A 55911-nucleotide genomic window follows, 5' to 3' on the forward strand; every position below is an offset into this window, starting at 1 on the left:
GTTCCCGAAGCAACCGTGTGGGCCGACCAAACCTGGGCGATCCGTTTCACGGAGAGCAGGCTCCGGCTGGCGGACCCCTACGGAATCCTCGTGACGTTCAACGGAAGGCGGCCTGTCGACGTTGAGGGCCTCGACGACGAGCGATGAACCGCCCGACGCGCCATCGGGCGTGTGTTCGCGGTGAACTCCCACCTGCGCCGCCTGCGGGCACCGCGCGAAGGAGCACCGCCTCACCCGGGCCGGGTTCGCCTGTATGGTGTGTGGCCACACCGCGCACGCCGACGTGAACGCGGCGGTCAACATCTTGAGGGCAGGGCTTGTCCTTCGCCGGTCCGCGCAAGCGGTGTAGCGAGAAGCCGCTCCCTCCAGGGAACGGAGGAGCCACGTCGAGCAGCTACCTGTCCTGGGCCGCCGCGGTCGAGTTGTTCGAGCGGCGCGGCCTTGCCCGGGAGACCTACCGTGACCTCTACGAGGAGGAGTACATCCTGCATCCCGGCGCCGCCCTGGTCACCGGGGAGCTCTCCCTCGACGACCACGACGGCTCCCCGTGGTGCGCCGACACCCCCGACCAGGCGACGGGCTACGTGATCGACGGCGACCTGACCGTCGAGGGCAACATCGTCAACGTCGACGACGGGGCCGCCGCGCTGGTCGTCCTGGGAAACCTGCGCGCCGCCAACGTCCTGCTGGAGGGGGACGTCAAGCTCGTCGTGCTGGGCGACGTCGAGGTCGAGACCTTCGTGGGCAACTGGACCGACAAGCTCGTGAAGGTCCACGGCGACCTGCGCACGGCGGTGACGATCCTCTGGAACGAGTTCTGTCCCGACCTGGTCGCCGGCACCCTGCGGGGCAGGGTGCTCGCCCCCCGTTACCTGGATCTCACGGACCTGGGAGCAGGCGGCCTCGAAGACCCCGGCCCCGACGTCCCGCTCTCGGCTCTCATGGTCCCTGAGGTCCTGGTGGACGGTGAGCCGGGGCCGGACGACTTCGCCGAGATCGGCGTGCGCTCCGAGGCGCTGCGTGAGCGCCTGGGCGCGGGCCTTCCCCTGATCCGGGGAGGGCGCGCCGTACCGGCCGCGTCCTCCTGAGCGGGGTCAGCCCGCCTGGTCGGTGACCGTCTGGGACATGACGGCGCTGGAGCTCATGAGGGTTCCCGCCCTGCCCCGGTCGGTGTCGCCGAGCGCGGTCAGCGCCGCGCGGGCGGCGACGATCCGCTCGGCCTCCTCGGCGTTGTCGACGACCTCCTCTGCGAGGTCGGGGACCGTGTCGCGGACCGGTATCCGGGACATCGCGGCGCGGTGCCTGCGGGCGGCGCGGGCGGTGTTGCGCATGACGTTGGTGGCGATGCCGAACAGCCACGGCCCGACGCCGTCGCCGTCGGGCCTCAGCCGCCCGCGGAGCCGCCAGGCCTCCAGGAAGGTCAGCGACACCACATCCTCCGCCGCCGTCCGGTCCCCCGTGGTCCGGGCGGCGTAGCGGTAGATCGTCTGCGCGTGTTCGCCGAACAGCTCGCTGAAAGCCGCCGGGTCACCGGCTCTGAGCCGGCTACGCATTGTTCGTTCCACACCCGTACCTGTCCGCCGCCCCCGCCGGGTTCCTGTGATCCGCGTCACCTCTTGCGAGACCGTCCCGGTGGGAGACGCTCTCCCGGGGGCCGAAGGGTTCAAGATTGTTCCCTTACCGTCACGTCACCGGCCGTCCGCCACGGCCAACCTGCGGTGAGACGTACAGCGGTCGCTTTCCGGGGATTCGTCCCGCGGCACATCGGATCACAGAACGTCTTGAGGCGTGAGTAAGATTGGCTCTCAGGTCGAGAGGCGCTGCAACGGGCTCACGCCCGCCACGCTCGGCCCGCACCATTCGAACAAGGGCGCCTCCCAGCTGAAGGGAGGCCTCGAAGTGGAGAAGACAGCGCCGGTCGAGACGCGTGCGGAGCGTACGCAGCGGCTGAGGGACATCCTCGACCAGCGGATCGCGGTGCTCGACGGCGCGTGGGGCACGATGCTCCAGGGCGCGAAGCTCACCCCGCAGGATTACCGGGGTGACCGGTTCAACGACCACGAGATGGACGTCACCGGCGATCCCGACCTGCTGAACATCACCCGGCCCGACCTCATTCTCGACGTGCACCGGCAGTACCTCTCGGCCGGGGCCGACATCACCACGACCAACACCTTCACCGCCACGAGCATCGCCCAGGCCGACTACGGCCTGCAGGAGCACGTGCGGGAGATGAACCTGCAGGGCGCGCGGCTGGCGCGTCAGGCCGCCGACGAGGCGGGCGGGAAGTTCGTCGCCGGATCGGTCGGGCCGCTGAACGTCACGCTGTCGCTGTCGCCCCGGGTGGACGACCCCTCCTACAGGGCCGTCACGTTCGACCAGGTCAAGGCTTCCTACGCCGAGCAGATCGCGGCGCTGGCCGACGGCGGCGTCGACCTGCTCCTCGTTGAGACGATCTTCGACACGCTCAACGCCAAGGCGGCGATCACCGCCGCCCAGGAGGTCGCGCCCGACCTGCCGCTGTGGATCTCGGTGACGATCGTCGACCTGTCGGGGCGCACCCTGTCCGGCCAGACGGTCGAGGCGTTCTGGAACTCGGTCAAGCACGCCAAGCCGCTGGTCGTCGGGGTGAACTGCTCGCTGGGCGCCGTGGAGATGCGCCCGCACGTGGAGGAACTGGCCAAGCTCTCCGGCACCTACACCGCCTCGCACCCCAACGCCGGCCTGCCCAACGCGTTCGGCGGCTACGACCAGACGCCGGAGGAGACCGCGCATCTGCTCGGCGAGTTCGCGTCCGAGGGACTGGTCAACCTGGTGGGCGGCTGCTGCGGCACCTCCCCCGCGCACATCAAGCAGATCGCGGGCATCGTCGCCGGGCGGGCGCCGCGCCAGGTCGCCACTCCGCCCAGGCGCAGCCGCTTCTCCGGCCTGGAGACCTTCGAGATCGGCCCGGACACCGGTTTCGTCATGATCGGTGAGCGCACCAACGTCACCGGCTCCGCGCGGTTCCGCCGTCTCATCGAGGCCGGGAACTTCCACGCCGCCGCCGACGTGGCGCTGGAGCAGGTCCGGGGCGGGGCCAACCTGCTGGACGTCAACATGGACGCCGACCTGCTCGAAAGCGAGCAGGTCATGACCTCCTTCCTCAACCTCATCGCGACCGAGCCGGAGATCGCCAAGATCCCCGTGATGATCGACAGTTCGCGGTGGAGCGTGCTGGAGGCCGGGCTCAAGTGCGTCCAGGGCAACGGGGTGGTCAACTCCATCAGCCTCAAGGAGGGCGAGGAGCCCTTCCTCGAACAGGCTCGCAAGGTCAAGAGCTTCGGCGCGGGCGTCGTCGTCATGGCCTTCGACGAGCAGGGGCAGGCCGAGACGGCCGACCGCAAGGTCGAGATCTGCGGGCGAGCCTACGACCTGCTGACGCAGCAGGTCGGTTTCGCCCCCGAGGACATCATCTTCGACCCGAACGTGCTGGCCGTCGCCACCGGCATGAGCGAGCACAACGGCTACGCCAAGGAGTTCATCGAGGCGCTGCCGCGCATCAAGGAGCGCTGCCCCGGCGCGCTCACCTCCGGCGGCATCTCCAACCTGTCGTTCTCCTTCCGCGGCAACGACGTGGTGCGTGAGGCGATGCACTCGGCGTTCCTGCTGCACGCCGTGCGGGCCGGGCTGGACATGGGCATCGTCAACGCCGGGCAGCTCGCCGTCTACGCCGACATCCCCGCCGACCTGCTCGAACACGTCGAGGACGTCCTGTTCGACCGCCGGGAGGACGCCACCGACCGGCTCATCGAGTTCGCGCGGACGGTCTCCGGCAGCGGCACCGAGCGCAAGGTCGACCTGTCGTGGCGGGAGCAGCCCGTCGCCGAGCGCCTCGCGCACGCGCTGGTGCACGGCATCACCGACTTCGTCGAGGAGGACACCGAGGAGGCCCGTAAGATCGCCGCGAGCCCCCTTGAGGTCATCGAGGGCCCGCTCATGGACGGCATGAAGATCGTCGGTGACCTGTTCGGCTCGGGCAAGATGTTCCTGCCGCAGGTCGTCAAGAGCGCCCGGGTGATGAAGCGCTCGGTGGCCTACCTCGAACCGTTCATGGAGGCCGAGAAGGAGCGCGCCCGGCTGGCCGGGAAGGTGGAGACCCGCAAGGGTCAGGGCAAGGTCGTGCTGGCCACGGTCAAGGGCGACGTCCACGACATCGGCAAGAACATCGTCGGGGTGGTCCTGGGCTGCAACAACTACGAGGTCGTGGACCTGGGCGTCATGGTGCCCGCCGCGAAGATCCTCGACACGGCCGTCGCGGAGGGCGCCGACGCCGTGGGCCTGTCCGGGCTGATCACCCCCTCGCTGGACGAGATGGTCTCGGTCGCCGCCGAGATGGAGCGGCGTGGCCTGAAGCTGCCGCTGCTCATCGGGGGCGCGACCACCTCGAGGCAGCACACGGCCGTACGGATCGCCCCCGCCTACACCAACACGGTCGTGCACGTCCTGGACGCCTCCCGGGTCGTCGGGGTGGTCTCCGACCTGCTGGACGCCGAGCGGGCGGAGGCGCTCGACGCCGCCAACCGTGAGGAGCAGCAGGCGCTGCGGGAGGCGCACGAGAACCGCAGGCGCCAGCCGATGCTGACCCTGGAGGAGGCCCGCGCGAACGCCGAACGCCCGGTGTTCGACGGGCTGCCCGTCCCCGAGTTCACCGGGCTGAAGGTCGTCAGGCCGAGCCTGACCGAGCTGCGCGAGATGATCGACTGGCGCTTCTTCTTCCTGGCGTGGGAGCTCAAGGGCACCTTCCCGGCGATCCTTGAGCAGCCCGCCGCCCGTGACCTGTACGACGACGGGCAGCGGCTGCTCGACCAGATCATCGCCGACGGCTCGCTGCGGCCGGAGGGCGTCTACGGCTTCTGGCCGGCGCACTCCGAGGGCGACGACCTGGTGCTGGAGAGCGGCGTCAGGATTCCGATGCTGCGTCAGCAGACGCTCAAGCCCGAGGGGCGGCCCAACCGCAGCCTCGCCGACTACGTGGCGCCCTCCGGGGACCACATCGGCGGGTTCGCGGTGGCCGTGCACGGCGCGGAGGAGCTGGCGGCCCGTTACGAGGAGAACCACGACGACTACCAGGCGATCATGGTCAAGGCGCTCGCCGACCGTCTGGCCGAGGCGTTCGCCGAGCAGATCCACCTGCAGGCGCGTCGTTCCTGGTTCGAGCCGGACTCCCAGCCCGTCCTCGAGGACCTGCACGCCGAACGGTACCGGGGCATCCGGCCCGCGCTGGGATACCCGGCCTGCCCCGACCACACCCGTAAGCGGACGCTGTTCGACCTGCTCGGCGCGGAGTCGCACGGCATGGTCCTGACCGAGTCGTACGCCACGACTCCGGCGGCGAGCGTCAGCGGTCTGCTCTTCGCACACCCCGACGCCCGCTACTTCACCGTCGGACGGCTCGGCCGCGACCAGGTCGAGGACTACGCGCGCCGTACGGGGATGAGCCAGGAGGAGACCGAGCGCTGGCTGCGCCCGAACCTCGCCTACGAGCCCGAGTCCTGATCCATCCGCTTCACGGTCCGTGCCCCGATCCCTCGGGGCACGGATCAGCGGACGCGCCTGGCCGCTCTGCCGCCCAGGTGCAGGAAGGCGATCCCACCCGCGTCGTCCCGCAGGAAACGGCCGATGACCTGCTTGGGGTCGGCGGCGATCGTCAGGTCGTCGGAGCCCTCGACCAGCGCGAGCGGCATGTCGGGTATGCCCTCGACCCCCGCGGCCACCAGCTCGGGCCGCAGCACGAACCGCACCGTCAGTTTCTCGTCCACCTCGAGGGCCCACTGCCCGGCGTCGTAGCTGCCCGCGTACTCCGGCCCGGGCTCACCCAGCGGCAGCCGTACGGCCTGCGACGGCACGCCGAGCAGGTGCTCCAGGCACCAGTCGGTCACCAGCGAGCCCAGAGCCTTGCCCGGCGCCGAGTTGGTGAGCGTGGTGACGGCGAAGCCGTGCTCGGGGGCCAGCACGAACGACGACAGCTGCAGGTTGCCGATGTTGCCGCCGTGGGTGACCAGCCGCAGGCCCGCCCGCTCCTCGAGCAGCCACGGCAGGCCGATGCCGCTCCACGGCGCGCCGAGGTGGACGTGTTCCCGCTGCATCAGCTCCCTGGTCGTGGCTCCGACCGGCCCCTGGCCGTCCACGGTGCCCGTGCCCAGGTGGAAGGCGGCGTAGCGGAGCTGGTCGCGCACCGAGGAGACCAGTCCCCCCTCGGGCATGCCCTCGCGGAACAGCCCCCAGGTGTGCGCGACGTGCAGGCCGTCCGGCCGGACGACGTGGCCGACGGCGTGCGGCCGGGTCGCGACCTCCCAGGGGAAGAAGGAACTGGAGTCCATTCCCAGGGGCGTGAGCACGATCTCGCCGATCGCCGTCTCGTACGGCTTGCCGCACACGACCTCGATGATCCTGCCGAGCAGCCTGAACCCGGCGTTGCTGTAGGAGGCGAGCCGCCCCGGTGAGAAGAGCTGGGGCAGCCGGTCGTAGGTGGTGATCGAGGCCGCCAGGGCGTCGGCGCCCCAGCTGTCGCCGTCGTCGATGTCGCCGAGGAAACCGCCGGTGTGGGTGAGCAGGTGCCTGACGGTCAGCTCCTCGGCGGCCTGTTCGTCGGCGAGCCGCAGGTCGGGCAGGTAACGCCGTACCCGTCCGTCCAGGTCGAGCAGGCCGCGCTCGACGAGGTGCATGATCGCCGTCGCGGTGACCGTCTTGGTGGTCGAGCCGATCTGGAACAGCGTGTCGCCCGTCACGGGGGCCGGGGCGTCGACGCTGGCGACGCCGGTGGTGAGGACGTGCTCGGTGCCGTCGACGATCACGCCGACGGCTGCGCCGGGGACCTGGAGGGCTTTCGCCTGACTGTCGAGCAGGTTCCGCAGGTGGGTGAGGTCAGCCATTCACCCATCCTGCTGACGACGGGAGCAAGGAGGCTTCGTCGGCCTCCACCATTTCCGGCGCCTGGTTCGTCCGGCAGCCAGAGCGAGAGGCATGATCTTCCAGGGCCGCACGCCGGAGGCGCTCGGCCGGTTCCCCGAGCCTTGGGAGGCGAGGAGACAGGTGAATCGATCGAAGGCCAGAGCCATAGCCGTGGAAAAGCTCGAACACTGGGCCGGTGAACCCGCACCCGACGTCAGGGAGAGGCTTCTCGGCAGGAGCGTCCGCGAAAGGTATGTGGACGAACAGGGGAAGACCTGGATGGTCGTCGCAAGGGCCTTCTGGCAGGACGAGGCGGAAGGGGAGATGCGTGTCGTCGTCCACGTGGACGACGGCGGTCTCCTCTCGTCACTGTTCCCGGAGTCTCGGGGTGACGTCATCAGGGTTTGAGGCCGTGTGCCGGGGTCCGCCGGTGACGCCCGCATGGAGGGGCACCCGCGGACCGCGCGGACGACGGAGACTAGTGCCAGACCTGGGCGTGGCGGATCTTCACCGGAAGGACGGGCTTACCGTCGACCGGCGGGGTGGGGCCGTCCGGCGTCGGCTGGATGCCGCCCGCGGCGACGCGGTCGAGGGCGGCCAGGCCCGCCGCGTCGACCGTGCCGAAGACCGTGTAGTTGGGCGGCAGGCCGGAGTCGCCGTAGACCAGGAAGAACTGGCTGCCGTTGGTGTCCGGCCCGGCGTTGGCCATGGCCAGCACTCCGCGGGCGTAGGTCTTGCGCGTGCCGGTGGTGTCACCGGGCCACGGCGGCAGGTCGGTGGGCAGCTCGTCCTTGTACTTGTAGCCGGGGCCGCCCTCACCGGTGAAGCCGGGGTCGCCGCACTGCAGCACCTTGAGGCGGTCGTAGGCGGTCAGCCGGTGGCAGCCGGTGAAGTCGTAGAAGCCGTGCCTGGCCAGGTGCACGAAGCTCTGCACCGTGCAGGGCGCCTTGGCGGCGTTGAGGGTCAGGCCGATCCGGCCGTGGTTGGTGCTGAGGGTCGTGGTGACCGTCCTGGTGGGGGTGCGGCGCGGGTCCGGCGGCAGCGGCACACGCCGTACGGCGGGGTCGTCCGGCGTCGGGGTGTAGTGGCACGGCCCGTTCGTCGGCCTCGGCGGCCTGCCCCCGGCCTGGTTCGCGGCCGAGTCGGTGGCCGAGGGCGCGGCCGGGTCGGTGGCCGCGGAGGCGGGCAGGGAGCTGAGCGCGACCAGGGAGCCGGCCGTCGCGGCGGCCAGTGCGGCGCGGGCCGCGAATCGTAACAACGCGCTGTCGGACATGGTGCCCTCCTGGGGGGTGATCAACAGAACCCCTGAGGTCTAATCGATCTGACCGGCGCCGTCAAGGGTGCCGCCTCTTGTCGGCCGGGTGGTCACCAGGTCTCGTCCTCACGCAGGAACCGCCACAGCCGGTCGGTCGAGTTCTGGTCGCGGGCGAGGTGGAGGGTGTCCCAGCTGCCGGGCCCCTGGTAGGAGTCCAGGGTCAGCGCGAGTGTGGTGTTGAGTCGGGGGCGGTAGGCGGCCCAGCCGGTGCGCTGGTCGGAGTCACCTTGCTCGGGGCGGCGTGACCAGTCCTGCAGGGGCGAGCCGTTGCACGTTCGGACGACCACCTTGTCGGCCTCCTTCGGAAGGCCCGTCACCGGTTGCAGGCACTTGTTGGCGGCCTCGTTCTTTAACACGTAGTAGCCGTCGTCCTTGACGGTGTAGGTCCATTTGACCGTCCGGTATCTCCACCGGGGGTGGCGCAGGGCGATCGCCTCGGCGCCGTCGGCGAGGCTGTCGCCGAGGACGGCGAGACGGCCGCCGTCCATCCGGTTGATGAGCTCCCGGTTGGTCTGCGGGGGGTCGGCGTGTGCGGCGGGCGCGCAGATCAGCACGGCCGCGATGAGCATGGCCGCCACGCACACGATCTGGCTGGTGCTGGGCATGGGAATCACCTCCGTGGTGTCACATAAAGTAGCCACTCGGATACTTTTCGTGCGCTCTCCTGGGAGGGGCTTCTTCGTCCCGCCGGGTCACACAGTCCTCACGGGTGACACCGTTTGACCTGTCATGGTCCAGCCGCCCTCTGGGGTGCGGGATGTCGGTGTCCCGAGCAGGCATAACGCGCTCGTTTGGGGCTGGTGACGCGTTTCTTGCCGGCACCCCTCAATGCTGCGTCTTCTTGCGATGGAGACGAATGCTGGCGGGGGTGCCGAGGTAGCCGCAGCTCGCTTCGGGGCAGGCCTCCCAGTAGCCGCTCTCCACAGCCGCCTCGCGGACACCGTTCTCGGGGCCGAAGCCGTGGTGGGCGATGAGTCGGGCGACGGAGTTGTCGTACCGGGCCGCCAAGAGGGCGGCTTCTGCGACCTTGTCGTGCCCCTGGGAGAAGAAGGAGCCGAGGCCGACCTCGGTTCCGCATCCACACCAGCACGTACCTGTCGGGATCAGGCGAGGTTCACTCTTAGGCATGCCTTCAAGGTAGTTCTTTTAGAAGGACAATCAAGAAGCGGCTTCTAGAAAGGTTTCCAAGAAATTCGCGATCATGAGACCATGGGTTGCGATAACATGCCTTATCGCAACCCAAAAATCATGATCGATCCGACCCCGCGGAGAACCCGGTGCCCGACCCCTCCGACCCCTCCGACCCCCTCCCCGCCCTCGAACCGGACCACGGTCCCGATGTCGGTCCGGAACCCCTTGCCGGAACCGTGCTGCCCGCCCGGCACCGGGAGACGTCCTTCGCGGCCGCCGTCCCGGCGGGCCCTTCCGAGACCGACGTCGAGCGGGCGCTGTCCCCGGCGGCGCGGGCCCGGGTCGCCGACGGGTTCGCGGCCACCACCGGCCGCGCCTACGCCCGCGACTGGAGCGCGTTCACCACCTGGTGCGCGACGCACGGGCGCACCCCGCTGCCGGCCACCGCCGAGACGCTGGCGGAGTACGTCACCCACCTGGCCGCCACCCCCACCCGTAAAGGGACGCTGCCCGCGCCGTCGACCGTGGAACGGGCCCTGGCGTGCGTCCAGTCCCGGCACAAGCTCGCCGGACTGGCCGCCGACGCCCGCCCGGCCCGGCTGGCCCTGCGCGCCTACCGCCGTCAGCGCGCCGACGCCGGGCAGCGCACCCGCAAGGCGCCCCCGGCCGAACTCGACATCCTGCGCCGGATGCTGGACGCCACCGCATCCGACACCCTGGCCGGGCTGCGCGACCGCGCCGCCCTGGTGCTCGGGTTCGCGCTGATGGGCCGCCGCTCGGAGCTGACCGCGCTGAACATCGCCGACATCACCCTCACCGGCGACGGGCTGGAGGTGTTCATCGGCCGGTCCAAGACCGACCAGGACGCCATCGGCGAGACCGTGCCGCTGCCCTACGGCTCCCACACCGAGACCTGCCCGGTCCGGGTGGTGCAGGCCTGGATCACCGCCCTGGCCGAGCGCGGCGTGCTCGCCGGGCCGCTGCTGCGCGGCGTCGACCGGCACGGCCACCTCACCGGCACCGTCGGCGCGGCGGGCAAGGCCGTGAAACGAATGAGCGGGCACGGCCTGAACCTGCTGGTGCGCCGCGCCGCCGTCCGGGCCGGGCTGCCCAACGCCGAGACGTTCAGCGCGCACTCCCTGCGCGCCGGCGGCGCCACCGCCGCGGCCAAGGCCGGGGCGCCGGTCTCGGCGATCGCCCGGCACGGCCGCTGGTCGGAGAAATCCCCGGTGGTGCACGGCTACATCCGCACCGCCGACAAATGGCGCGACAACCCCATGCGCGGTGTCGGCCTGTGACTCCGGAACCGGCGCGGTGGCCTCGGCGCACCAGCCGGATCTCATTCGCTGAGACCCGGTGCCAGCCGCCGCCGTGGTGCCGGCAACAGGTGCGTGCCCGGCGCTCGGGTTGGTGTCACCAGACGCAAAGTAGAGTGTCCGAGCTGGTCAGAGGGCGTCGCGCTCAGCGTGTGGCAGCGGGCTCCGGGAGCCGTCGCGACATGTTCATCTCCTCGACGGTGGCGACCAGCGGGGCCAGCTCGGGGTTCTTGGCGGCCTCGTCCAGCGCTTCCCGGAGGGCGGCCTCGTTGGTCGGCCTGGCCGCTTCCAGGAGCTCCAGGCCGGGCCCGGTCACATCGGTGTAGATGCCGCGGCGGTCGGTCGCGCAGAGGTAGCGCGAGAGCAGGCCGCGGTCCTCCAGCCGGGTGACGAGGCGGGTGGTGGCGCTCTGGCTAAGCACGACCGCGTCGGCGACCTGCTTCATCTGCAGGTGCCCGCCCTCGCCGTCGTGCTGGCGGCTGAGCACGTCGAGCAGCGAGTACTCGCGCACGCTCAGGTCGTGCTTGGCCTGAAGGGCACGCTCGATGTGCGCCTCGATCCGGCCGGCCAGGAGGTAGAGGGCGGCCCAGCCGTTGGCGAGGGCGGTCAGCGCGGGGTCCGTGGCGGTCATGGGTGCGGCTCTCCTTCCATGGTGCATGCTCTCCAAGATAAACCCTTGCACGCAATATCAGCTAACGCGTGTATCCCGCTCATGCAAATATTACCCTACATCACGCCCAGGCGCGCGTTCCGTCGCCCACCGTCGTTGACGAGCGAATGCCCGCATTTGCACTTAGCCCGCGTATGCAATTATTGTCGAAGCGTGTAAGGCGCAACAGCAATCGTATGGAGGACGGCACACCATGCCTCTCGCGCTCCTAGCCCTGGCCATCGGGGCCTTCGGGATCGGTACAACCGAGTTCGTGGTCATGGGCCTGCTGCCCGAGATCGCCGACGACTACGGGGTGTCCATCCCCTCCGCCGGACTCCTGGTCACCGGTTACGCGATCGGCGTCGTCATCGGCGCCCCGCTGATGACGGCGCTCGGCACCCGGATCAGCCGCAAGACGATGCTCATGATCCTCATGGGCCTGTTCGTGGCGGGGAACCTGCTCTCCGCCGTGGCACCGACCATGGGCGTGATGCTCGCCGGCCGCATCGTGGCCTCCCTCGCCCACGGCGCGTTCTTCGGCATCGGCTCGGTGGTCGCCGCCGACCTCGTGGCCCCGGGTAAGAAGGCCGGCGCCATCGCCACGATGTTCACCGGCCTCACCATCGCCAATATCGCCGGCGTTCCGCTGGGCACCTTCATCGGCCAGGCCGTCGGCTGGCGCGTTACCTTCGCCGTCGTCGCCGCGCTCGGCGTGGTCGGACTGCTCGGCATCGCCAAGCTCGTCCCCGCTCTGCCCCGCCCCGAGGGCGCCCACCTGCGCCGCGAGCTCACGGCGTTCCGCAACCCCCAGGTCCTGCTCGCCATGGCGATGACCGTCCTCGGCTTCGGCGGTGTCTTCGCGGCGATCACCTACATCGCCCCGATGATGACCCACGTCGCCGGGTACTCCGACGGCGCGGTGACCTGGCTGCTGGTCCTGTTCGGCGTCGGGATGTTCCTCGGCAACCTGCTCGGCGGCAGATTCGCCGACCGCAAGCTGATGCCGATGCTCTACGCCTCCCTCGGCGGGCTCGCCGTCGTCCTGGCCCTGTTCACCCTCACCGCACACAACAAGATCCTCGCCGCGGTCTCCATCCTGCTCGTCGGGGGGCTCGGCTTCGCCACCGTCCCACCGCTGCAGAAGCGCGTGCTCGACCAGGCGCACGGCGCGCCCACCCTGGCCTCCGCCGTCAACATCGGCGCCTTCAACCTCGGCAACGCCCTCGCCGCGTGGCTCGGCGGCCAGGTCATCGCCGCCGGCCTCGGCTACACCGCCCCAAACTGGGTCGGCGCGCTGCTCGCCGGGTCCGCCCTCCTGCTGGCCGTATGGTCCGCCGTCCTGGAGCACCGCGCCCCCGTACGGGAGGACGCCGTCACCGCCGCTCCCGTTCCCGCCCACCACTGACCGTCCTCCTCTCCGTTCCTTCCTGCCCAGGACTCCCGAAGCTGCGACGAGCCGCAAAGTAGGCGGATCAGTCCAGAGTCCTGGGCCGACATGAGGTCAGGCTGCCCAGCCGCGCAGCACGGCGGGGATCGCCGAGCGGAAGGTGGCCTCGGTCGCGCCGGTGTCGAGGGCACCGGCCAGTTCGAGCGTCACCAGCCCGTGCAGGGTCACCCACAGGGAGAGCGCGATCGCGGTCGCGTCACCCGAGAGTGCGCAGGCCGATCGAGCGCGGTCTATCGCCTCGATGAGCGGCCTGACGGGATCCGCGGCTCCCACTTCGCCGGACGGGTCGAAGCTCTGCACGCCGCCGAACAGCACGGTGTAGAGGTGGCGGTGCTCGCGCCCCCATCGCCGGTACGCAACCGCCAGCGCATAGAGGTCGGCGAGGGGGTCATCGGAGGCCGGCACCGCCGACAGTTCCCGGGACAGCCCGGCGACCGCCCTGTTGCGCACTTCGGCGATCAGCCCGTCCTTGCCGTCGAACAGCGAGTAGACCGCGGCGGTCGCGGTTCCGGCGGCGGCGGCCAGGGCTCGGATGGTGATCGACTCCCGTGGGCGGGTGGCGAACATCTCGGTCGCGGACTCGATGAGGCGGTCCTTCACGGTGTCGTCGTTGATTCTCGGCCTTCCCACGACGACCAGCCTAGCCGAGCTGGTAGCGTTTCCAAACGCCGTTTTGAAACAGCGTTTGGAAACTCATATGTCTCTCCCCGTCGCCGTCCGCCTCCTCGGGCGTCTGCTTCTGGCCCTGCTCGCCGTAGTGGGGCTGGCCGGGCTGTTCCTCGCCCTCGTCGTCGTGACGGACGGCGCGCGTTCCGGGCTTGCCGCCTGGCTGACCGTCCTTGGAGCCGGCATCATCGCCGCGTTATGGCGCGGCCGGGGCCGTACCTGGCAGGGCCGATTGTGGGCCTTCGTACCGGTGTTCGCCGCCGCGGCGCTCACGGCGTCGGTCTGTGTCCCCACCGTCCCCACGACCCGTCAGTACCCGCCTGACCTGCCCTTTGTCGCGACGAAACGCTGGAGCCTGAGCACGGGAAGCCGGGTCGCGGTCTACCACTATCCCCCTGTCGCCGGGGCGCCCCGCCGTTCCACGCCGCTCGTCTACCTCCACGGCGGGCCCGTCCGCTCCATCTCCGTGCTCGACCACCGCTTCCTGCGACTCCTGGCCAGGCAGGGCTACGACGTGTACGCCTACGAGCATCCCGGTGGCGGGCGGAGCGACCTGCTGCCCATGGAGCAGTACACGATCTCCAGGTCCGTACGCGACCTCGCCGCCTTCATCGACCGTCTGGACAAGGGCCCGGCCGACGTCCTCGGATTCTCCGCGGGCGCGATCGTGCTCACCCGGGCCCTGGCCACCCCGGACACCGCCGCCCGCGTGCACCGGGCGATCATCGCCGAGCCCGGCCCCATGGACGGCCCCACCGCGCTGATCAGCGGGCAGCAAGGGCGACCGTCCGCGCGCGGCCTCGCCCCGGCCCCGGCCGGAGCGCGGGCGACGCGCGTCCCCCGGTACGCCGTCGCACTCGGCCTCATCCAACTCGGGCTCCTGCCGCCCGACACCGGCCTGATCACGCAGGCCGAAGGCGTCAACGCCTTCAAGGCCGCCGATCTCGGCAGCGACACCGCCTCCGCCTACTGCGCGCGCGACGCCGGCCGCATCCCCACCGAGGACACCGCGGAGAACTTCTCCTTCAACGCCGCCGCCAGCCTGCAGATCCAGCAGACGATCAAAGACTCACCCTCCATCGCCCCCGGGCTGAGCCGCTCCCGGACCCCCGCGATGCTGATGATCGCCGAGTGCTCCTCACAGACACGCCAATGGCAGACGGCCATCCTTGCCGCCGGCCCCGCCATCGAGCGAACCCAGTACATGCCCGGCGTCGGACACCGCATGTGGAACGGCCTCGACGACAACGACGAGCGCGCCGCCGCCGTCATCACAGCGTTCCTCCAGGGCGAGCCCTCGCCCCTGCCCGATTACCCGACCCGCACCGGTATCTCCGCCTTCCTCCACCACCACAGGTGAGGCCCGCAGCGGGCCGATGCCATCCCACCGGAGGTCCGCTCACGCCGCAGTGGGGGTGCCACCGGAATACGGCGGAAACGGGCCACTCCGGGACGCTGACCGGGCGGAACCTATGTTCTGTCCGGTGCCTGAAACGGCGTCTGACCAGCTCAGCAGGGTGAGGTCGCAGCGGGAACCCATCCGGTCCCACACCGGGCACCGCCAACCAGTCGCCGGGCGGCGCTTGTTCGCCAGGGCGTCCCGGGCCCTGCGGTCCAGGCGGAAGAACTGCTCCAGTTCCGCCGGCGAGGGTTCGTCGGGGAAGCGTCCACAGCGGGCGACCTGCTCATCGGAAGCGCGCGCACGTGGTTTTCCTGTCGAGCTGCGCTATCTGGCCACACCGGTCGATGAACTGCGCCGCCGTCTGGAGGTCCGCAACGGAGAGAGGGCGCCAGGGGTGGCCCCGGTCAGCCGTGAGCTGCTTGAGGAGTATCTGAGCCTCTTCCAGGCTCCCGGCGATGACGAGCTCGCCCTTTTCGACGAACCTCAGTCGTGGCCGGGGTCGGGGGCCCACAGCCGGTCGGCGTCTCCCGCGGCGAGCCGCCCCCGGTAGACGTCGATCTTGTGGCTGATGAGGTCGAGGCTTTCCCGCACCTCGGCGAGCCTGGCGGTCACCTCGCCTCGGTGCGCCTCCAGGAGGGCGAGCCGTTCCCGTTCGTTGCCCGGTCCGGCAGCCACGAGCTCGGCGTATCGCCGGATGGTCCTGATGGGCATGCCGGTGGCCCGTAGCTTGGCGCAGACGACGATCCAGTCGAGGTCGATCTTCCGGTATCTCCGCCACCCGCCCACGGTGCGGTCGACGGTGGTGACGACCAGCCCGGCACGCTCGTAGTAGCGCAGCGTGTGCACACTGACCCCGGTACGGTGGGCGGCCTCGGCGATGCTCAGTCCCTCCTGGGCGTCGGGGAGGGCCGTCTGCGGATTGACTTCGAGCACGCTCTAAATTTTAGCCTCGCGGTCGTGATTCACACGACACGATTCCGGACCCCTGCCGGCGAGTCCGGCGGACGGCGGCGCCACCGGCTCCTGGTGCTCGCGATCTGCTGCGTCAGCGCGGCCGTCGTGGTCATGGACATCTCCATCGTCAACGTCGCGCTTCCCTCGATCCGCCGTGACCTGCACGCCTCGGTCTCGGGCCTGCAGTGGACGGTCGACGCCTACACCCTGGTGCTCGCCGGTTTCCTGGTGCTGGCGGGCTCGACCGCCGACCGGGTGGGCCGCAGACGCGTCTTCCAGATCGGCCTGGCCGCCTTCGGGATCGGCTCCCTGCTGTGCGGGCTGGCGCCGACCGTCGGCTGGCTGGTCGCGGCACGGGTCGTCCAGGCCGTCGGCGGCACGATGCTCAACCCGGTGGCCATGGCGATCGTCGCCACCGTCTTCCCCGAGCCCGCGGAACGGGCCAGGGCCATCGGCGTGTTCGGCGCGACGACCGGCCTGGCGCTGGCGCTCGGCCCGGTCCTCGGCGGCCTCCTGGTCGACGGCTTCGGCTGGCACGCCGTCTTCTGGGTCAACGTGCCGGTCGTGGCCGCCACGATCGTGTGCGCCGCGCTGTTCGTCCCCGAGTCCCGTGCCCCCCGCCCGCGCCGTTTCGACCCGGCCGGTCAGGCCCTGGTGGTCGTGGTGCTGGGCTGCGTCGTCTACGCGGTGATCGAGTCCCGGCGGCTCGGCTGGACCTCGCCGGTGATCCTGGGGCTGCTGGTGGTCGCCGCGCTCGGCGTGCTGGGTGTTCTGCGCTACGAGCCACGCCGTACCGATCCGCTGCTCGAACTGCGGCTCTTCCGGAGTGTGCCGTTCGGGTCGGCGATCCTGATGGCCTTCTTCGCGCTGTGCGGGTTCGGCGCCTTCCTGTTCGTGACCACCCTGTACCTGCAGGAGGTGCGCGGCATGTCCGCGCTGACGGCCGGGCTGTGCCTGCTGCCGGTCGGGGCGCTGACCGTGGTGCTCTCCCCCCTCACCGGAAGGCTGGTCGGCGCGCGCGGCCCCCGGCTGCCGCTGGTGGTCGCCGGGAGCGCACTGGCCCTGGGCGGGCTCGCCTCGCTCCGGCTCGGCCCCGCGACCCCGTTGCCTGCCGTACTCGTGACGTTCCTGCTGTTCGGCGTCTTCATGGGGGCCGTCAACCCGCCGATCACCAACACGGCGGTCTCCGGAATGCCCCGTTCGATGGCCGGGGTGGCCGCCTCACTGGCCTCGGCGGGACGGCAGAGCGGCACCACGCTGGGCGTCGCGATCGCCGGAATGATCATGGGGCCGGCCCTCGCCCGTGGCGGTACGGCGTTCACCACGGCCGAGCGGGGGGTGTGGTGGCTGGTGGCCGGGCTCGGTGTCTGCGTCGTGGTCCTGGGGCTGCTCGCCACCGGGCGCCGGGCCCTGGAGACCGCGGACCGGACGGCCGCGCTGTTCGAGAACCTGGACGCGAGGCCGTGACGGCACGCCGTCACGGCCTCCCGGCGAACCTGTCGACCAGGAGGTCGAGCCGCTGTGCCGACCCCTCCTCGGGCAGGCGGCCCGAGCGGGTGAGCGCGACCAGGCCGTGCATGGCCGCCCAGAAGACCTCGACGAACAGACCGGGGTCGGCGTCCCCCGCCACGTCGCGAAGCGTGTCGAGCAGCGCCCCGAACCCCTCGCGCAGTGGTGCGGGGGTCGCCGCGTCGGCGAAGAGCAGGCCGGTGTCGAGAAGGAACATCGCGTCGTACAGCGCGGGGTTGCCTTCGGCGAAACCGACATACGTCTCCGCGAGCGCGGACACCGCGGCCCGTCCCCCGGAGGAGTCCGCGACCGCGCGCCGCATCGCCGCCGTCAGTTCGGCGAACCCCTGCAGGGCGACGGCCCCGACGATCTCACGCTTGCCGCGGAAGTGGCTGTAGAGCACGGGCTGGCTGTACTCGATGCGTTCGGCCAGGCGGCGCGTGGTCACCGCCTCCCACCCCTGCTCCTCGGCGAGCTCCCGAGCCGTCGCGACGATCAGCTGGTGGCGGTGCGCCCGCTCGCGCTCCTTGCGTTCCCGTACCGACATCCCTCGATTCTAGCATCGCTAGCCATTCGAGCGTCGATCGAAACGATCTGTTCAGCGGATCGGAAGCGGGACGCCGCGCTGGTCGGCCGGACGGGGGCCGTGGATGCGCCGGTCGTCCTCGGAGATCGGCGTGTCGTTGATGCTGGCCTCCCTCCGGCTCATGAGCCCCTCCGGGGAGAACTCCCACAGCTCGTTTCCGTAGCTGCGCCACCACTGACCGGAGGAGTCCCGGCACTCGTATTGGAAGCGCACCGCGATCCGGTCACCGTGGAAACCCCACAGCTCCTTGCGGAGCACGTAGTCAAGCTCCCGTTCCCACTTCTCCCTCAGGAACGCCACGATCTCCGCGCGGCCCGTGACGAAACGGTCGCGGTTACGCCACACGGAGTCCTCGGTGTAGGCCAGGGCGACCCGCTCCGGGTCACGGGTGTTCCAGGCGTCCTCGGCGGCCTGGACCTTCTCCAGCGCGGTTTCCAGGGTGAAGGGCGGCAGGGGCGGTCGTGTCGTCACGACGGTCTCCTCGATGTCGTCCGGCGGTCCCTCCATTAGAGCCGTACGGCGGGCGGGAAGGCGTCAACGGCCCCTGGACCAGGACGGCGCCGGGGCCTTCCGCAGGAGACCGGCCCGGGCCCGGATCGCGGCGGCGGCCTCCGGCTCCTGCTCGCCGGTGAAGGTGACGTTGTCCTCGTAGAGGACCCCCGGCGGCGGGGCGTCGGCGCCGACCGGGTCGGCGTCCCAGAGGTTGCCCCGGTAGACGACGTTGTCCAGCGGCGGCGACACGTGCAGGACGGCCGTGCTGTCGGCCCTGACGACCAGGTTCTCCTCGACCGTCACCCACGCCGCGCCGTAGTCGGTGTAGAGGCCGAAGTTGTACGGCGTGCGCGTGTCCTCGATGACGTTGCCCCGGATGACCGCCCCCGAGTCGTGGGAGTCGCCCTGCGGACCGGCGAGGTAGACGCCTCCCCCGTCGGCCAGCACCTGCATCGTGCCGCTCGTGAGGTTGTTCAGGACGCGGGTGCCCGTGCCGGGCCCGGCGACGATGCCGCAGTGGGGCACGTCGGAGATGTGGTTGTGCGCGACCGTGCATCCGGTCGTGCCGTTCAGCGCGACGCCGGGCGAGCCGGAGAACTCCAGGCCGACGCGGTGGACCCGGTTGTCCTCGACGAGGACCGAACGGCTCCCGCCGACCACGATCCCCCCGGCGGAGAGCGTGTCGAAGTCGCACCCGCGCACCGTGACGTCCTCCGACGCGGAGACGCCGAGCCCGGTGGCGCCGAGCCGGGTGAAACGGCACCCTTCGAACCGCACGCCGGAGGCGTTCTCGACCACCACGCAGGCCGGGATCGTGGCGGGCTCCCGGGGCACCGTGACCGAGGATCCGGCGGCGTCGAACGGGACCGTGTCGATCGGGCCGCCGACATGGAAGCCGCCGCCGTGGTAGTGCAGGAAGCCCTCAGGTCCGCTCGGCCGCAACCAGGTGGCCTCGGCGAACGTCACCCCGAGGAACGTCACACCGCGCCCGCCGGTGACGCGCAGCAGCGTCTCCAGGACCGGCGCGACCACCCTGGTGCGTTCCGGGTGCTCGCCGGGCAGGGGCAGGTAGCGCAGGACGTGCCGCCCGGGGCGTGAGCGGTCCAGGACGAACGTGCCGGGCTCGGTGAGGAAGGAGGCGTCGTTCTCCACCCGGGTCGGCAGGCCGGGTCCCCGTGAGGTCTGGCCCTGCCAGGTGGAGTTGTACAGCTCCAGGGCGCGTCCGAACGCGGGCTGCGCCATGGTGATCACCGTGCCGTCGCCGCCGGTCGTGACCGAGGCGACACCGATGCGGGCCTCGGTCCACGGGTAGACGCCCCGGTGGACGAACTCCACGTCGCCCGGATTGCGCCAGGCCGACGGCGCCGTGCTGTCGGTGGTGTAGCCGGTCTCGGTCAGGGTGATCTCGCCGGGCAGGGCCTCGACGCCCGCCCGTTCGGCCCGCCGGCCGTCCACGTAGAGCTGACGGGTCTCCAGGTCGCCGACGTCGGCCAGCCACACGCCGTCCAGTTCCCGCCAGCCGGTGACGGTACGGCCGCCGCTGAGGACGACCTCCTCCTGTCCGGCGGTGCCGTACCCGTGGGCCTGGTAGGTGACATGGCAGTCACGGCCGTCATGGCCGGGGGCGGCGGTGAGTTCGAGCGGCTCGGTCAGCGCGTACGCGCCCGCCCTGAGCCGCACGACGACCTCGCCGGTCAGGGCGCGGGCCGCCAGTCCGGCACGGCCGACGGTGGCGAACGGGCGTTCCCGCGTCCCCGGGGCGGAGTCGTCCCCGCCGGGGGCGACGAACAGTTCGATCACGGATGTGTCCCCTCAAGGCATGTTTATGGTGTGCACATGGTGTATACCATAAACATGAGGGATGACAAGGCGAACGACCCTGAGCGCACGGTCGAACTGCTGTGGCGGCGGGACGACGCGGAGGCGAGACAGGGGCTGAGCCTGGGCCGGATCGTGCGCGCGGGCATCGAGCTGGCCGACGCCGAGGGGCTGGCCGGGCTGTCCATGCGCAAGGTCGCCGAGCGGCTCGGCTTCACCACCATGTCGCTCTACCGGCACGTGTCCGGCCGTGAGCAGCTCATCGACCTCATGCGCGACGCGGTGATGGGCGAGGACCCGGGCGCCGCGGACGTGGACGAGGACGCGGCGGGGAGGGACGGCTGGCGGGCGAGGCTTGAGGCGTGCGCCAGGCAGGGGTGGGAGCTGCGTCGTCGTCACCCCTGGCTGGCGGAGGTGCGGGGCGGGCGCCACGTGCCCGGCCCCAACGTCATCGCGCACTACGAGCGGATGCTCGGCGTGGTCGCCGAGACCGGCCTGCCCCCCTCCGAGGTGATCGCGGTGGCCGGTCTCGTCGGCAGGTTCGTCGACTCGGAGGCGCTGCTGCTGGTCGAGGCGGCCGAGGCCGAACGGCACAGCGGTCTCAGCGAGGAGGAGTGGTGGGGAGGCCGCGACACGCTGTTCGAGCGGCTGAACGGCTATCCCACGATCGCTCGCCTGTGGGAGGAGGGAGGCTTCGACCGGCCGGAGGACCCCTTCGAGTTCGGCCTCGCCCGGCTGCTGGACGGCATCGAGCTGCTGGTCAAAAATCGTTACGAAACTAGTGACGAAACAGGGGTGTGTGTCGTGTGCGGCACGCCGGTCGAACAACCCGCCTCGGGTCGCCCCAGGGCGTACTGCTCCCCCTCCTGCCGCCAGCGGGCCTACCGCAGACGCAAGACCGACGCCACGTGACGGTGAACCGCGCTCACGTCGCCTCCCTCCTGGGCAACAGGGCCGTCAGCGCCACCAGGACGACCGCGGCCGGGGCACCCCAGAACAGGACGTCCGGGATGGCCGCAGCGGTCGCGGCCAGGCCCGGCGGGGCGCCCTGGACCCGGCGGGCGAGAAGGATCCCGAAGACCGCCGAACCGGCGAGCAGGTAGGGCTTGAACCGGCCGCTCGCGCCGGCGCGCGCGCCGGACAGGAAGGAGACCGCCATGAACGTCAGCACGTAGGGGTTGAGCGCCAGCCCCGCCCGGGTCGCCCCATGCCGTACACGACCTGCAGATACGTGGGCAGGTAGACGACGGATCCACCGAGTAGCGCGCCGAGCAGCGCGGTCGCCGGGAGCACGACGCGCAGGGTGGGGTCGGTGAACAACCGTGGCGGCAGCATCGGGTTGGCCGCGCGGCGTTCCCACCACACGAACAGGGCGGTCAGGACCACCGACGCTCCGCCCGTCCCCAGGATCACCCCCGACGTCCACGGGTAGGAGCGGCCGCCCCACTCGGCCACCAGCAGCAGGCTCACCGTCGCGCCCGCGATCAGCGCGGCGCCGGTCAGATCGACCCTGCCGTCCCCGCCGCTTCTCGGCAGCCGCGGGGCGAAGGCGGTGAGCGCCATGGCGAGCAGGCCGAGCGGCAGGTTGGCGTAGAAGATCCAGCGCCAGCCCCAGGTGTCGGTGATCGCGCCCCCGGCGAGCGGGCCGCCCACACTGGCCAGCGCGAACACGCCGCCGGTGAGGCCCTGGACCCTGCCGCGCAGACGCTTCGGATACAGCTCCGACAACACGATCGCGGGCAGGACGAACAACGCCCCCGCCCCGACGCCCTGGAGGGCCCTGGCGGCGATCAGCTGGGCCATCGTCTGCGCCAGAGCGCACAGCGCGGAACCCACGACGAAGACGGCGACCGCCGTGACGAACACCGGTCGCGGTCGAGGCCCGCACGTAGCCGGGCCGGTACCGATGGAAGCCCTGCCGGGGAACGGGGCCGATCCCGTTTCCCGGCAGGGCGTCGTGTCGCGGCTACGCCGCTACTTCAACTTGATGGTGGCGAAATGGCCGGTGCCGTCGTCGAGCTTCAGCTGGAGCTGACGGCAGGTGTTGGACCAGCTCTTGTCGGTCTTCCAGACGTAGTTGTACTGGCCGCCTCCGTAGCTGATCTTCGAGTTGCCCGGGTTACGGGTCGGTTCGGCCGAGCCGATCGGCTTCCCGGTGTCACAGGCCACCTGCTGAGAAGCCGGATAGCCGGGGGCGAAGACGCCGGTGCCGCGGTCACCGCCGAGGCTGAACTTGATCGGTACGGCGCTGCCCGCCTTGCCCGACATCGTCTCCGGGAAGTAGGCCTGCCAGGGGTAGACGACCTGGTAGGTCACCTTCCGGCTCGCGGTGTTGCCCGCGTTGTCGACGGCCTTGACGGTGAAGTCGTGGAAGCCGACGGAGGAGGTGTCGAGCGGGCCGCCGTCGGGCACCGTGCCGGTGCAACCGGCGATCCCGGACAGGTTGTCCTCGCACCGGTACGACGCGGTCGTGGCCGTCCCGAGCGTGTAGACCGCGCCGTCGGCGGGCCTGGTGAGGGAGATCGTCGGCTTGGTGAGGTCGACGGTCACCTTCACCGCGCGGTCACCGGAGATCGCCACTCCGCGCTCGGTCGCCGTCGCGCCCTCGGCGGTCACGGAGACGTCGCATGTGATGTGCGGGAAGACCGCCTTGAGCTTGCCGCTCGCCCCGGTGACGCCCAGGTCGCGCGGGCCGTTGCCGCAGTCGGCGCGCACCTGCGCTCCGACCAGCGGCTGACCGGCGTCAGAGAGCGCGGACACCGTCACCGCGTTCAGCGCGTTGTGCGCCACCGCGCCGCCCACGACGTCCAGGGTGGTCTGCAGCCGTTCGGGGCTGATGTTGTCCATCGTGTCCGTCGGCTTGTGGTACTGCGGCTCGGTGACGTACGTCCCGCCCGTGGGGCCACAGACGGCCGGCGGGGTCGGCGGCCGGTAGTCGAGCCAGATGAACAGCGAGGACGGGATGCCCACGTCGTAGAACGCCTGGTGGTCGCTCTGCCCGAGCCTGCAGTTGCGCAGGCCGTCGAACCCGACGCGGGCGGCCGACTCGTACGCCTCCTGGACCACGTAGTTCGACTGACCGTTCGGGGTCAGCGCCCACAGCCGGGCGGGCTCGTACGGCGTGCCGACCATGTCCATCTGCCACTCGCCGACGAACCGTGCCTTCTCCGCCGCGGTCAGCGTGTTCACGTACGCCCTGGCGCCGAGGAGACCGCCCTCCTCACCGCCGAAGCCACCGATCCGCAGTTCCTTGTCCAGCGGGTACTGGCTGAGGACCCGGGCGACCTCCAGGGAGACACCGTTGCCCGAGGCGTCGTCGTGGGCGCCGGGCGCGCCCAGCACCGAGTCGATGTGCGCGCCGACCATGACGATGGGCGCGGTGGTGCCGTCCGGGTCGCCGACCGCGGGCCGGATGCCGATGACGTTGGTGCCCATCGGGTTCGCGTACTCGTTCGTCGCGATCGTCAGCGTCAGCGCCCCCTTGGCCAGGAGTTCCCTGAGCCAGGTGCTGTGCGCGCTGCCGCCGCCGACCACCGGAATCCCCGGCTGGGGCGTGGTGAGGGTGAACGACGGCGGTGCGGAGTTGCCGGTCGGGTAGGCCAGGATGACCGCGAGCGCGCCGCGGCTCACCGCGTTGGCCACGGCGGTGTTGCGGATCGTGGCGTTGGTGCTGTAGTCCATCAGCACGATCTTGCCCTCGGTGTCCGCCGGGAACTCGGTGGCGGACTGGCCCGTCCTGGCGTCGACCACCTGGCCCTTCACGCCGGTGTCACCGGTGAACTTCCCGCTGGTCGAGGCGGCCATCTGCCAGTTCGGCCCGCCGGGCAGGTCGGCGTCGGAGGACGTGACCTTCGCGACGCGTTTGGTGGAGACCGGGCCCCATTGCTGGAGGGTCACCTTGAAGCCGTATGACTTCAGGATCCCGCCGATGTACTCCGCGCCCTCCCGCTCCTGCGGGGTGCCGTTCAGACGTGGGCCGATGTCCACGGCGAGGTGCCGGATGTGGTTGACGGAGTTGGCCGAGTCGAACCGGTCGACGATCTCTTTGTCGTAGTCCGGTAGCGGCGCGTCCGCCGTCGCGGGTGCCGCAGCCGTCAGGTTCGAACCCGGCAGTGCCTGAAGCTGTACGCCACCGGCGGACGCCGGAACGGTCCCGAGGGACAACGCGGCCGCCAGGCCACCGATGACGGTCAGTCGCTCAAGTCGCCGAGGTCGTCTGAGTGAACTCCTCACGGAGAACCTCCTGGTCATGGCGGACGTGAAAGTCCGCATGGCGTCCCCACCCTCTGGGCCCTCCGGGGTGCGGAGGGTGAGGACAAGGTTGGCGATTAGTACCAGGCGGGCAAACTAAGGGTCAAGGGTCGCCTCGCTCGCGCCCCGGAGGAGCCGCGTCCCGCGGACGGGACCGTTCCACGCGGCTGAGAAGAAGGCGACGTCCGGAGAATCGGCCGTCCTCGCGGAAACGGCGGAGAGGTCCTCCTTCGGCGGAGCCGGTTTCGTGAGATAAGGGCGGCCGTCGCATACCGGCACCTGTCAAGCCCGGCGGGCATGACCGGTGCGCACCGGGCCCGGGGCGATTCGACATGCCCCGACTGTTGAATAATTGCGTTTCTTGTCTCGTTTGCCGGAATTCTTGTCCGTGGTTTCGCGGGGCAGTGGCCAGGACCGGCCCGCTCGGGAACCATCCGGGCTCGAGGGCTCGAGAGGTTCGGGAACGCGCCTCGGCGCGGCGAGCCGGTTCGCGGGCGTTCTCGATGACCGGGCGGTGTCCACTCCGATCATTCGGCCGCCCGTCCGGTGTCAACCTCCCCGGACAGCGCGGGTAAGGGACCGTGCGCCTTTCCTGGACGGCGGTTTCCAGCCGTGGCCGCCCCGGCGGCGGCACTCCCCTTCTCCCTCGAGAGCCCGGATCCGCCGGAGACGCCCCCGCCGCCCACCGAGAATCCCACCGAGAATCCCACGGTGCTCACGACCGACCGGGGTGACCGGGTGGGTGATGGGGGTATAAGCGCGATTGGCCCCCCGGCTTCGATCTCATCTCGACCGTGGGGGACCTGTGGCAGACGACGGCAACCGGAAACAGCAGCAGCTCGACCAGTATCGGGTGGACTCGGCGGACACCCGGTACACCACCGACCAGGGCGTCCGTGTCGACGACACCGACAACTCACTGTCGATCGGCGAGCGTGGCCCGACCATCCTGGAGGACTTCCACTTCCGGGAGAAGGTGATGCGCTTCGACCACGAGCGCATCCCGGAGCGGGTGGTGCACGCCCGCGGTTCCGGCGCGCACGGCGTCTTCCAGGTGTACGAGTCCCTGGCCGAGTACACCTGCGCCGACTTCCTGTGTGACCCTTCGCTGGTCACCCCGGTCTTCGTGCGCTTCTCCACCGTCGCCGGCTCGCGCGGTTCGGCCGACACGGTGCGCGACGTGCGCGGGTTCGCCACCAAGTTCTTCACCCGGCAGGGCAACTACGACCTGGTCGGCAACAACTTCCCGGTGTTCTTCATCCAGGACGCGATCAAGTTCTCCGACTTCGTGCACTCGGTCAAGCCCGAACCGCACAACGAGATCCCGCAGGCCCAGTCGGCGCACGACACCCTGTGGGACTTCGTGCAGCTGCAGCCGGAGACCATGCACATGATCATGTGGCTGATGTCGGACCGGGCGATCCCGCGCAGCTACCGGATGATGCAGGGCTTCGGTGTGCACACCTTCCGGCTGGTCAACGCCGAGGGGCGGGGCACCTTCTGCAAGTTCCACTGGCGGCCCAAGCTCGGCACCCACTCGCTGGTGTGGGACGAGGTGCTGCGCATCCAGGGCAACGACCCCGACTTCAACCGCCGTGACCTGTGGGACGCCATCGAGAACGGCGACCACCCCGAGTGGGAGCTGGGCCTTCAGCTCGTGCCGGAAGAGGACGAGCACAAGTTCGACTTCGACCTCCTCGACGCCACGAAGATCATCCCGGAGGAGGAGGTGCCGTTGCGGGCGGTCGGCAAGCTGACCCTCAACCGCAACCCGGAGAACTTCTTCGCCGAGACCGAGCAGGTCGCCTTCTGCACCGCCAACGTGGTGCCGGGCATCGACTTCACCAACGACCCGCTGCTGCAGGGCCGCAACTTCTCCTACCTCGACACCCAGCTGCTCCGTCTCGGCGGTCCGAACTTCCAGCAGATCCCGATCAACAGGGCGGTCGCGCCGGTGCACAACGACAACCGCGACGGCTTCCACCAGCACATGATCCACACCAGCCGGACGAGCTACTCCAAGAACTCCATCAGCGGGGGCTGCCCGGCGACCGGGGTGCTCAGCGGTGACATGACCGGGGTCTTCCGGCACTACACCGAACGGGTCGAGGGCGAGAAGATCCGCAAGCGCAGCCCCAGCTTCGGCGACCACTACAGCCAGGCCACGCTGTTCTGGAACAGCATGGCCCCCTGGGAGAAGGACCACATCGTCAAGGCGTTCCTGTTCGAACTCGGGCACGTCGAGCGCCGCTACATCAAGGAGCAGGTGGTCGAGCGGCTGACCAACGTCGACACCGGACTGGCCGCGCACGTGGCCGCGGGGCTCGGCCTGCCCGCGCCGGCGGCCAAGGGCGCCAACCACGGCAGGTCCTCCCCCGCGCTCAGCCAGGCCGACCAGCCCTCGTCCCTGGCCACCCGTAAGATCGCGGTCCTGGTGAGCGACCACACCGACGCCGAGGCGCTCTACCCCGTGATCCAGGAACTGGAGAACGGGAAGGCGGTCTGCGACGTGGTCGCCCCGCACGAGGGCATGGCCGGGCCGTTGTCGGTCGACAAGCAGGTCAGCGCGGCCTCGTCGGTGCTGTACGACGCGGTGCTGTGCACCGGCGGTGAGGGGCAGGCGGACGACGGCCACGCCGTACAGTTCGTCCGCGAGGCCTTCAAGCACGGCAAGGCCATCGGTGTGCTGCCGGACGGCGAGGCCCTGTTGCGAGCCGCCGCGCTGCCCGGCCGTCAGGGAGTCGTCGAGGCCTCAACGGGAGACGACTTCGTCCGGCGGTTCGTCGACGCCGTCGTCCGGCACCGGCACTACGACCGCGACGTGGAGTCCTTCCCCGCCTGAGCGGGAGAGGTGACACTCCGGCCTTCGTGCCGGATTCCGAGCCGTCCGCCTGCGCGGGAACACGGCGAATCTCTCGGCGTCGGTGACGACGCCGAGAGATTCGGCGGGCTTCGTCATGATCCGTGCCGTACGGAGCTTCTGTCGGTCCGGCATGCCAAAGTGGCCCATGACGACTTTCGCCCAGCTTCGCAAGACCGCGCTTTCCCTCCCCGGGACCGCCGAGCAGGGTGACCGCCCCGGCGTGATCGCGTTCACCGTGCACGGCAGACCGTTCGCCTCGACGGGAGAGAACGACCACGTGCACCTTCACCTCTCCGCCACGGAGGCGGAGGAGGTCCTCGCGGCGTACCCGACCGCGGGTCCGCTGTCCCACGACGGGACGCCGGCCGGTGTACGTGTCCCGCTCGCGGACATCAACGGTCAGCAGCTCAACCACTGGGTGCGCCGCGCCTGGTTCTCCCACGCGCCGCGACAGCTCGCGCGGCAGGCCGCCGCCGGAGAGACGGCGGTCGCCGGTGAGACCGGAGACCTGCCCAAGGCCATCGGAGGGCCCGCCACCCGAGCGCTCGCCGGCGTCGGCATCACCACTCTCGCCCAGGTCGCCGAACTGACCGAGGCCGAACTGACGGCGATGCACGGAGTCGGGCCGAAGGCGGTCCGCGTTCTCGGCGAGGCGCTCAGGGCGGCCGGGCACGAACGCGGGAACTGACCTCACCGGAACACACCGAAAGTCCCCGGCCGGAATCCGTCCGTCCCGGACCGGCGGACCGACTCCGGTCGATGGGCAAAAAACCGCAGACCTCGCTTTGGCCTTACCTCTGCGCCCTCGGCGGTATCGCCTCCGTGACGACACTGGAGCCACCGGCCATCCATGGCCAGGCCGCGTCCCAGGAGACCTTCGGAGGGTACGGCATGCCTTACGTGACCACGCGCGACGGCACAGAGATCTTCTTCTACGACTGGGGCAGCGGGCCGCCGGTCATCTTCATCCACGGCTGGCCGCTGAACGCGGACGCCTGGCAGGACCAGCTGAAACTGGTCAAGGACCACGGCTTCCGGGCCATCGCGCACGACCGCCGGGGACACGGCCGCTCAAGCCACCCCCACGACGGCTACGACTTCGACACCTTCGCCGACGATCTCAACGACCTCATCAACAAGCTCGACCTGCGCGACGTCACGCTGGTCGCGCACTCCATGGGAGGCGGGGAGCTGGCCCGCTACATCGGTCGGCACGGCACCGACCGCATCAGTAAGGCCGTGCTGCTGTCCGCGGTCCCGCCGCTGATGCTCAAGACGGACGACAACCCCGAGGGCACCCCCCAGGAGGTGTTCGACAAGATCAAGGCCGGTATCCTCGCCGAACGCTCGCAGTTCTGGAAGGACTCCGCGGAGGGCTTCTTCGGCGCCAACCGGCCCGGCAACAAGGTGACGCAGGGAAACAAGGACGCCTTCTGGCTGATGGCCATGGCCGAGAACATCGAGGCCGGGGTGGTCTGCGTGGACGCCTTCTCCGCCACCGACTTCACCCAGGACCTGAAGAGGTTCGACATTCCCACCCTGATCATCCACGGTGACGACGACCAGATCGTGCCGATCGCGGCCTCGGCGGACAAGTCCTCGAAGCTCATCCCGAACTCGACCTACAAGGTGTACAAGGGCGGCTCACACGGCATCGCGCTGGTGCCGGGTTCCAAGGAGAAGTTCAACGCCGACCTGCTCGAATTCCTGAACTCCTGACCCGCGGGTGGTGCCCGTCCGCACGACGGGCACCACCCTCACGGCGGGCCGGCTCAGCGGTCGGTCCACAGGTGCCAGAACACGTCGCCCTCGGAGCAGGTGTAGTGCCCCCAGTGCCCCCGGTCGATCCCGCCCTGGCCCGCGGTCACGCACCTGGCGTGGCTCGTGAACCAGTCACGGTAGACGTCGTCCCCGAGCGCCTGCACGGCGGTGCTCTCGGTCGCGGTGGTGGCCTGTGCCGGGCCCGCGGTCAGCAGGCAGGCGGAGCCCAGCACGGCGGCGGCCAGCGCCACCGGACGGAACCTGGTCGTCATGTCGTCTCCTTCGCTTGTCTTCGCACGCCGTACGGCGGTGCCCGTCGCGGCGGACCGGGCGACGTGACCCGGGATCCCGCGCCCAGGGCCGTGAGGTCGCGCGCTCCGGTCACTCATAGCGTGGTGGAGGCCGCCGACACGCCGGTCACCCGCCGGTCACGCGCACCGCTCCTTCGCGGGCCCGCACGCGACACCTTGCGAGCGGAGGGTAATGATGTGATTACAATTCGCTGTGAAAGGGTTGGGTTTCGAGTTCAGGATTCTGGGGCCGGTCGAGGTCCTGCACCACGGCAACCGCCTGACCATCCGAGCGGCCAAGCTGCGCACCCTGCTCGCGGCGCTGCTCCTGGACGCCAATCGCGTGGTCACCGTCGAGACGCTGATCGAACGCGTATGGGGGGACGACGCCCCGGACGGCGCCCGCAACACGCTGCAGAACTACGTGCTGCGGCTGCGTCGTCTGCTGAACGGGGCGGGGTGGGAGTGCCCGCTGACGACGCATCCGAGGGGATACGCGATCGAGCTGCCCGCCGAAACGCTGGACCTGCACCGTTTCGACGCCCTGGTGCGCCGCGCGCGGGCGGCCGCCGCCCTCGAGGAGACGGAGCAGGCCGCCACGCTGCTTCGGGAGGCGTTGCGCCTGTGGCGCGGAGAGGCCCTCGCGGACATCGGATCAGAGGTCATACGCCGTGACGTCGTCCCCGTGCTCGACGAACGCAGGCTCGACGCCCTTGAGCTTCGCATCGAGGCGGACCTGGCGCTGGGACGGCACGAGGACGTGCTGGCCGAACTGCACGGGCTGACCACCGCGCACCCGCTCAGGGAGCGACTGTGGAGGCAGCGGATGCTCGCGCTGTACCGGTCGGGACGCCGGGGCGAGAGCCTGCGCTGCTATCACAACGCCAGGGACGCGCTGGTCGAGCAGCTCGGCGTCGATCCAGGCGATGAGCTGCGTGAACTGCACCGGCGGTTGCTCACCGCCAGCCCCGCGCTGGCCTACGTCAGCCCACCGCGGGTGCGCGGCAACCTGCCCGCCGAGGTGACGACGTTCGTCGGCCGGGCACGTCAGCTCGCCGACATCGGGCGCCTGGTGAGAGGAAACCGGTTGGTCACCCTGACCGGGGCGGGCGGGGTGGGCAAGACCCGGCTGGCCCTGCGGGCGGCGGCCGAGCTGTCCGGGGACTTCCCCGACGGGGTGTGGCTGGCCGACCTGACCGCGTTGCCGGAAGGGCGGTCACCGGAGCACCTCGTGGTCCAGGCGCTGAGAATCCGCGACCAGTCCGCGCGCCTCCCCGACGACGTCCTGGCCGACTTCCTGCGTGACAGGCGGCTGCTGCTGGTGCTGGACAACTGTGAGCACGTGGTCGCCGCGGTCGGCGCTCTGGCCGACACCCTGCTCAGGGCCGCCCCCGGCCTGCGGATGCTGACGACCAGCAGGCACCGGCTCGGCCTGCGCCACGAGCACGTGCTGGTCGTGCCCCCGCTCACCCTGCCGCCCGTGGCCGCCGCCGCGTCCCGGGGGCGTCCGCTGACCGGCTACGACGCGGTGGCGTTGCTGGTGGCGCGGGCCGCGGCGGCGGCGCCGGACTTCCGTGTCACCCACGACAACCACGACCTCGTCGTCCAGCTGTGCAGGCGCCTGGACGGCATCCCGCTGGCCATCGAACTGGCCGCCGTACGGCTGGGCACGCTGTCCATCGCGGAGATTCTGGAGCGCCTCGATGACTGCTTCCGTCCGCTGGGCGGCGACACCCGGGCCATGCCCCGCTACCACCGGACGTTGTGGGACGTCATCGACTGGAGCCACGAGCTGTGCACCGAGCCGGAACGCCTGCTCTGGGCGCGCCTTTCGGTCTTCTCCAGCGGGTTCGACCTGGAGGCGGCCGAAGCCGTGTGCTCCGGCTCGGGCATCGCCCGCCGGGACGTCGTGGATCTGCTGGCGAGCCTGTGCCACAAGTCGGTCCTGCTGGCGCGGACCCAGGGTCTCCGTACGCGCTACCGCCTGCTGGAGACCATCCGTCAGTACGGCGGGCGAAGACTGGCCGACATGGGCGCCGAAGCCCGGCTGCGGCGGCTCCACCGCGACCACTACCAGAGACTGGTCGCCACCGCCGCCACCGACTGGTGCGGCGCCCGCGAGGTCGAGTGGCTGTCCCGGCTGCGGAGGGAGCTGCCCAACCTGCGGACGGCGCTGGACTTCTGCGTCACCGAGCCGGGGCAGGCGGACAACGGCCTGGAGATCGCCGTCAACCTCACCCGCGTCCGGTCCTGGTTCTTCACCAGCACCATCGGTGAGGGCCGCCACTGGCTGGAGCGCACCTGCGCGCTGTCCGCGCCCGGCCCCCGGCGCACCGACGCGCTGGCGATGCTGAGCTGGGTGGCCCTCCTGCAGGGCGACCACCGGCTCGCCGAGAAGCATCTCGCCGAACACCACACCCCGGCCTCGCCCGTCGCCACCTACCTGGAGGGCGCCCACGCGATGCTCACCCATTCCGACGCCGGGGCGATCCCCGTGCTGGCGCGGGCCAGGGACATGTTCCGGCGGGCGGGTGCCCAGGGAGACGCCCACATGGCCACCATGCTCTGGGCGATGGCCTGCGCCTTCCTCGGCGCCCCGGACATCGCGCGCGCCGCGGGAGACGCCTACCTTGAGGAGGCCGAGGCGAACGGCGCGGCCTGGGCCCAGTCATGGGCACTGTGGACGCTCGGGCTGAGCAGACTGCGGCTCGGCGACACCGTCGCGGCCATCGAGCTGCTGCGCGACTCCCTGATCCGCCAGCGCGACATCGACGACCGCTGGGGTCCCGTCTGGGGAGCGGAGGCGCTGGCCTGGGCCGTCGCCGCCGCCGGGCAGTACCACCGGGCCGCCGAACTCCTCGGCGCCGCCCGTCATCTGCGCCAGGCCGTGGGCGTCGGCCTCATCACCCTGCGACCCTTCCATGAAATGCACATCGAGGCCGTACGGCTGGTGCGTGGCAACCTCGACGCCCGTTCCTACGCCGCGGCCCTCGAACGGGGGGCCAGGACCGAGGACGCCTCCCCGTGGCCGTCCTGCCTGGTCGAGGCCCTGGAAAGGCACGGGGTGGTTCACACCTCCTCGGAGAGCGAGGCGGCCCGGTGACGGTCGCCCCGCCTCGGCCCCGGAGGTCTCGCGGGGTCTTGAGACAGCGGCCGTCGAGACCTCCGGCATCCCCGGCCTCCTGCTTCCCGGAGTGGTGACCGACCTGATTGACTCCCTAATATTCCCTATCATTCCCTATAAAAGGGATGTTAAGGTGATTTCAGGGAATCGTGATTCCCCTCCTCGTCCGGTGTGAGAGCGCCCGGCGGGGTGGGGACGGCACATGACGAAGGAGAGGTCACATGAAGGTCATCGTCGCGGGCGGTCCGGGTGACGGCGGGCGGGCGCCGAGGCGCACCGGAGCGGCGGTCGGGCCATGACCGCCATCTACCGGACCGAGGACGGCGGGCGGCGCATCCGCGAGCGGTACGTCCAGGCCCTGCGCACCTGGCCCGTTCCTTACGAACACCGGAGGGTCCCGACCCGCGAGGGAGAGACCTTCGTCGTGGTCTCCGGCCCCGAGGACGCGCCGCCGCTGGTGCTGTTGCACGGCTCGGGCACCAACGCGGCCATGTGGGTCGTGGAGGTCGCCTCCTGGGCCGAGCACTTCCGCGTCCACGCCGTCGACATGATCGGTGAGCCCGGCCTGAGCGCCCCCTCCCGTCCTCCGCTGGACTCCGAGGCGTACGCCCTCTGGCTGGACGACGTCCTGCGGGAACTCGGAGTGTCGAGGACGTCCGTGGTCGGCGCCTCGCTCGGCGGCTGGCTGGCGCTGGACTACGCCACCCGCCGCCCGGACCGGGTGGAGTGCCTGGCGCTGCTGTGCCCCGCCGGAATCGGCAGGCAGAAGTGGGGCTGGGTGCCGAAGGCCGTACTGCTGAACCAGTTCGGTCTCCGGGGGCGGCGCAAGACGCTGGAGCTGGTCGCGGGGCTCGACATGACGGGTTCCGAGGAGTTCCTTGAGGGGATGGCCCTCACCTTCCGGCAGTTCCTCCCCCGTAAGCGGTTGCCGGTCTTCTCCGACGACACGCTGCGGAACCTGACCATGCCCGTGCTGGCCGTCGTCGGTGACCGTGACGTCATGCTCGACTCGCAGGGCACCGTCCGGCGCCTGAACGAGACCGTCCCGCACGCGACGGTTCGCCTGCTGCCGGGAGTCGGGCACTCCGTCGTCGGCCAGCGCGAGGTCGTCCTCGCCCATCTGCGGCGGACGTCCACCTCACGGTGAGCTCCTCACGGTGAGATCGAGGTGACGGGCGTGTCGGTCCTTCTGTACGGCCGTGCCGCTCGGGAGCGTTTACGGCACCCGAGGACCACGACCACGACGGAGCGCACCGATGTCCCTGCCCGCGCACATGTACGCCGCACACGTCACGGGCCCCGGCCCCGCTGAGGCCATCCGCTACGACCGGATACCGGTGCCGGGCATCGGCCCCACCGACGTCCTGGTGCGCGTTCGGATGGTCGCCGCCGATCCGGTGGACGTCTTCGTGCGCTCGGGCGCCTACCCCACGCCCATGCCGTCGCCGTTCGTGATCGGCCGGGACCTGGTCGGCGAGGTGGCCGCCGTGGGACCCGGCGCGGCCGGCTTTTCCCCGGGGCGGCCGGTGTGGTGCAACAGCCTGGGGCACGCCGGCCGGCAGGGCTCCTTCGCCGAGTACGCCGTGGTCGCCGCCGACCGGCTGTACCCGGTTCCACCGGACGTCGACGAGGCCGACCTGGTCGCGGCCGCCCACCCGGCGGCGACCGCGTGGCTGGCCCTGTTCCGGCATGGGCGGCTGCGGGCCGGGGAGAACGTCCACGTCGGCGGTGGGGCGGGCAACGTCGGTTCCGCCGCGGTCGCCCTGGCCGTGGCGGCGGGGGCGCGTGTGGTCGCCACCGCGCGCCCGGAGGACTTCGCCTCCGTCCGCGCGCTGGGCGCCGCCGAGGTCCTCGACTACCGCGACCCGGACCTGGCCGACGGCCTGCGTACGGCCGCGCCCGGCGGCTACCGCGTGTGGGTGGACACCTCGGGGCGCGGGGACCTGGCCGCCGGGGTCGGTCTTCTCGCCCACGGCGGGCGGCTGGTGGTGATGGCCGGGCTGCACGCGACCCCGGCGCTGCCGCTCGGCTCGCTCTACACCCGGGACGCCGCCGTCGTAGGGTTCGCGATCAGCAACGCCTCCGTCGCCGATCTCGCCGACGCGGCCGGCGGCGTCGTCTTCCTGCTGCGCGAGACCCGGTGGCGTCCCCGCGTCGCCGAGCGGCTCCCGCTGTCACAGGCCGCCCAGGCACACCGCAGGCTGGAGACGGGAGACGTCGACGGCAGGCTCGTGCTGTACCCCTGAACTCCTCCCCGCCTGAAGCCGGAGCGCTACGGACAAACCCGGTAGAAGCGGCGGTCACCGCGCCACGGGCCCCGGCGAGGAGCCGTAGTGGGCGGCGATGGAGTGGAAGGCGGCCTTGGGTTCCCACGGCTTCTCCGGGTCCTCGTGGACCTTGACGACGCCGTAGCTGGCCAGGTCCAGATCGTCTCGGGGGTCGCCGCCGGGGCGGTGCGGATGGTCGTGGAGCGCGAAGGTGAACACGAAGGCGCTGTCCACGCCTCCGGCGTCGAAGACCTCAAGCAGTTCACGCACGTACGCGGCCTGTCCGGCCTCGTCGCGCTCGTACTCACCGTTCAGCCGGAGGGGCGCGCGGGTGGCGGGGTCGTACTCGACGACCTCCAGGCCGAGGGCTCCCCGGTCCCCCGCACCCCGGTAGCTCGCCGCGCCGAACTCGGTGATCGCGACCGGCTTGCCCTGCGCGACGAGCCCGTGGACACCGGCGGCGAACCGGTCGGCGATCTCAGCCGACCGGTAGAGGTCCACCGACATGACGTCGAAGAGCGCCCAGTCGACACGCTCGAGCGGAACGGAGGCGTAGGTCACCTTTCCGCCGAAGCGTTCGCGGACGAGCGCGACCGCTTCGGCGAGGAAGTCGTTGACCCGCGCGCCGACCGTGCCGAGCTGCTCGCGCACCTGGTCCGGCCTGCTCAGCAGCCCGACCCGCTCGTCGATGCTGTCACCGGGCAGGAATCCCTTGTTCATCAGGCAGAGCTCGGCGCCGGTGACGAACACGACCTCGGCTCCCCTCAGCCGGAGCCGCTCCGCGCGTTCGGCGCAGTCGGCGAACAGCGACAGCATCTCGTCGGCGGTCAGTTCGAGCGGGTACGGGGAGAACCAGACCTCGAGGCCGAGGTCGGCGGCGCATTCCGCGGCGAGTTCGATCCGTTCGGGGTCGCCGCCCATGACGCGGACCGCGGTGCAGTTCAGGTCGTCGCGGATGGCGCGCATGTCACGTCTGACGTTCTCCGCGGCGAACCACCGGTGACCGATCGTTCCGTTGACGACGAAGCCGGTGTCATAGCTGATGCCCTTGGCGCGCATGTGTCGGGCCTTCCTCTGGAGGGAGTTTTTAAGGTACTTCAAGTACCCTATTTGTGATGAGGGGGAGACGGCAACAAGGATGGGAGGGCACGACCGGTATCGACTGCGGGAAGGGCCATGACAGAGGACGCGGCAGGGAGGACCAGGAGGCGTGGGGCCGCCCTGGAGGAGGCGATCCTGAGCGCCGCGGCCGACGAACTGGCCGAGGCCGGATACTCCGGGCTGACCATGGACAGGGTCGCCGCGCGAGCCGGGACCAACAAGAACGCCATCTACCGCCGCTGGCCGAACCGCCTCGCGCTCGGCGTCGCCGCCTACCGGCGGCTGACCACGACGGTCTCCCCCGACGACACCGGTGACCTTCGGGGTGACGTTCTGGCACTGCTCCGCCAGGCCAACCGCTACTGGAGCTCCCCGCAGGGTGCGATCCTGCGGGAGCTGTTCGCCGCGGCCGGAGGCGCCTCGGAACTCCTGGAACAGTTGCAGGACCGGTCCGGTGACGCCGCCGCGGCCCCGTGGCTGACCGTCCTGGAACGCGCGCTCGCGCGCGGCGAGGTGGCCCCCGAGGCGCTCACTCCACGGGTCGCCACCGTGGCCATGGTCCTGCTGCGCAACGAGTTCGTCGTGCGCGGGGTCCCCACCGCTCCCGACGACGTCCTCGTCGAGATCGTCGACGAGGTCTACCTTCCCCTGGTACGGCGGCGCGCCCCGGCCCGGAACTGACCTCGCGCACGCCCGGGTGTCAGCCGGCCTTGGGCGGGTCCTGTGGCTGCGCGTGCTGCAGCTGGACACAGCATTCACCGGAGCGCGGGGCGAGAACCGCCTGAACGGCTCCGGCCTGCAGTCCTTGCAGGTATCCGGTGAGGAAGGCGTGGTTCATACCGCAGACGAGGTCGGGGGCCTGGGCGGCGAGAGGGTGGAAGGGGCAGTTGCGTAGCCGTAGCCGGTCGGGGGCCTCGCGGGCGGGCTCGAAGCCGTGCTGGTTGAGCATCTGCTCACACAGGGTCAGGCCGCGTTCGGCACCGATCCGGCCAGGCCGCAGGCGCGCGCGGTCCTGGCCGCCGAGTTCGTCGCCGTGCTGCCTGGCCGTGCGTATGGCGGCGGTCGCGGCGGTCTCGTTCTCGCCTTCGGCCAGGACGGCCCGGAGAAGGAGACCGGCCAGCAGCTCGTGGCGGCGGTCGGGGATGCTGACCTGGATGGGGCTGTCGGTCGGCTCGTAGAGCTTGGGCTGCCGGCCGACTTTGCGCAGGCCGGTCGGTGACGCATGCCGGGTGCGGAGCAGTCCGGCGTCGACCAGCTTGTCCAGGTGGAACGCGGCGAGTTTGCGGGAGATGCCGACGTCGGCGGCGGCCTCCTCGCGTGTGACGGGCCGGCGGGCACGGCGGATGAAGGCGAAGATCTGCCGCCGGGTGCCTTCGCCGAGCACGCTGATGGAGTCGAGCGCGGCGTCCGCCGGAGAGACCGGCCGGCTCATGTCAGAGGTCACACCTTCACGATAACGCCAGCGCGCGCTGTCGGACGATGGGCGGAGGCCTTTCTCGTCGGCATCGCTTGACCGCCACTCCTAATAAGACCAAAATCCATTGGTGAAAAGGAGGTGGTCATGACGACCCGGCCACACCAGGCCAAGCAACCGGTCAGCGCCACGCTCGCCGGTCCGTACGGACACCCGTTCCATCCCATGCTGGTCACGATCCCGATCGGCGCCTGGGCGGCCGGCCTGGCCTTCGACATCGCCTCACAGTTCGTGGCGGATCCGCGCTTCCTGTCCCAGGGAGCGATGTGGCTGATCGCGATCGGGGTGGTCGGCGCCCTGGGCGCGGCCATGGCCGGCTTCCTGGACCTGTTCGCCATCCCCACGGGCACCCGCGCGTTCCGGCTGGCGCTGATCCACATGACGCTGAACCTTCTGGTGACCGTCGCCTATCTCGGCAATTTCCTGTGGCGGTACTCCGAGGCCGTCACCGGCGGCGTCCCCGCCGGGCCGATGGCCCTCAACGCCGCCGCCTTCCTGACCTTGGCGGTGGCGGGATGGCTGGGCGGCAGGCTCTCCTACCGCTACGGAGTCCGGGTGGCCGACGAGGAGACACAGGCCGAAGGGTTCGCACCCGCGGGCCGTACCCACTGACAGCATCGGTCGCCGCACGGCCCCCGGGGCGGCCACCATGAGCAATCTGGAGTTTTCATGAACATCGCCGCACTGATCACCTGGGTGGTCACCGCACTCGGCGGCTTCCACATGCTCGGCACCTGGCTCTCGCGCGGCGGTGCCCGCGGCGGAAGCCACCTGCCGGTCCCGGTGATCTTCGGTCATTTCGCGCTGGCCGCCGTCGGCCTGGTCGTCTGGGTCGTCTACCTCATCGCCGACCTGAACGCGCTGGCCTGGATCGCCTTCGTCCTGCTGGTACCCGTCGCACTGCTCGGGTTCGTCATGCTGGCCCGGTGGATCCCGGTGTACCGGGCCCGTGCCACCACCGTCCCGTCGGCGGGTGAGCGCACCGCCCCCGCCGAGCGGCACTTCCCGGTCGCCGTGGTCGCCGCGCACGGGTTGTTCGCCGTCGTGACCGTGCTCCTGGTCCTGCTCTCCGCCCTGGGCGTCGGCGGCAGCTGACGAGGACTTCGCCTTCCTCGGCGCCCCGCGCGCCGAGGCCCGCTCGCGCGGCCGATTCCCTGCCCTGACCGCCCTGCCCGGATGACCGGCATGCCCGCAGCTGGAAGGATCACCCACGTGGAAATCTGGATCAACCCCGCGTGCAGCAAATGCGCCTCCGCTCTTTCACTGCTCGACGACGCGGGCGCCGCCTACACCGTGCGGCGCTACCTGGAGGAACCGCCCACCGCCCAGGAGATCGAAGACGTGCTGCGACGTCTCGGCATGCAGCCCTGGGAGATCGCCCGCCTCGCCGAACCCGCGGCGGCCGAACTGGGCCTCACCGCGTGGCCACGCGACGAGAGCCACCGCCCCCGGTGGATCGCGGCGCTGGCCGCTCACCCGATCCTGATCCAGCGGCCCATCATCACCGCGGACGACGGAACGGCGGTGATCGGCCGCTCGCCCGAATCCGTACGGTCCGCCCTGCCGTGACGACCGGCCCCGCGCCACAGCGTTCAAAGGTACGGCCTCCGCCGACGTCGGCGGAGGCCGTACCCCTGAAGCCCGCGCGTCATACCGGAGGCGTCCAGATGCGGCTGTGCAGATCCGCGCCGCGGATCACCTGGATGCGCCAGGGTTCGAGGCGAAGGACGTGCAGCCTGGGGTCGGCGGGCGACCTCCAGAAGGCCCCGAGGTCATATCCGGCCCCGCGCGGGCTGGTCGCCCGGTAGAGGTCCCAGACGTGACGCTTGGTCTCCAGGTCGTCGTCCCAGGTGGCCGTGGCCTCGATGGCGACCGAGCTGTTGCCGGGCTTCCAGTAGGAGAAGGAGGTGTGCGGGTTGCCCGCCAGGTGGGCCGCCTTGACCGGGGTCTTGTAGGTGGCCAGCCACCCGCGCGGCTTCCCTTCCACGTTCTCCCAGATGGGAATGAGGATGCGGGTACGGGGGCGGTTCCCGGAGTCGACGGTGACCATCGTGGCGTACCGGATGGCACCGATGTAGGCGTTGAACTCGCTCTCGATCTCGGCGAAGGACGTGGTCATCGGAGGGACTCCTTCCGCAGGCCGTACGCGCTGAAGGCGGCGGCGAGGACGGCGGCGACGATGGGGACGGACAGGGCGGCGCGGTAGGCGCCGAGCGGATCACCTTCGCCGGCGGCGACGATGACGGCGGTGCTGGCGGCGAGCCCGAGGGCCGCGCCGAACTGGAAGGACGTGTACAGCAGGCCACCGGCCAGCCCCTGCTCGCTCTCATCGACGCCCTCGGTGGCGACGATGGTCAGCGGCCCGTAGGCCAGGGCGAAGGACAGGCCGAGGATGAGCATGGTGGGGAACATCGCCAGGTAGACGGTGTCCGTCCCGATCGGCAGGAACAACACGTAGGACAGGACGGCCAGCAGCAGCCCGCCCAGGATGACCTTGGCGTTGCCGAACCGGGTGACCAGCCGGGGGGTGAGGGTCGGGGCGAGGATGGCGTCCGCGCCGATGGCGAGCATGGCCAGGCTGGTCTGCATCGAGCTCCAGCCGCGCAGTTCCTGCAGGTAGAGCACGGCGATGAACTGGAAGCCGAAGAAGGCGGCGGCGAACAGCAGGCCCGCCAGGTTGGCCCGGACCAGCGATCCGGAGCGCAGGATGCCGAGCCGCAGGAGCGGAGCCGGGGACTTCCGCTCGATCAGGACGAACAGCACCAGGAGGGCGAGTCCGGCCAGGAGGATGGCGGCGGTCAAACCGGCGCTCACGTGGGCGGCCCGCTCGATGCCCAGCACCAGCAGCATGATCGCGCCGGTGATGGTGACCGCGCCCGGCACGTCCACCCGCCGGTCCGTGGCCTGCTCCGCCGGGGTCGTGGGAATCAGCCGTACGGCCAGTACGAGGATGACCAGGGCGAGTACGGCGGGCACGAACAGCACCAGTCGCCAGTTCACCTCGGCCAGCAGGCCGCCGAGCACCAGTCCGAGCGAGAAGCCGCCCGCCGCCGTACCGGAGTAGACCAGCAGCGCCTGGTTGCGCTGGGGGCCCTCCTCGAAGCTGGTCGTGATGATCGACAGTCCGGCGGGGGTCATGACGGCGGCCGCGACGCCGGCCACGAACCGGGCCGCGATCAGCATCCCGCCGCTGTCGGCGACGCCTCCCAGGGCCGAGACGACCAGGAAGACCCCGAGCCAGACCAGGAACATCCGGCGGCGGCCGAACAGGTCGGCCGCTCGGCCGCCGACCAGCATGAATCCGCCGTAGCCCAGGACGTAGGCGCTGATCACCCACTGGAGTTCGCCGGTGGACAGGCCGAGTTCGGCCCGGATCGCCGGCAACGCCACGTTGAGCATGGCGACGTTGATGCCCTCCAGGAAGATCGCTCCGCAAAGAACGAACAACATCCCCCAGGTCCGGGGGGATCTCACGATGGTAGACACAGTGACTTCTCCCGTGGTTCTCTTTAGTAACGAAGGAATCTTGCGTCACCGTGGGGGAACTATGGAAGACGGCACTTCAAAGGCACTGAGTTACTGCACGGGAACCGATGCCGACCAGGCAAGACAGTGGGACGTCCGGGCGGACTGCGACGTACGGAACATTCTCGACCGCGTCGCCGACAAGTGGTCGCTGCTGGTGATCGCCCTTCTTGACCGTCAGACGATGCGCTTCTCCGAGTTGCGCCGCACCGTTGACGGCGTGAGCCAGCGCATGCTCACCGTCACGTTGCGGAACCTGGAGAGGGACGGGCTGGTCAAGCGGACCGTCTATCCCGTGGTGCCGCCTCGGGTCGAGTACGAGCTGACCCCGCTCGGCATCTCTCTCCACGAGGTGATCAAAACGCTGGTGATCTGGACGGAGGACCACCAGCAGGAGATCTCCGACGCCCGCTCCGAATTCGACCAGAGGGAGCTCGCGACCGCCGTCCCGTAACCGTGTTCCCGAGCACTCCGCGGCGGGGCGCCGTGAACGAACGCGGCCCCCGCCGACCGAGGTCGGAACGGGGGCCGTGCGGTCCGGCGGGGTCGTCCCGCGCGGGAGAGGGGGTGCGCCTGGCCACGCGGGACGAACGACGCCCGGAACGTCTTACGCGGCCGGTCGGCAGCCGGCCGCGACGACGCCGTCGGGCAGCTGCGCGCGGCCGCCGGCCCGGCACTGGAACCTCACCGGCGCCTGGCGGGCGACCACCAGCGACTCGCCCTGGAACTCACCCTCGGTGGCGGCTCCGTTGGAGGCGACGCAGTTGCCGTGCCCCAGCACGACGGCACCGGGCAGGACCTGGTCGCAGGTGTAGGTGGGGGTGGCGTCGGCCTGGGCGGGGGCCGCGACGGCAAGGGCGCCAACCGCCGAGACGGCGGCGAAGGTGATGGTGAGCAGGTGGCTGGAGAAACGCATGGGGGTGGTGTCCTTTCTGAGATAGGAGAGACAACCACCCGTTATGTTACCGAGGGTAGTCGAGTGACTATCTAGCGTTACAGCTGGGTTAGCGTAACCTTCGCCCCCCACCCTGGGTGTCCTTTTCGTAAGCCTCCGCAGTCCATGCCGGACCCGGGAAGGGGACCGGCCTCCTTCCCGGGCGGGAACTACCTGAAGGCCGTCACGTGATCGGCGGCCCACTCCTCGAAGGTCCGGGCCGGGCGGCCCGTGAGACGCGGGACGAGCGTCGCCCACTCCTCGTTGGGCGGGGCGGGATCGCGCGCCGACTCGGCCCATATCCCGAACAGCCAGTCCACCACGGCGGCCGGATAGCCGTGCCGAATCCACTGCTCCCGCGCCGTCACCGGGTCCTGCTCCTCGAAGCGCACCCGTTCGCCGAGGGCCCGCCCGATCGCCTCGGTCTGCTCGGCGACGGTGAGCGACCGCGGTCCGGTGAAGGTGTAGGTACGGCCCGCGTGGCCCTCCCCGAGGAGGACCGCCGTGGCGACGGCGGCCACGTCCGCCTCGTGGATCGGCTGGGTCACCGCCCCGCCGTACGGACGGCGCACGACTCGCTCGGCGCGGATCGACGGCGCCCAGTCCAGCCAGTTGCGCGCGAACTCCCCCGGCCGGATGTGGGTCCACTCCAGGCCGGACGCCTCGACGGCGCGCTCGACCACCTGGTAGCCGTCCGCGAACATCGGGTCGTCGGCCAGGGCGCCCGACAGGTTCACGATCCGCCGCACCCCGGACTCGGCCGCCAGCGCGAGGACCTCGGAGATCGCCTGCGGCACGGGGAACAGATAGAGCCGTTCCACGCCGGTCAGCGCCTCCCGCAGCGACTCAGGGCGCTCCAGGTCCCCCTCGAACACCTCGACCCCGCCGGGCAGGCCGGCGGTGGCGGAACTCCGGGTCAGGGCGCGTACGGCGTGGCCGGACCTCAGCAGTTCCGTGACGACGCACCGGCCCACCTCCCCGGTCGCCCCGGTCACCAGGATCGTCATGCCGCCTCCCCCGTGAAGTCCGCCGCGTGGTCCCGGGCCCACCTGGCGAAGGTGCGCGGTGGACGGCCGGTCATCTCCTCGTATGTGTTGGTCGGCGCCAGCGCGCCCGTGCCCTCGACGGCGGCGGCCAGCAGCTCGACCAGCCAGTCGGCCATCTTCGGCGGGCAGCCCTCCGCGAGCCACCGGACGCGGGCCTGCGACGGGGTCAGCTCCTCGAAGCGCACCCGCGCGCCGATGGCGGCGCCGATCGCCGACACCTGCTCGGCCTGGGTGACCTTGGCCGGGCCCGTGATGGTGTACGCCGCGCCGAGATGCTCGTCGGTCAGCAGCGCGGCCACCGCGACCTCGGCCACATCCGCCTCGTGGACCAGCGGATACCCCGAGGTGGGGTACGGCTCGCGCACCGTCCGCTCGGCACGGATCGGATCCGCCCAGCCGAGGGCGCGCGCGGCGAGCAGACCCGGGCGGACGTGGGTCCACTCCCTGCCGGTGGCCTCGACCGCCGTCTCAAGGTCGCGATGGGCCCGGCGTTCCTCCTCCAGGTGACGGCCCAGCGCACTCGGGTCGTCGGACGGGGCGAACCCGGCCGCGGCGGCCGAGTGCACCACGAACCTGCGCACACCCGCCGCCACGGCCTCCTCCGTGAATCCGGGCCCGGCGGCCCCCGGCCCCTGGTAGGCGTACGGGAACAGATAGACCCGTTCGACCGCCTTCAGCGCCTGCGGCCAGGTGTCCGGCCGGGTGAAGTCCCCGCGGACCAGTTCGACCCCCGCGGGAAGACGCACCCTGGCCGCCCGCGGATCGCGGACCATGGCGCGTACCCGCTGGCCCGCGCCCACCAGCCCCCGCACCACATGGCGGCCGATGTTGCCGGTCGCCCCCGTCACTAAAATCGTCACGTTGCTCCTCTGATCTCCGGATGGGCAATGGGGGCCGCCGCGTCCGTTGCCGTGGTTTCGCGGCGGCGCCCCGGCCCCGGGATGGTAGGCCGATTCCCGAGGAGCTCGCATATGGATCGTTCCAATGCCTCCCAGCGGGGCGCCGCCTGAAAACCGTGTGACCACCGGAAACGGTGCGCCCGCGGCCTCACCGGCACCGCGAGGGCTCCCCGCCCGCCGGGTCGTCCCGCGCGGGGTCGCAAGCTCAGGAACGGTTGTTCAGGCCGTGTTCGTACGCCCAGATGACGGCCTGGACCCGGTCGCGCAGCCCGAGCTTGCCCAGGATGCGGCCGACGTGGGTCTTGACGGTGCCCTCGGCCAGGAACAGCGATCCCGCTATCTCGGCGTTCGTCTCGCCCCAGGCGATGTGCCGCAACACCTCGCGCTCGCGCTCCGTCAGCGGGTCCGGCGTGACGTCCGGCAGGCGCCGCGCGACATGGTCGAGCAGACGCCGCGTCGTGGACGGCGCGATCACCGCGTCCCCACGGTGGACGGTCCGCACCGCGGACAGCAACTCGTCGGCGGGGGCGTCCTTGAGCAGGAAACCCGACGCCCCGGCCCGAAGCGCCGCGAAGGCGTATTCGTCCAGGTCGAAGGTGGTCAGGACGATCACCCTCGGTCCTTCGTCCGTCATCGGCAGCCGCCTGATCGCCTCGACCCCGTCCATGCGCGGCATCCGCACGTCCATGAGCACCACGTCCGCCGTCACCGCGCGCAGCCCGGCCAGGGCCTCCGCCCCGTCGCGTGCCTGCCCCACCACGCGCATGTCCTCCTGCGCGTCGATCACCATCGCCGTGCCGGTACGCACCAGGTCCTGGTCGTCGACGACATAGACCCGAATCGTCATGTCCGATACGGCAGGCGCGCATCGATGACGAACCCGCCCGCGTCCTCCGTCCGGATCTCCAGGGTGCCGCCCACGGCGCCCACCCGCTCCCGCATTCCCGCCAACCCGTTCCCCGTCCCTGTCGTCCCCGCCGGGGGCTCGCCGTCGTCGCTGACGGTGAGGCGCAGGTCGTCCTGTGCCCACTCCAGCGTGACCGTGCCGCGGACACCGGGGCCCGCGTGCTTGAGCGTGTTGGTCAGCGCCTCCTGAACCGTCCGGTAGACGGCGAGCTCCGTGCCCGGTCCGAGGGGGCGGGCCGCGCCCCGCACGATCTCGGTCACGGGAAGCCCCGCGCTCCTGGTGCGCTCCAGCAGTTCCGGCAGGTCGGCCAGGCCCGGTGACGGCCGCGCCCCGTCGGGTACGGCGCGCAGCACGCCGACGGCGGCCCGCATGTCCGTGAGCGCCGTGCGCCCGGTGTCCTCGATCGTGGCCAGGATCTCCGCCGCGCGCGCGGGCGCGAACCGGCCACCCCTGGCCTGGGCGACGATGACCGCCAGCGCGTGCGCGACCACGTCGTGCATCTCCCTGGCGATCCTGGCCCGTTCCGCCGCGGTCGCCCGCGCGGCGGCGTCACGGGCCCGCTCCCGCAGCAGGTCGACGTAGGCGAGCTGGGTCCGCCGGTACAGACCGAACCCCCACGCCGAGACCACCACCGCGGCCAGCAGCCCGAACAGCAGCCACGGGTTCGGTCCCAGGGCCGCGGCGGCCACACTGGAGTCGGTCGCGAACCTGGCCGCCGCCACCCCGGCCCCCACCAGGCCCACGGCCAGCGGAGGATGGCGCCGGTCGTACGCGGCGCAGGAGTAGACCATGAACGGGAAGATCAACGACGACGGCAGCACGAGGAACAGCCCGGTCACGGCGACCTGGACGGCGAAGGCGGCGGCGACCACGAGGAACGCCCAGCAGGCCCGGCGGTACGCGACGGCCACGTGCGCCACCAGGCATGCCCCCACGAGCAGGCCCGCGCGCGCTCCCGGCACCGAGAGCACCGCGACCACTACCGAAAGCGAGAACAACGGCACCCCGGCGACGAAGGCCGACACCATGTCCGCGCGCCGTGGCGTCATCACACCGTCGCCCGCTGGTAGGCCAGTGTGGCCCCGCCCACCGCCAGCCCGAACAGCAGCCAGCTCCCGTACACCAGCCCGACCGTCACCACGGCCGCGGGATCGGACAACGGCACGGGCCCCCGGGTGAGGCCGAGCAGCTGCGACAGCGTACCGAAAACGGACATGGTTCCCATGGTGGTCAACATAGCGGCGCCCGTCCAACCGCCCGTCAGCACCAGCCGCCGCGGCAGCCACCTCCCCCACCGCTGGACCAGCGCCAGGGAACCGGCCGCCCCGACGACCAGCATGATCAGCTCGCCGTACGGCAGGCCCTCGTCGTACCCCGTGGGACGCAGCAGCGTGCCGCCGAACGACCAGTACAGCTTGGCCGTCGGATAGACGAATCCGACCGCGAACGCGCTGTACCCGAGCCACGACCCGCCGGGCACCCGGATGTGACGCAGAATCAGCGCCCCCAGCAGCGCGCAGCCCGCCAGGCTGAGCCCGCGCAGCGCCATCCCGGGCCAGTCGACCCGCGAGAACTCCCCCGCCGGGATCCCCGTGACGGCGAAGAACGCGCGGAACGCGTCAAGCACGATGCCGCCCGCCGACCACAGCAGCAGTACGGCGGGCAGCAACCCCGCGGCGTGCGGCCGCACCACGAACACCGCGCCCAGTACGGCGGCCGCTACGGTCACCCAGTACGGCGCGAAGCCCGTGGTGTAGGGAAGCGCCGGCAGCGGCACGAGGGCGAGCGCGGCGGTCGGCGCGAGGACGATCAGCGCCGAGATCTGCATTCGTTGGAGTCGCATGACGCCAACGATTCCGGCCAAGGCCCGCAGGCCGCGTCTCCGCCGGGTCCAGACAAGATCTGACCTGGGAGGTATTGACACGGCCCGCACCCGGCGGGGTCGGGAAATCGCCGGCGGCGGTGACGCGGATCAGGATCTCGCCCTGGCCGGGACCCGGCCGATCTCTCATGTAGACCCCGGTCACCGCGAAAAGGAATCGGTCACGTCTGAAACATGCCGGTACCCGCTACTTCGCCGCTGCTTGGCTGAGTGCCCTTACGCCACACGCACCTGTCCGGACGGGAACCATGTCCACCATCACGCTCGCTCGGCCCCGCTCGCCTCTCATCGGCTGGCTCTCGGTCGTCTCACTCATGCTGGGCATCTTCGCCATCGTCACCAGCGAGATCCTGCCCATCGGTCTGCTGCCCGTCATCGGCGCGGACTTCGGCATCTCCGACGGCACCACAGGGCTGACCATGACGCTGCCCGGCGTCGTCGCCGCGGTCGCCGCGCCCACCGTCACACTGACCACCGCGCGCCTGGACCGCCGTGTGATGCTGTGCGTCCTCATGGCGGTGCTCGCCGTGGCCGACGTGCTGGCCGCGGTGGCGACCTCCTACTGGGTCATGCTGATCTCCAGGGCGCTCGTCGGTCTCACCATCGGCGGCTTCTGGTCGATCGGAGCGGGGCTGGCCGGCCGCCTGGTGCCCCCGCACGCCGTAGGCACCGCCACCGCTGTGATCTTCTCCTCCGTGCCGCTGGGCTCCGTGCTCGGCGTACCGGCCGGGACCTTCATCGGCGACCTCGCCGGTTGGCGGACCGCCTTCCTGGTCGTGGCCGTGCTGGCTGTCCTGGTTCTGGCCGCCCTGCTGACGCTGCTACCGCCGCTGCCCGCCCAGCGGGTCACCAGCCCTCGTGTCCTGCTCGACCTGCTGCGCGCCCGGGGCACCGCCGTCGCCCTGGCGGCGACCTTCCTCATCGTCCTGGCCCACTTCGGCACCTACACCTATGTCACGCCCTTCCTCCAGGACGTCACCGGCCTGCCTCCCGCGGCCGTCGGCGCCGTCCTGCTGGCGTACGGCGTCGCGGGAATCGCGGGTAACTTCCTGGCGGGCAAGGCCGTCGCCGCACACCCGCGAGCGACCTTCGCGGTCTGCGGCTGCCTGATCGCGGCCACCACCCTGCTGCTGCCCTCGGTCGGAGGAACAGCCGTCGGGGCCGTGGCGTCGCTCGTGCTCTGGGGCCTGGCGTACGGAGGTGTGCCCGTCTGCTCGCAGGCGTCGTTCATCGCCGCGGGCCCTCACACACCCGAGGCCGCCACGGTCGTCTTCACCTCCTCCTTCCAGGCGACCTTCGCCCTCGGCGCCTTCCTCGGCGGCCGTGTCGTCGACGCCTTCTCGGTCTCCACCGTGATGATCTGCGGCGGGCTGACGGCCCTGCTCATGGCGGTGTCCCTGTGGTCACTCGCCAAGCCCCGCTGAGGGCGCGCGCTCAGCTCGGCTGCGCGCGTTCCTCCAGGGTCGGGTAGAGGAGGGCGTTCACGACGACGGGAAGGGCACCGGGGCTCTCGTCGCTGTAGGCCTCCCGCTCGATCAGTTCGGTGATCGCGGTGCGCACCCGCACGTACCGCTCCGGCGTCATGTTCACCCGGACGCTGCTGATCTGGAGGCTGAGGTCGGGGCCGTAGGCGGGCGGGTCGAGCGGGACCCGGCCCGCCCGCAGGTCGGCGCGCAGCCGGTCACGGGCCGATTCGAGGAGTGCCAGCGTGGTGTCGCTGAAGTCCTCCGAGTCCTGGGCCAGGCTGAACACGTCGTTCTCGATGGTGAGCCTGCGATACGTCGGCCGGTAGCGCTTCTCGATGATCCCGGAGACCACCCTGGTCTGCGCCACGTAGATCAGGTTGGCCTCTTCGAGCTGTTTGACGTGCCGGTACAGCTTCGTCTGGTTCTCGCCGAGCCGTTCGGCCAGCTCCTTGACCGTGAGGGGGTCGGCCTGCTCTCCGCTGGGGAAGGCGGCCAGGATCGACAGGCGCAGGGGGTCCGCGACCATGCGGAGGGTCTCCAGGTCGGTGATCCTGCGGACGTCGACGACCGCGCTCTCGGACAGGCTGGCTTCCATCATCTCGGGCTCCATCGCCGGTCAGCTTCACTGGTTGCGTTACAGTAGCGCATCCGTCAACATTCACGTTAGCATGAATGAATGTGATGATGTGAATGATCACGGCGTCGAGAACGAAAGTGAAGACGATGACGGTGACAGAAACGCCCCAGGCGCAGACGGACTCCGCTGACCTGCCGTTACGCCGGAACCGGCGCTTCCAGGCCCTGTGGGTCGGCGGCGCCGGCGCGGCGATGTCGGTGAACATGGCCCTGGTCGCCATCCCCGTGCTGGTGCTCGCGGTGACCCGGTCGGCGATGGTCGCCGGACTGTACGGCCTGGTCACCGGGGTGGCCGCCTTCGCGGCGGGCGTCCCCGCGGGGGCGATGCTCGACCGCTACGACCGCAGGACCCTGCTCATCGTCTCCGAACTCGTGCGGGCGCTGGCGTTCGCCACGCTTCTGCTCTCCCTGACCTACGACACGTTCGGCGTCGTTCACCTCCTCGCCGTCGCGGCGGTCACCGGAGCCACGCAGCCGCTGTCCAGCGGGGCCCGCATGCTGGCCACCCGAAGCGTCGTCCCGCCCGCCCAGCTGACCAGCGCGCTGACGCAGGAGGAGGTCAGATCGCACAGCGCCTCGATCATCGGCCCCGCGCTCGGCGGCATGCTCTACGCCGCCTCCCGCACCCTGCCCGTCATCGGCATCGCGGCCGGTTACCTCCTGTCCGCGCTCTGCGCGCTGGCCGTGCCCCGGGACAGGGAGGCCAGCCGGGAGCGGCGCGCGCGGTCCGGCGGAGGCATGCTGGACGGGCTGGCGCTGCTGCTGCGCGTCCCGGTGCTGCGCGCCTCGATCATCGCGCTGAGCGTGCTCAACCTCGGCGGCTCCGCGCTCGACCTGCTGGTGGTCGTCCTGATCAAGACCAACGGCGGCTCGGAGGCCGAGGTCGGGTTCGCCTTCACGATCGTGTCGATCGGCGGGCTGGCCGGCGCCGGTCTGATCGGCCTGCTGCACAGCAGGCTGAGCCCCGGCGCGCTGCTGATCGGGCTCTACGCCTGGGGCGGCGCGCTCACCGCGGCGCTGGCCGTGCCGCTCGGCTTCTGGTGGTACGGCGTGGTGCTGGCGCTGGCGGTCCTGCCGCTGCCCGCGACCATGGTGCTGGTCGACATCCTGATCTTCCGCCAGGTCGAGGACGCCCTGCGCGGGCGGACCATCACCGCGACCATCACCATGCTCACGGTCGGCGCGGCCCTCGGCCCGTTCGTCGCCGGGCTCCTGCTGCAGTACGCCGGGCCCGTTCCCGCGGTGCTCACCGTCAGCGGCGTCTTCCTGGCCGCCGGGGTCTACGCCCTGAGCAAGCGGGTCATCCGCACCGCCCGGTGGCCGCAACCACAGGACTCGGGGGCCTAATGCTCGAGCCAGCCCTGGCGCACCGCCCGCACGCCGGCCTCGAACCGGCTGCGGGCTCCGAGCCTTTCGATGAGCGTGGCGGCCAATCGCCGGGAGGTCCTGGGCGAGACGCCCAGTCGTTTGGCGATGGCCTCGTCGGTGTGGCCCTCGGCCAGCAGGGCCAGCGCGCTCTGCTCCTGCGGCGACAGGCCGTGCGCGTTGATCGGGACGGCGCTGGACAGCGGCCTGGCGTTGGCCCAGACGCTCTCGAACAGCGCGCACAGGGCGGTCACGGTGCCCTCGCCGGTCAGGACGACCGCCCCGGCGGCGGTGTTGTCGCTGGAGACGGCGATGACGACGGTGTCACGGTCCAGGATGATCATCCGGTTGGGGAGCGTCGCCACGGTCCGCACCTCGGCGCCGCGCTGGACGATCCAGTTGGCGTAGTCGACGGTCGGCTGGTTGTTGCGCAGGCTGTCGAGGTAGACGACGCGCAGCCGTACTCCCCGCTCCAGCACCGCCGCGTCCTGCGGGCGGGCGCTCTCCAGGTTCTCCGGTGTCTGGGCGCCGTCCGGCGCGAAGGTCATGATCTCCCTGCTTACCGCACGGCAGAGCACCGCGATCCGGTCGCGGATGTTGTCGATGCCGACGACCTGCTCGACCCCGGTGCCCCCGGTCTCGGATCTGAGGCTGGCGTGGTCGGCGATGAGCCGGGCGGCGGCGGCGCGGGACTCCTCAAGACGCTGTTGCTGCGCGATCAGACCGGCCTGCTGCCTGCTGAGCAGAATCTGCATTCCGATGTCGGGCGAGACCGCGTGCAGATGTCCGTTCTGCTGCTGCGAGGGGCGGATCAGAGCGAGTTCACTCAGCTCATCCAGTGCGGCCCTTATGTCGCCCGCTTCGCAGGAGAGTCGTTCGGCGAGTTCGCCGACTCCCTCGTTCGGCCGGGCCAGCATCGCACGATAGACAGACTCAGCGACCTTAGTCAACCCCAGGGAAGTGAGCACCTGCATTTCCTTTTGGATCGAACATCGCCGTTGACCGGAATCGTCGCAGAGCCCCAACCGGGATAGCAAGGTTCATTTCGCCAAAAACTTTAATTTTTTATGACATACCTCCCCACTGCTGGTCAGTGGCAATCGCAATTCGCCACGAGAAAGCGAGCGCCGATGTACCTCGTGCACGTGCAGGTCAGGTCGTCGGCCGGAAGCGGCCTGCCGGCGGACGTGGCGGGCCGGGTCCTGGCCACGGCCGTCCCCGACGAGCGAATCGAGCACGTCGCCGTGCACCCGCACGCCAGGCCGTACCCCGTGCTCGGGGTCGTCCTCGGCGCCGACGGGCTTGAGCAGGCGGAGGAGCGGGCCGCCGCCGTGGTGCGCCGCGCCCTGGCCGCCCACGACGAACTGCGGGAGTGGGAGCAGGTCACGGCGCAGGTGCCCCTCATCGGGCCCTTCTACGAGCTGCTCGTCGAGCGGGAAACCCCCGGAGAGCTCTCCGGATGAACCGGTGAACGGTTCCGGCCACGGCATAGACAGGCCAGCTCGATCCCCTTCCGAGCAGGGGAAACGGTGATGAAGATAAGTTTCACACCCCGGGATGAGCAACCTGGAAGGCGACCTGACGAGGCGCCGACCGCCCAGCCGGAGCCTCACGGCTCTGATCCGATAAGGACTCTCGTCATGTTCGACAGCCTGCGCACCCTCCCCTCCCGCGTCGTCACCCTCCTGGCCGTCTCCGCTCTCGCCGTCCTGGCCGCTTTCGCCGCCGGCGCCGTGGACACCGCCGCGCCCGCCTCCTCCGCCCTCGTGGTCGTCCACAGCGGAACCGGCTGGCAGTAGCCCCAGCGGCGGCCCGCGTGGCCTGTTCGGGCCACGCACATGGAGCCCGGCCGTGAGACCCGGCCCTGGAACCCGGACCGCCATTTGTTTGACTTCCCCGCCTCGGCACGGACTTTATGACGGCGGATCACCGCCCCTTCTTACTCCGGCCGGCCGTTATTGCAGGTCATCGAAGTCGCCCATTGACAGCGGGCGCCGGTGAACCCCTTTCCTCAGACGAACATTCTGCTGCCGTGCGCGCGGAAAAACCCTCTCGCGGACGCCCGCCACGGGTTTCCCCGCCCCTCCAGAGAACCCTCATGAAAAGCCACCGTCCAGCGACGAAAGGACGCGACATGCCTCCGACGAACCCGGTCGCGACCTCGGAGCGTCAGTTCCACGCGATAAATCCGTGCCCCAGACCGAACCTCCGACTGGTCTGCTTCCCGCACTCCGGCGGCTCCGCCGGGTATTTCCGCACCTGGAAATCGGCGGTGCCGGAAGGCGTCGAGCTCCTCGCGGTCCGCTACCCCGGACGGGAGGAACGGCTCTGCGACCCGTTCGCCGAGGACATGCGTGAACTGGCCGACTCCATCGCCCACGCCTGCGCGCGGTTCGACGACGCGCCCCTGGCCTTCTTCGGCCACAGCCTGGGATCGCTGGTCGCCTACGAGGTGGCCGTACGACTGTCGGCGCGGTACGGCGTCACACTCAGGACGCTCTTCGCCTCCAGCTGCGCGGCACCCTGGCTGGCGCCCAGGCTCGGGCTCGGGGACGCCGCCGACGAGGCCCTGATCGAACGGGTCGGACAGCTCGGCGGGACCGACATGAGCGTCTTCGACAACCTGGAACTGCGTGAACTGATCATGCCGGCGATCCGGGCCGACTACCGCCTGCTGGACCGTTACACCGAACCGGCCACGACCGCGCTGGACTGTCCCGTCCACGTCTACCACGGCACGGACGACCCGGGCGTCGGGGCGGACGCGGTCGCCGCGTGGTCCAGGGCGACCGCCCGCGCCTTCTCCACACGGGCCTTCCCCGGCGGCCACTTCTACCTCGCAGAACACCTTCCCGAGCTGGCCCGCGACCTCTTCGCCCGCCTGGAGACCCCGCCGGCCGGACGCCCCTCCCGCTCCAACCTCCTGTTCGTCCTCGGGTGAAAGACCCAGAACCGCTGAGAAAGGAAACACCGTCATGGCCAACCCCTTCGAGGACCCGGACGCCCGTTACCTCGTGCTCGTCAACGACGAGGGCCAGCACTCGCTCTGGCCGACGTTCAGCCCCGTCCCGGCCGGATGGGAGGTGGTGTTCGGGGAGGCCGCCCGCCAGGAGTGCCTCGACCACATCGAACGGTCGTGGACCGACATGCGGCCGAAGAGCCTGATCGCCGCCATGGAAGACAACAGCTGACGACGACGCGTACGGGAAAGCCGAAGGAGGGAACCGCATGTCCGCGGTTGGTGGTGTGCCCCCGGTGACGCTGCCGGAACTGATCGGGGCGCAGGTGGCCAGGACACCGGACGCCGTCGCCCTGGTGGCCGGGAAGACCCGGCTCACCTACGCCGAGCTGGACCTTCGGGCCGGCCGGCTGGCCCGGCTGCTGGCCGGGCGGGGAGTCGGCACGGAGGACGTCGTCGCCCTGGCGCTGCCGAGGTCCGTCACGGCGATCACGGCCGTCTACGCGATCGCCAAGTCCGGGGCGGCCTGGTTGCCGGTCGACCCCTCCCTGCCGGCGGACCGGATCACGCGCATGGTCGCCGACTCCGGGGCGAAGCTGGTCCTCACCTCGGTGGAGACGGCTCCCGGCCTGCCCGACTGCGGCGTCCCCCTCCTGCAGGCCGACTCCTCCGTCGACACCGGCACCGGAGAGGTCCCGCTGCGGCCTCTCTCCCCGGCCAACACTGCCTACGTCATCTACACCTCCGGCTCGACCGGCACCCCCAAGGGCGTGGCCGTGACCCACGCGGGGCTCGCCGCCCTGGTCGCCACCCACGCGGGCCTGACCGGCATCGACGGCACCAGCCGCGTACTGCAGGGCGCCTCCCTCAGCTTCGACGTCTCCGTCTCGGACATCGTCAACACCCTCGCCAACGGCGCCACCCTCGTGCTGCCGCGCGAACAGAGCCAGATGGTCGGCGAGGAACTCGCCGGCCTGATCGACGAGTACGGGATCACCCACGCCGACCTGTCGCCGGCGATGCTGGCCACCCTGCCCGACGTGCCGCTGCCGACCCTGCGCGCCATCGTCGTCGGCGGGGAGGCGGTCCCCCGCGAACTGGTCTCCCGCTGGAGCGCCGGGCACGCCGTCTTCAACGGCTACGGCCCCACCGAGACCACGGTCACCGCCACCATGAGCGGCCCCCTGACCGGTGACGAGGAACCGCCGATCGGCCTGCCCTGCCGCGACACCCACGTCCACGTCCTGGACGACGCCCTGCGCCCGGCCGCCGAGGGCGAGCTGTACGTCGCGGGACCCGGACTGGCCCGGGGCTACGTGGGCAGGCCTGGCCTGACCGCGGAACGCTTCGTGGCCTGCCCCTTCGGCGAGCCGGGCGAGCGGATGTACCGCACCGGCGACAGGGTACGGCTGCGCCCCGACGGGCAGCTCGACTTCGTCGGCCGAGCCGACGACCAGGTGAAGATCCGCGGCTTCCGCATCGAACCGGGCGAGGTCGAGGCGGTCCTCGCCGGGCACCCCGCCGTACGGCAGGCCGTGGTGCTGGCCAGGCAGGTCGAGCCCGGCCGCAGGCTCCTCGTCGGCTACGTCACCGGCCAGGCCGACCCGGCCGAGCTGCGCGAGCACTGCGCGGGCAGGTTGCCGCACTACATGGTGCCCGCCGCCGTCGTCGTGCTTGAGACGTTCCCGCTCAACGCGGCGGGAAAGGTCGACAGGAAGGCCCTGCCCGCCCCGGTCTTCGGCCAGGCCGACGTGGGGACGCCCGCCCCGGCCGACGAGCTGGAGCGGACCCTCCACGAGCTCTACCGGAAGGTTCTCGGCCTGGCCGACGTGGGAGTCGAGGAGTCCTTCTTCGAACTCGGCGGTGACTCGATCACCGCGATCCAGCTGGTCTCCGAGGCGCGCAGGGCCGGGCTGCGGATCAGCCCGCGTGACGTCTTCACCGCGGGCAGCGTGACGGCCCTGGCCCGGATCGCGGGGACGGTCGAGGAACGGCCCGCCGTGACGGAGGAGGCGGGCGCCAACCTCGGCGAGGTCCCGCAGACCCCCGTCATCGCCTGGCTGGCCGCGCAGCGGGGCCCGCTGGACGGCTACCACCAGTCGATGAGCCTGTCGATCCCCGCGGAGACGACCGACGGACGGCTGACCGCCGCGCTGCAGGCCGTACTGGACCGGCACGACGTGCTGCGGATGCGGACCTCGGCGCCCGCCGTACGGCCGTGGCGGCTCTGGACCCGGCCCGAGGGCGCCGTACGCGCCGGGGACGTGGTGGAGTTCGTGACCGGCGAGGCGGACTTCGCGGCGGCGGCGCGCACGGCGCCGGCCCGGCTGCGGCCAGAGACCGGAGTGATGCTCCAGGCGGTCAGGTACGGCGCGCGCCTGCTGCTCGTCGTCCACCACGTGGTCGTCGACGGGGTGTCCTGGCGGACCCTCCAGGCGGACCTGCTGGCGGCGCTGCGCGAACCGGGAACACCGCTCGAACCGGTCCCGACCTCCTTCCGCCACTGGGCGCGGCGGCTCGGCGAGGCGGCCCTGTCCCCCGCCCGCGTGGCCGAACTGCCGTTCTGGGCCGAGACCCTGAGGACGCCGGAGACACCACTCGGCGGACGTGCCTTCGACCCGGCCCGCGACACCTACGCCACCGTCGGCTCACTCCGCCTCGCGCTGCCGCCCGAGATCACCGAACCACTGCTCACCCAGGCCCCCGCCGCCTTCCACGCGCAGGTCAACGACGTGCTGCTGACCGCCTTCTCCCTCGCTCTCGGGCACTGGCGCGCACGCCGCACCCCCGGCTCAGGGACGCCCGTGCTCGTGGCCGTCGAAGGGCACGGCCGGGAGGAGATCGTCGACGGAGTCGACCTGTCCAGGACGGTCGGCTGGTTCACCTCGGTCTTCCCGGTACGGCTCGACCCGGGCACGGTGCCCTGGACGGAGGTGACCG

The 55911-nt window shown here is 70.9% G+C and carries 54 protein-coding genes, 1 pseudogene and 1 riboswitch (2 of these 56 only partly in view); of the genes and pseudogenes, 28 read left to right on the forward strand and 27 right to left on the reverse strand.

Features of this window, described 5'->3' with window-relative positions:
* The 3 genes and pseudogenes from ACFYY8_RS34745 to ACFYY8_RS34755 all read left to right on the forward strand — a co-directional run.
* Positions 1–147: the end of a hypothetical protein gene (locus ACFYY8_RS34745; RefSeq protein ID WP_390048433.1), read on the forward strand. It extends 354 nt beyond the left edge of the window; only the last 147 of its 501 coding nucleotides appear in the window; the start codon falls outside the window, past its left edge; the stop codon is at positions 145–147.
* 55 nt (positions 148–202) lie between these two features.
* Positions 203–349, forward strand: a pseudogene (locus tag ACFYY8_RS34750) (zinc ribbon domain-containing protein); the annotation flags it as partial.
* Complete coding sequence (locus ACFYY8_RS34755; RefSeq protein WP_390048435.1) at positions 318–1088, forward strand: hypothetical protein; 771 nt, start codon at positions 318–320, stop codon at positions 1086–1088. The pseudogene ACFYY8_RS34750 and the gene ACFYY8_RS34755, both read left to right, overlap by 32 nt.
* A 6-nt stretch (positions 1089–1094) precedes the next feature.
* Here the strand turns inward: ACFYY8_RS34755 and ACFYY8_RS34760 are convergent, their stop codons facing one another.
* On the reverse strand, positions 1095–1553 hold the full coding sequence (locus ACFYY8_RS34760) for an RNA polymerase sigma factor (protein WP_390048437.1): 459 nt from the start codon (positions 1551–1553) through the stop codon (positions 1095–1097).
* A 253-nt stretch (positions 1554–1806) separates the two neighbouring features.
* Positions 1807–1883: riboswitch (S-adenosyl-L-homocysteine riboswitch) on the forward strand.
* A gap of 16 nt (positions 1884–1899) precedes the next feature.
* On the opposite strand from ACFYY8_RS34760, the gene metH reads away from it, so the two are divergent.
* Positions 1900–5538 carry a methionine synthase gene (gene metH / locus ACFYY8_RS34765; RefSeq protein ID WP_390048439.1) on the forward strand — a complete coding sequence of 1213 codons (3639 nt, stop codon included), beginning with the start codon at positions 1900–1902 and terminating at the stop codon, positions 5536–5538.
* Positions 5539–5582: 44 nt separating this feature from the next.
* Here the strand turns inward: metH and ACFYY8_RS34770 are convergent, their stop codons facing one another.
* A complete protein-coding gene (locus tag ACFYY8_RS34770; RefSeq protein ID WP_390048441.1) occupies positions 5583–6914 on the reverse strand; it encodes a serine hydrolase domain-containing protein in 1332 nt (443 codons plus the stop codon).
* Positions 6915–7005: 91 nt separating this feature from the next.
* Here ACFYY8_RS34770 and ACFYY8_RS34775 point away from each other — a divergent pair, with 91 nt between their 5' ends.
* Positions 7006–7341, forward strand: coding sequence for a hypothetical protein (locus tag ACFYY8_RS34775; RefSeq protein ID WP_390048443.1), 336 nt, complete (start codon positions 7006–7008; stop codon positions 7339–7341).
* Positions 7342–7411: 70 nt separating this feature from the next.
* Here ACFYY8_RS34775 and ACFYY8_RS34780 read toward each other — a convergent pair whose 3' ends face one another.
* From ACFYY8_RS34780 to ACFYY8_RS34790, 3 genes are all read right to left on the reverse strand, one after another.
* The gene (locus tag ACFYY8_RS34780; RefSeq protein ID WP_390048445.1) at positions 7412–8230 is read right to left on the reverse strand and encodes a peptidylprolyl isomerase; all 819 of its coding nucleotides are present in this window, start codon (positions 8228–8230) and stop codon (positions 7412–7414) included.
* 68 nt (positions 8231–8298) lie between these two features.
* Positions 8299–8853, reverse strand: a complete 555-nt coding sequence (locus tag ACFYY8_RS34785) for an RICIN domain-containing protein (RefSeq protein ID WP_390048447.1) — start codon at positions 8851–8853, stop codon at positions 8299–8301.
* A 220-nt stretch (positions 8854–9073) separates the two neighbouring features.
* Positions 9074–9376, reverse strand: a complete 303-nt coding sequence (locus ACFYY8_RS34790; protein WP_390048449.1) for a hypothetical protein — start codon at positions 9374–9376, stop codon at positions 9074–9076.
* Positions 9377–9525: 149 nt separating this feature from the next.
* On the opposite strand from ACFYY8_RS34790, the gene ACFYY8_RS34795 reads away from it, so the two are divergent.
* Positions 9526–10677 (forward strand): tyrosine-type recombinase/integrase, encoded by a 1152-nt coding sequence (locus ACFYY8_RS34795; RefSeq protein ID WP_390048451.1) that lies wholly within the window; start codon positions 9526–9528, stop codon positions 10675–10677.
* 163 nt (positions 10678–10840) lie between these two features.
* Here ACFYY8_RS34795 and ACFYY8_RS34800 read toward each other — a convergent pair whose 3' ends face one another.
* Positions 10841–11326, reverse strand: coding sequence for a MarR family winged helix-turn-helix transcriptional regulator (locus tag ACFYY8_RS34800; protein WP_390048453.1), 486 nt, complete (start codon positions 11324–11326; stop codon positions 10841–10843).
* A 232-nt stretch (positions 11327–11558) separates the two neighbouring features.
* On the opposite strand from ACFYY8_RS34800, the gene ACFYY8_RS34805 reads away from it, so the two are divergent.
* Entirely contained in the window at positions 11559–12752 is a 1194-nt protein-coding gene (locus ACFYY8_RS34805) for an MFS transporter (RefSeq protein WP_390048455.1), read from the forward strand.
* Positions 12753–12848: 96 nt separating this feature from the next.
* Here the strand turns inward: ACFYY8_RS34805 and ACFYY8_RS34810 are convergent, their stop codons facing one another.
* Positions 12849–13424: a TetR-like C-terminal domain-containing protein gene (locus ACFYY8_RS34810; RefSeq protein ID WP_390048458.1), complete on the reverse strand. Its 576-nt coding sequence runs from the start codon at positions 13422–13424 to the stop codon at positions 12849–12851.
* A gap of 67 nt (positions 13425–13491) precedes the next feature.
* Here ACFYY8_RS34810 and ACFYY8_RS34815 point away from each other — a divergent pair, with 67 nt between their 5' ends.
* A complete protein-coding gene (locus ACFYY8_RS34815; RefSeq protein WP_390048460.1) occupies positions 13492–14820 on the forward strand; it encodes an alpha/beta hydrolase in 1329 nt (442 codons plus the stop codon).
* A 525-nt stretch (positions 14821–15345) separates the two neighbouring features.
* Here ACFYY8_RS34815 and ACFYY8_RS34820 read toward each other — a convergent pair.
* Positions 15346–15795, reverse strand: a complete 450-nt coding sequence (locus ACFYY8_RS34820; RefSeq protein ID WP_390048462.1) for a MerR family transcriptional regulator — start codon at positions 15793–15795, stop codon at positions 15346–15348.
* A gap of 24 nt (positions 15796–15819) precedes the next feature.
* Between ACFYY8_RS34820 and ACFYY8_RS34825 the strand changes: the two genes are divergently transcribed.
* Positions 15820–17283, forward strand: a complete 1464-nt coding sequence (locus ACFYY8_RS34825; RefSeq protein ID WP_390048464.1) for an MFS transporter — start codon at positions 15820–15822, stop codon at positions 17281–17283.
* Between the two features lie 10 nt (positions 17284–17293).
* Here the strand turns inward: ACFYY8_RS34825 and ACFYY8_RS34830 are convergent, their stop codons facing one another.
* The 3 genes from ACFYY8_RS34830 to ACFYY8_RS34840 all read right to left on the reverse strand — a co-directional run bounded on the left by ACFYY8_RS34830 (position 17294) and on the right by ACFYY8_RS34840 (position 20203).
* Positions 17294–17872 carry a TetR/AcrR family transcriptional regulator gene (locus tag ACFYY8_RS34830; RefSeq protein ID WP_390048466.1) on the reverse strand — a complete coding sequence of 193 codons (579 nt, stop codon included), beginning with the start codon at positions 17870–17872 and terminating at the stop codon, positions 17294–17296.
* A 51-nt stretch (positions 17873–17923) separates the two neighbouring features.
* Positions 17924–18382: a DUF1348 family protein gene (locus ACFYY8_RS34835; protein WP_390048468.1), complete on the reverse strand. Its 459-nt coding sequence runs from the start codon at positions 18380–18382 to the stop codon at positions 17924–17926.
* A gap of 63 nt (positions 18383–18445) precedes the next feature.
* Positions 18446–20203, reverse strand: coding sequence for a right-handed parallel beta-helix repeat-containing protein (locus ACFYY8_RS34840; protein ID WP_390048470.1), 1758 nt, complete (start codon positions 20201–20203; stop codon positions 18446–18448).
* Positions 20204–20257: 54 nt separating this feature from the next.
* Between ACFYY8_RS34840 and ACFYY8_RS34845 the strand changes: the two genes are divergently transcribed.
* Positions 20258–21133, forward strand: a complete 876-nt coding sequence (locus ACFYY8_RS34845) for a TetR/AcrR family transcriptional regulator (protein ID WP_390048472.1) — start codon at positions 20258–20260, stop codon at positions 21131–21133.
* A 13-nt stretch (positions 21134–21146) separates the two neighbouring features.
* Here ACFYY8_RS34845 and ACFYY8_RS34850 read toward each other — a convergent pair whose 3' ends face one another.
* From ACFYY8_RS34850 to ACFYY8_RS34860, 3 genes are all read right to left on the reverse strand, one after another.
* The gene (locus tag ACFYY8_RS34850) at positions 21147–21392 is read right to left on the reverse strand and encodes a hypothetical protein (RefSeq protein ID WP_390048474.1); all 246 of its coding nucleotides are present in this window, start codon (positions 21390–21392) and stop codon (positions 21147–21149) included.
* Positions 21386–22087: an MFS transporter gene (locus ACFYY8_RS34855; RefSeq protein ID WP_390048476.1), complete on the reverse strand. Its 702-nt coding sequence runs from the start codon at positions 22085–22087 to the stop codon at positions 21386–21388. Before ACFYY8_RS34855 ends, ACFYY8_RS34850 begins: the two co-directional genes overlap by 7 nt.
* 108 nt (positions 22088–22195) lie before the next feature.
* On the reverse strand, positions 22196–24454 hold the full coding sequence (locus ACFYY8_RS34860; RefSeq protein WP_390048478.1) for a PxKF domain-containing protein: 2259 nt from the start codon (positions 24452–24454) through the stop codon (positions 22196–22198).
* Positions 24455–25277: 823 nt separating this feature from the next.
* Here ACFYY8_RS34860 and ACFYY8_RS34865 point away from each other — a divergent pair.
* The 3 genes from ACFYY8_RS34865 to ACFYY8_RS34875 all read left to right on the forward strand — a co-directional run bounded on the left by ACFYY8_RS34865 (position 25278) and on the right by ACFYY8_RS34875 (position 29054).
* A complete protein-coding gene (locus ACFYY8_RS34865) occupies positions 25278–27314 on the forward strand; it encodes a catalase (RefSeq protein WP_390048481.1) in 2037 nt (678 codons plus the stop codon).
* A gap of 166 nt (positions 27315–27480) precedes the next feature.
* Positions 27481–28023, forward strand: a complete 543-nt coding sequence (locus ACFYY8_RS34870; RefSeq protein ID WP_390048484.1) for a hypothetical protein — start codon at positions 27481–27483, stop codon at positions 28021–28023.
* A 203-nt stretch (positions 28024–28226) separates the two neighbouring features.
* Positions 28227–29054, forward strand: a complete 828-nt coding sequence (locus ACFYY8_RS34875; RefSeq protein ID WP_390048486.1) for an alpha/beta fold hydrolase — start codon at positions 28227–28229, stop codon at positions 29052–29054.
* Between the two features lie 53 nt (positions 29055–29107).
* On the opposite strand, the gene ACFYY8_RS34880 is transcribed toward ACFYY8_RS34875, so the two are convergent.
* Positions 29108–29368, reverse strand: a complete 261-nt coding sequence (locus tag ACFYY8_RS34880; protein WP_390048488.1) for a hypothetical protein — start codon at positions 29366–29368, stop codon at positions 29108–29110.
* A gap of 241 nt (positions 29369–29609) precedes the next feature.
* Between ACFYY8_RS34880 and ACFYY8_RS34885 the strand changes: the two genes are divergently transcribed.
* The 3 genes from ACFYY8_RS34885 (at position 29610) to ACFYY8_RS34895 (ending at position 34756) form a co-directional block, all read left to right on the forward strand.
* Positions 29610–32489 (forward strand): BTAD domain-containing putative transcriptional regulator, encoded by a 2880-nt coding sequence (locus tag ACFYY8_RS34885; protein WP_390048490.1) that lies wholly within the window; start codon positions 29610–29612, stop codon positions 32487–32489.
* A 316-nt stretch (positions 32490–32805) separates the two neighbouring features.
* Positions 32806–33657: an alpha/beta fold hydrolase gene (locus ACFYY8_RS34890; protein ID WP_390048492.1), complete on the forward strand. Its 852-nt coding sequence runs from the start codon at positions 32806–32808 to the stop codon at positions 33655–33657.
* A gap of 109 nt (positions 33658–33766) precedes the next feature.
* Complete coding sequence (locus ACFYY8_RS34895) at positions 33767–34756, forward strand: NADPH:quinone reductase (protein ID WP_390048494.1); 990 nt, start codon at positions 33767–33769, stop codon at positions 34754–34756.
* 54 nt (positions 34757–34810) lie between these two features.
* Here the strand turns inward: ACFYY8_RS34895 and ACFYY8_RS34900 are convergent, their stop codons facing one another.
* On the reverse strand, positions 34811–35836 hold the full coding sequence (locus tag ACFYY8_RS34900) for a hypothetical protein (protein ID WP_390048496.1): 1026 nt from the start codon (positions 35834–35836) through the stop codon (positions 34811–34813).
* 117 nt (positions 35837–35953) lie between these two features.
* On the opposite strand from ACFYY8_RS34900, the gene ACFYY8_RS34905 reads away from it, so the two are divergent.
* Complete coding sequence (locus ACFYY8_RS34905) at positions 35954–36559, forward strand: TetR/AcrR family transcriptional regulator (RefSeq protein WP_390048498.1); 606 nt, start codon at positions 35954–35956, stop codon at positions 36557–36559.
* 19 nt (positions 36560–36578) lie between these two features.
* Here the strand turns inward: ACFYY8_RS34905 and ACFYY8_RS34910 are convergent, their stop codons facing one another.
* Positions 36579–37322, reverse strand: coding sequence for a helix-turn-helix transcriptional regulator (locus tag ACFYY8_RS34910; RefSeq protein WP_390048500.1), 744 nt, complete (start codon positions 37320–37322; stop codon positions 36579–36581).
* Between the two features lie 117 nt (positions 37323–37439).
* Between ACFYY8_RS34910 and ACFYY8_RS34915 the strand changes: the two genes are divergently transcribed.
* From ACFYY8_RS34915 to ACFYY8_RS34925, 3 genes are all read left to right on the forward strand, one after another.
* A complete protein-coding gene (locus tag ACFYY8_RS34915) occupies positions 37440–37964 on the forward strand; it encodes a DUF2231 domain-containing protein (protein ID WP_390048502.1) in 525 nt (174 codons plus the stop codon).
* A 57-nt stretch (positions 37965–38021) separates the two neighbouring features.
* Positions 38022–38447, forward strand: coding sequence for a hypothetical protein (locus ACFYY8_RS34920; RefSeq protein ID WP_390048504.1), 426 nt, complete (start codon positions 38022–38024; stop codon positions 38445–38447).
* 117 nt (positions 38448–38564) lie between these two features.
* Positions 38565–38921, forward strand: a complete 357-nt coding sequence (locus ACFYY8_RS34925) for an arsenate reductase family protein (protein ID WP_390048506.1) — start codon at positions 38565–38567, stop codon at positions 38919–38921.
* Between the two features lie 79 nt (positions 38922–39000).
* Here ACFYY8_RS34925 and ACFYY8_RS34930 read toward each other — a convergent pair whose 3' ends face one another.
* Entirely contained in the window at positions 39001–39471 is a 471-nt protein-coding gene (locus ACFYY8_RS34930; RefSeq protein WP_390048508.1) for a pyridoxamine 5'-phosphate oxidase family protein, read from the reverse strand.
* Positions 39468–40802: an MFS transporter gene (locus tag ACFYY8_RS34935; RefSeq protein ID WP_390048510.1), complete on the reverse strand. Its 1335-nt coding sequence runs from the start codon at positions 40800–40802 to the stop codon at positions 39468–39470. The genes ACFYY8_RS34930 and ACFYY8_RS34935 overlap by 4 nt, the downstream gene beginning before the upstream one ends.
* A gap of 97 nt (positions 40803–40899) precedes the next feature.
* Here ACFYY8_RS34935 and ACFYY8_RS34940 point away from each other — a divergent pair, with 97 nt between their 5' ends.
* Positions 40900–41331, forward strand: coding sequence for a winged helix-turn-helix transcriptional regulator (locus ACFYY8_RS34940; protein ID WP_390048512.1), 432 nt, complete (start codon positions 40900–40902; stop codon positions 41329–41331).
* Between the two features lie 153 nt (positions 41332–41484).
* Here the strand turns inward: ACFYY8_RS34940 and ACFYY8_RS34945 are convergent, their stop codons facing one another.
* The 6 genes from ACFYY8_RS34945 to ACFYY8_RS34970 form a co-directional block, all read right to left on the reverse strand.
* Positions 41485–41793 carry a hypothetical protein gene (locus ACFYY8_RS34945; RefSeq protein ID WP_390048514.1) on the reverse strand — a complete coding sequence of 103 codons (309 nt, stop codon included), beginning with the start codon at positions 41791–41793 and terminating at the stop codon, positions 41485–41487.
* Positions 41794–41981: 188 nt separating this feature from the next.
* On the reverse strand, positions 41982–42818 hold the full coding sequence (locus ACFYY8_RS34950) for an NAD(P)H-binding protein (protein ID WP_390048516.1): 837 nt from the start codon (positions 42816–42818) through the stop codon (positions 41982–41984).
* Entirely contained in the window at positions 42815–43717 is a 903-nt protein-coding gene (locus ACFYY8_RS34955) for an NAD(P)H-binding protein (protein WP_390048518.1), read from the reverse strand. Before ACFYY8_RS34955 ends, ACFYY8_RS34950 begins: the two co-directional genes overlap by 4 nt.
* A gap of 244 nt (positions 43718–43961) precedes the next feature.
* The gene (locus tag ACFYY8_RS34960; RefSeq protein ID WP_352012442.1) at positions 43962–44603 is read right to left on the reverse strand and encodes a response regulator transcription factor; all 642 of its coding nucleotides are present in this window, start codon (positions 44601–44603) and stop codon (positions 43962–43964) included.
* The gene (locus ACFYY8_RS34965) at positions 44600–45712 is read right to left on the reverse strand and encodes a sensor histidine kinase (protein WP_390048521.1); all 1113 of its coding nucleotides are present in this window, start codon (positions 45710–45712) and stop codon (positions 44600–44602) included. Before ACFYY8_RS34965 ends, ACFYY8_RS34960 begins: the two co-directional genes overlap by 4 nt.
* Positions 45712–46506 carry a hypothetical protein gene (locus tag ACFYY8_RS34970; protein ID WP_390048523.1) on the reverse strand — a complete coding sequence of 265 codons (795 nt, stop codon included), beginning with the start codon at positions 46504–46506 and terminating at the stop codon, positions 45712–45714. Before ACFYY8_RS34970 ends, ACFYY8_RS34965 begins: the two co-directional genes overlap by 1 nt.
* Positions 46507–46793: 287 nt before the next feature.
* Here ACFYY8_RS34970 and ACFYY8_RS34975 point away from each other — a divergent pair, with 287 nt between their 5' ends.
* Entirely contained in the window at positions 46794–47969 is a 1176-nt protein-coding gene (locus ACFYY8_RS34975; protein WP_390048525.1) for an MFS transporter, read from the forward strand.
* A 10-nt stretch (positions 47970–47979) separates the two neighbouring features.
* Here the strand turns inward: ACFYY8_RS34975 and ACFYY8_RS34980 are convergent, their stop codons facing one another.
* A complete protein-coding gene (locus ACFYY8_RS34980; RefSeq protein WP_390048527.1) occupies positions 47980–48609 on the reverse strand; it encodes a helix-turn-helix domain-containing protein in 630 nt (209 codons plus the stop codon).
* A 125-nt stretch (positions 48610–48734) separates the two neighbouring features.
* On the opposite strand from ACFYY8_RS34980, the gene ACFYY8_RS34985 reads away from it, so the two are divergent.
* Positions 48735–49994 carry an MFS transporter gene (locus tag ACFYY8_RS34985; protein ID WP_390048529.1) on the forward strand — a complete coding sequence of 420 codons (1260 nt, stop codon included), beginning with the start codon at positions 48735–48737 and terminating at the stop codon, positions 49992–49994.
* Here the strand turns inward: ACFYY8_RS34985 and ACFYY8_RS34990 are convergent.
* Entirely contained in the window at positions 49991–50929 is a 939-nt protein-coding gene (locus ACFYY8_RS34990; protein ID WP_390048531.1) for a LuxR C-terminal-related transcriptional regulator, read from the reverse strand. The two genes, ACFYY8_RS34985 and ACFYY8_RS34990, sit on opposite strands and share 4 nt — an antisense overlap.
* 213 nt (positions 50930–51142) lie before the next feature.
* Between ACFYY8_RS34990 and ACFYY8_RS34995 the strand changes: the two genes are divergently transcribed.
* From ACFYY8_RS34995 to ACFYY8_RS35015, 5 genes are all read left to right on the forward strand, one after another.
* Positions 51143–51475, forward strand: a complete 333-nt coding sequence (locus ACFYY8_RS34995; RefSeq protein ID WP_390048533.1) for a hypothetical protein — start codon at positions 51143–51145, stop codon at positions 51473–51475.
* Between the two features lie 177 nt (positions 51476–51652).
* Positions 51653–51811 (forward strand): hypothetical protein, encoded by a 159-nt coding sequence (locus ACFYY8_RS35000; RefSeq protein WP_390048535.1) that lies wholly within the window; start codon positions 51653–51655, stop codon positions 51809–51811.
* Positions 51812–52146: 335 nt separating this feature from the next.
* Positions 52147–52953 carry a thioesterase II family protein gene (locus ACFYY8_RS35005; RefSeq protein WP_390048537.1) on the forward strand — a complete coding sequence of 269 codons (807 nt, stop codon included), beginning with the start codon at positions 52147–52149 and terminating at the stop codon, positions 52951–52953.
* Positions 52954–52987: 34 nt separating this feature from the next.
* Entirely contained in the window at positions 52988–53203 is a 216-nt protein-coding gene (locus tag ACFYY8_RS35010; RefSeq protein ID WP_352012432.1) for an MbtH family protein, read from the forward strand.
* A 37-nt stretch (positions 53204–53240) separates the two neighbouring features.
* On the forward strand, positions 53241–55911 hold the 5' portion of the coding sequence (locus ACFYY8_RS35015; protein ID WP_390048539.1) for an amino acid adenylation domain-containing protein. Its footprint extends 6671 nt past the window's final position; only the first 2671 of its 9342 coding nucleotides appear in the window; the start codon lies at positions 53241–53243; the stop codon falls past the right edge of the window.

The organism is Streptosporangium sp. NPDC001559 (assembly GCF_042893955.1).
Taxonomy (GTDB): domain Bacteria; phylum Actinomycetota; class Actinomycetes; order Streptosporangiales; family Streptosporangiaceae; genus Streptosporangium.

Excerpts from the sequence above, each read along its gene's own strand:
- ACFYY8_RS34760 (WP_390048437.1), bottom strand. The coding sequence starts at position 1,553 with ATGCGTAGCCGGCTCAGAGCCGGTGACCCGGCGGCTTTCAGCGAGCTG.
- ACFYY8_RS34770 (WP_390048441.1), bottom strand. The coding sequence starts at position 6,914 with ATGGCTGACCTCACCCACCTGCGGAACCTGCTCGACAGTCAGGCGAAA.
- ACFYY8_RS34775 (WP_390048443.1), top strand. The coding sequence starts at position 7,006 with ATGATCTTCCAGGGCCGCACGCCGGAGGCGCTCGGCCGGTTCCCCGAG.
- ACFYY8_RS34785 (WP_390048447.1), bottom strand. The coding sequence starts at position 8,853 with ATGCCCAGCACCAGCCAGATCGTGTGCGTGGCGGCCATGCTCATCGCG.
- ACFYY8_RS34790 (WP_390048449.1), bottom strand. The coding sequence starts at position 9,376 with ATGCCTAAGAGTGAACCTCGCCTGATCCCGACAGGTACGTGCTGGTGT.
- ACFYY8_RS34800 (WP_390048453.1), bottom strand. The coding sequence starts at position 11,326 with ATGACCGCCACGGACCCCGCGCTGACCGCCCTCGCCAACGGCTGGGCC.
- ACFYY8_RS34805 (WP_390048455.1), top strand. The coding sequence starts at position 11,559 with ATGCCTCTCGCGCTCCTAGCCCTGGCCATCGGGGCCTTCGGGATCGGT.
- ACFYY8_RS34815 (WP_390048460.1), top strand. The coding sequence starts at position 13,492 with ATGTCTCTCCCCGTCGCCGTCCGCCTCCTCGGGCGTCTGCTTCTGGCC.
- ACFYY8_RS34830 (WP_390048466.1), bottom strand. The coding sequence starts at position 17,872 with ATGTCGGTACGGGAACGCAAGGAGCGCGAGCGGGCGCACCGCCACCAG.
- ACFYY8_RS34845 (WP_390048472.1), top strand. The coding sequence starts at position 20,258 with ATGAGGGATGACAAGGCGAACGACCCTGAGCGCACGGTCGAACTGCTG.
- ACFYY8_RS34870 (WP_390048484.1), top strand. The coding sequence starts at position 27,481 with ATGACGACTTTCGCCCAGCTTCGCAAGACCGCGCTTTCCCTCCCCGGG.
- ACFYY8_RS34875 (WP_390048486.1), top strand. The coding sequence starts at position 28,227 with ATGCCTTACGTGACCACGCGCGACGGCACAGAGATCTTCTTCTACGAC.
- ACFYY8_RS34880 (WP_390048488.1), bottom strand. The coding sequence starts at position 29,368 with ATGACGACCAGGTTCCGTCCGGTGGCGCTGGCCGCCGCCGTGCTGGGC.
- ACFYY8_RS34890 (WP_390048492.1), top strand. The coding sequence starts at position 32,806 with ATGACCGCCATCTACCGGACCGAGGACGGCGGGCGGCGCATCCGCGAG.
- ACFYY8_RS34895 (WP_390048494.1), top strand. The coding sequence starts at position 33,767 with ATGTCCCTGCCCGCGCACATGTACGCCGCACACGTCACGGGCCCCGGC.
- ACFYY8_RS34900 (WP_390048496.1), bottom strand. The coding sequence starts at position 35,836 with ATGCGCGCCAAGGGCATCAGCTATGACACCGGCTTCGTCGTCAACGGA.
- ACFYY8_RS34905 (WP_390048498.1), top strand. The coding sequence starts at position 35,954 with ATGACAGAGGACGCGGCAGGGAGGACCAGGAGGCGTGGGGCCGCCCTG.
- ACFYY8_RS34915 (WP_390048502.1), top strand. The coding sequence starts at position 37,440 with ATGACGACCCGGCCACACCAGGCCAAGCAACCGGTCAGCGCCACGCTC.
- ACFYY8_RS34920 (WP_390048504.1), top strand. The coding sequence starts at position 38,022 with ATGAACATCGCCGCACTGATCACCTGGGTGGTCACCGCACTCGGCGGC.
- ACFYY8_RS34930 (WP_390048508.1), bottom strand. The coding sequence starts at position 39,471 with ATGACCACGTCCTTCGCCGAGATCGAGAGCGAGTTCAACGCCTACATC.
- ACFYY8_RS34935 (WP_390048510.1), bottom strand. The coding sequence starts at position 40,802 with ATGTTGTTCGTTCTTTGCGGAGCGATCTTCCTGGAGGGCATCAACGTC.
- ACFYY8_RS34940 (WP_390048512.1), top strand. The coding sequence starts at position 40,900 with ATGGAAGACGGCACTTCAAAGGCACTGAGTTACTGCACGGGAACCGAT.
- ACFYY8_RS34945 (WP_390048514.1), bottom strand. The coding sequence starts at position 41,793 with ATGCGTTTCTCCAGCCACCTGCTCACCATCACCTTCGCCGCCGTCTCG.
- ACFYY8_RS34950 (WP_390048516.1), bottom strand. The coding sequence starts at position 42,818 with ATGACGATCCTGGTGACCGGGGCGACCGGGGAGGTGGGCCGGTGCGTC.
- ACFYY8_RS34960 (WP_352012442.1), bottom strand. The coding sequence starts at position 44,603 with ATGACGATTCGGGTCTATGTCGTCGACGACCAGGACCTGGTGCGTACC.
- ACFYY8_RS34965 (WP_390048521.1), bottom strand. The coding sequence starts at position 45,712 with ATGACGCCACGGCGCGCGGACATGGTGTCGGCCTTCGTCGCCGGGGTG.
- ACFYY8_RS34970 (WP_390048523.1), bottom strand. The coding sequence starts at position 46,506 with ATGCGACTCCAACGAATGCAGATCTCGGCGCTGATCGTCCTCGCGCCG.
- ACFYY8_RS34975 (WP_390048525.1), top strand. The coding sequence starts at position 46,794 with ATGTCCACCATCACGCTCGCTCGGCCCCGCTCGCCTCTCATCGGCTGG.
- ACFYY8_RS34980 (WP_390048527.1), bottom strand. The coding sequence starts at position 48,609 with ATGATGGAAGCCAGCCTGTCCGAGAGCGCGGTCGTCGACGTCCGCAGG.
- ACFYY8_RS34985 (WP_390048529.1), top strand. The coding sequence starts at position 48,735 with ATGACGGTGACAGAAACGCCCCAGGCGCAGACGGACTCCGCTGACCTG.
- ACFYY8_RS34990 (WP_390048531.1), bottom strand. The coding sequence starts at position 50,929 with ATGCTGGCCCGGCCGAACGAGGGAGTCGGCGAACTCGCCGAACGACTC.
- ACFYY8_RS34995 (WP_390048533.1), top strand. The coding sequence starts at position 51,143 with ATGTACCTCGTGCACGTGCAGGTCAGGTCGTCGGCCGGAAGCGGCCTG.
- ACFYY8_RS35000 (WP_390048535.1), top strand. The coding sequence starts at position 51,653 with ATGTTCGACAGCCTGCGCACCCTCCCCTCCCGCGTCGTCACCCTCCTG.
- ACFYY8_RS35005 (WP_390048537.1), top strand. The coding sequence starts at position 52,147 with ATGCCTCCGACGAACCCGGTCGCGACCTCGGAGCGTCAGTTCCACGCG.
- ACFYY8_RS35010 (WP_352012432.1), top strand. The coding sequence starts at position 52,988 with ATGGCCAACCCCTTCGAGGACCCGGACGCCCGTTACCTCGTGCTCGTC.